53 protein-coding genes and 1 pseudogene (1 of these 54 cut by a window edge) are annotated in these 57,671 nt (G+C 44.7%); 27 read left to right on the top strand and 27 right to left on the bottom strand.

The genetic code is table 11. From position 1 onward, the window contains the following. Positions 1–337, top strand: partial view of a methyl-accepting chemotaxis protein gene (locus AB4167_RS01395; protein WP_372136003.1) — the 3' portion only. 1,535 nt of this gene lie to the left of the window's left edge; the window shows 337 of its 1,872 coding nt (coding positions 1,536–1,872); its start codon lies beyond the left edge, outside the window; the stop codon is at positions 335–337. Between the two features lie 128 nt (positions 338–465). Here AB4167_RS01395 and AB4167_RS01390 read toward each other — a convergent pair whose 3' ends face one another. Further along, positions 466–1,872, bottom strand: coding sequence for an alpha-amylase family glycosyl hydrolase (locus AB4167_RS01390; RefSeq protein ID WP_372136002.1), 1,407 nt, complete (start codon positions 1,870–1,872; stop codon positions 466–468). A 283-nt stretch (positions 1,873–2,155) separates the two neighbouring features. Then, positions 2,156–2,476: a peptidylprolyl isomerase PpiC gene (ppiC, locus tag AB4167_RS01385; RefSeq protein ID WP_017630085.1), complete on the bottom strand. Its 321-nt coding sequence runs from the start codon at positions 2,474–2,476 to the stop codon at positions 2,156–2,158. A 170-nt stretch (positions 2,477–2,646) separates the two neighbouring features. Here ppiC and AB4167_RS01380 point away from each other — a divergent pair, with 170 nt between their 5' ends. Continuing rightward, entirely contained in the window at positions 2,647–3,561 is a 915-nt protein-coding gene (locus AB4167_RS01380; RefSeq protein WP_017062751.1) for a chemotaxis protein, read from the top strand. Positions 3,562–3,655: 94 nt separating this feature from the next. Here the strand turns inward: AB4167_RS01380 and AB4167_RS01375 are convergent, their stop codons facing one another. The 4 genes from AB4167_RS01375 to hutW form a co-directional block, all read right to left on the bottom strand. Beyond that, positions 3,656–4,216, bottom strand: a complete 561-nt coding sequence (locus AB4167_RS01375) for an ATP:cob(I)alamin adenosyltransferase (RefSeq protein WP_372129687.1) — start codon at positions 4,214–4,216, stop codon at positions 3,656–3,658. A 113-nt stretch (positions 4,217–4,329) separates the two neighbouring features. After that, positions 4,330–4,860, bottom strand: coding sequence for a heme utilization protein HutZ (hutZ, locus tag AB4167_RS01370; RefSeq protein ID WP_004731858.1), 531 nt, complete (start codon positions 4,858–4,860; stop codon positions 4,330–4,332). Between the two features lie 155 nt (positions 4,861–5,015). Further along, positions 5,016–5,537, bottom strand: a complete 522-nt coding sequence (gene hutX / locus AB4167_RS01365) for a heme utilization cystosolic carrier protein HutX (protein ID WP_372136001.1) — start codon at positions 5,535–5,537, stop codon at positions 5,016–5,018. 48 nt (positions 5,538–5,585) lie between these two features. After that, positions 5,586–6,995: a heme anaerobic degradation radical SAM methyltransferase ChuW/HutW gene (gene hutW, locus AB4167_RS01360; protein ID WP_017062753.1), complete on the bottom strand. Its 1,410-nt coding sequence runs from the start codon at positions 6,993–6,995 to the stop codon at positions 5,586–5,588. Positions 6,996–7,156: 161 nt separating this feature from the next. Between hutW and AB4167_RS01355 the strand changes: the two genes are divergently transcribed. The 6 genes from AB4167_RS01355 to AB4167_RS01330 all read left to right on the top strand — a co-directional run bounded on the left by AB4167_RS01355 (position 7,157) and on the right by AB4167_RS01330 (position 12,021). After that, the gene (locus AB4167_RS01355) at positions 7,157–7,948 is read left to right on the top strand and encodes a TonB family protein (RefSeq protein WP_372136000.1); all 792 of its coding nucleotides are present in this window, start codon (positions 7,157–7,159) and stop codon (positions 7,946–7,948) included. A 2-nt stretch (positions 7,949–7,950) separates the two neighbouring features. Then, entirely contained in the window at positions 7,951–8,652 is a 702-nt protein-coding gene (locus AB4167_RS01350; RefSeq protein WP_065583702.1) for a MotA/TolQ/ExbB proton channel family protein, read from the top strand. Further along, complete coding sequence (locus AB4167_RS01345; RefSeq protein WP_017062756.1) at positions 8,649–9,062, top strand: biopolymer transporter ExbD; 414 nt, start codon at positions 8,649–8,651, stop codon at positions 9,060–9,062. The genes AB4167_RS01350 and AB4167_RS01345 overlap by 4 nt, the downstream gene beginning before the upstream one ends. A 148-nt stretch (positions 9,063–9,210) precedes the next feature. Then, entirely contained in the window at positions 9,211–10,098 is an 888-nt protein-coding gene (locus AB4167_RS01340) for a hemin ABC transporter substrate-binding protein (protein WP_372135999.1), read from the top strand. 103 nt (positions 10,099–10,201) lie between these two features. Next, positions 10,202–11,239 (top strand): iron ABC transporter permease, encoded by a 1,038-nt coding sequence (locus tag AB4167_RS01335; protein ID WP_048609731.1) that lies wholly within the window; start codon positions 10,202–10,204, stop codon positions 11,237–11,239. Further along, complete coding sequence (locus AB4167_RS01330) at positions 11,239–12,021, top strand: heme ABC transporter ATP-binding protein (protein ID WP_017062759.1); 783 nt, start codon at positions 11,239–11,241, stop codon at positions 12,019–12,021. Before AB4167_RS01335 ends, AB4167_RS01330 begins: the two co-directional genes overlap by 1 nt. 301 nt (positions 12,022–12,322) lie before the next feature. On the opposite strand, the gene AB4167_RS01325 is transcribed toward AB4167_RS01330, so the two are convergent. Then, positions 12,323–12,784: a TetR/AcrR family transcriptional regulator gene (locus AB4167_RS01325; RefSeq protein ID WP_004731875.1), complete on the bottom strand. Its 462-nt coding sequence runs from the start codon at positions 12,782–12,784 to the stop codon at positions 12,323–12,325. A 530-nt stretch (positions 12,785–13,314) separates the two neighbouring features. Between AB4167_RS01325 and AB4167_RS01320 the strand changes: the two genes are divergently transcribed. After that, positions 13,315–13,614 (top strand): YfcZ/YiiS family protein, encoded by a 300-nt coding sequence (locus tag AB4167_RS01320; protein WP_017062761.1) that lies wholly within the window; start codon positions 13,315–13,317, stop codon positions 13,612–13,614. Between the two features lie 36 nt (positions 13,615–13,650). Here the strand turns inward: AB4167_RS01320 and AB4167_RS01315 are convergent, their stop codons facing one another. Then, the gene (locus tag AB4167_RS01315; RefSeq protein ID WP_102332681.1) at positions 13,651–13,947 is read right to left on the bottom strand and encodes a YnjH family protein; all 297 of its coding nucleotides are present in this window, start codon (positions 13,945–13,947) and stop codon (positions 13,651–13,653) included. A gap of 103 nt (positions 13,948–14,050) precedes the next feature. Between AB4167_RS01315 and AB4167_RS01310 the strand changes: the two genes are divergently transcribed. Next, positions 14,051–14,650: a hypothetical protein gene (locus AB4167_RS01310; RefSeq protein WP_065583700.1), complete on the top strand. Its 600-nt coding sequence runs from the start codon at positions 14,051–14,053 to the stop codon at positions 14,648–14,650. A 157-nt stretch (positions 14,651–14,807) separates the two neighbouring features. Here AB4167_RS01310 and AB4167_RS01305 read toward each other — a convergent pair whose 3' ends face one another. Further along, positions 14,808–15,914, bottom strand: coding sequence for a 1-acyl-sn-glycerol-3-phosphate acyltransferase (locus AB4167_RS01305; RefSeq protein WP_017064308.1), 1,107 nt, complete (start codon positions 15,912–15,914; stop codon positions 14,808–14,810). 175 nt (positions 15,915–16,089) lie between these two features. Here AB4167_RS01305 and AB4167_RS01300 point away from each other — a divergent pair, with 175 nt between their 5' ends. Beyond that, positions 16,090–16,716, top strand: a complete 627-nt coding sequence (locus AB4167_RS01300; protein ID WP_017067957.1) for a hypothetical protein — start codon at positions 16,090–16,092, stop codon at positions 16,714–16,716. Positions 16,717–16,849: 133 nt separating this feature from the next. On the opposite strand, the gene AB4167_RS01295 is transcribed toward AB4167_RS01300, so the two are convergent. Together AB4167_RS01295 and AB4167_RS01290 are read right to left on the bottom strand one after the other, a co-directional pair. After that, positions 16,850–17,335 (bottom strand): hypothetical protein, encoded by a 486-nt coding sequence (locus AB4167_RS01295; RefSeq protein WP_136978881.1) that lies wholly within the window; start codon positions 17,333–17,335, stop codon positions 16,850–16,852. 27 nt (positions 17,336–17,362) lie between these two features. Next, positions 17,363–17,884: a nicotinate-nicotinamide nucleotide adenylyltransferase gene (locus tag AB4167_RS01290; protein WP_017064305.1), complete on the bottom strand. Its 522-nt coding sequence runs from the start codon at positions 17,882–17,884 to the stop codon at positions 17,363–17,365. A gap of 109 nt (positions 17,885–17,993) precedes the next feature. On the opposite strand from AB4167_RS01290, the gene nadE reads away from it, so the two are divergent. Continuing rightward, entirely contained in the window at positions 17,994–18,824 is an 831-nt protein-coding gene (gene nadE / locus AB4167_RS01285) for an ammonia-dependent NAD(+) synthetase (RefSeq protein WP_017062768.1), read from the top strand. Positions 18,825–18,930: 106 nt separating this feature from the next. On the opposite strand, the gene AB4167_RS01280 is transcribed toward nadE, so the two are convergent. Further along, positions 18,931–20,787: a hybrid-cluster NAD(P)-dependent oxidoreductase gene (locus AB4167_RS01280; protein ID WP_136978879.1), complete on the bottom strand. Its 1,857-nt coding sequence runs from the start codon at positions 20,785–20,787 to the stop codon at positions 18,931–18,933. 217 nt (positions 20,788–21,004) lie between these two features. Here AB4167_RS01280 and AB4167_RS01275 point away from each other — a divergent pair, with 217 nt between their 5' ends. Together AB4167_RS01275 and pyrC are read left to right on the top strand one after the other, a co-directional pair. Continuing rightward, positions 21,005–21,163 carry a YqaE/Pmp3 family membrane protein gene (locus AB4167_RS01275; protein ID WP_004731890.1) on the top strand — a complete coding sequence of 53 codons (159 nt, stop codon included), beginning with the start codon at positions 21,005–21,007 and terminating at the stop codon, positions 21,161–21,163. A 192-nt stretch (positions 21,164–21,355) separates the two neighbouring features. After that, entirely contained in the window at positions 21,356–22,384 is a 1,029-nt protein-coding gene (pyrC, locus tag AB4167_RS01270) for a dihydroorotase (protein ID WP_372135998.1), read from the top strand. Between the two features lie 117 nt (positions 22,385–22,501). On the opposite strand, the gene AB4167_RS01265 is transcribed toward pyrC, so the two are convergent. After that, a complete protein-coding gene (locus AB4167_RS01265) occupies positions 22,502–23,407 on the bottom strand; it encodes a DUF808 domain-containing protein (protein ID WP_372135997.1) in 906 nt (301 codons plus the stop codon). A 175-nt stretch (positions 23,408–23,582) separates the two neighbouring features. Here AB4167_RS01265 and AB4167_RS01260 point away from each other — a divergent pair, with 175 nt between their 5' ends. Then, entirely contained in the window at positions 23,583–24,509 is a 927-nt protein-coding gene (locus AB4167_RS01260) for a M14 family metallocarboxypeptidase (RefSeq protein ID WP_372135996.1), read from the top strand. Positions 24,510–24,714: 205 nt separating this feature from the next. Here the strand turns inward: AB4167_RS01260 and AB4167_RS01255 are convergent, their stop codons facing one another. The 6 genes and pseudogenes from AB4167_RS01255 to xsc all read right to left on the bottom strand — a co-directional run bounded on the left by AB4167_RS01255 (position 24,715) and on the right by xsc (position 31,492). After that, the gene (locus AB4167_RS01255; protein ID WP_171732749.1) at positions 24,715–26,322 is read right to left on the bottom strand and encodes a BCCT family transporter; all 1,608 of its coding nucleotides are present in this window, start codon (positions 26,320–26,322) and stop codon (positions 24,715–24,717) included. 486 nt (positions 26,323–26,808) lie between these two features. Further along, a complete protein-coding gene (locus AB4167_RS01250) occupies positions 26,809–27,381 on the bottom strand; it encodes a malate synthase (protein WP_017070684.1) in 573 nt (190 codons plus the stop codon). Positions 27,382–27,628: 247 nt separating this feature from the next. Then, a pseudogene (locus tag AB4167_RS01245) lies at positions 27,629–27,820 on the bottom strand (hypothetical protein); the annotation flags it as partial. Continuing rightward, positions 27,814–28,200 carry a nuclear transport factor 2 family protein gene (locus tag AB4167_RS01240; RefSeq protein WP_136980003.1) on the bottom strand — a complete coding sequence of 129 codons (387 nt, stop codon included), beginning with the start codon at positions 28,198–28,200 and terminating at the stop codon, positions 27,814–27,816. The pseudogene AB4167_RS01245 and the gene AB4167_RS01240, both read right to left, overlap by 7 nt. Positions 28,201–28,464: 264 nt before the next feature. Then, positions 28,465–29,280 carry an FRG domain-containing protein gene (locus tag AB4167_RS01235; protein WP_136980005.1) on the bottom strand — a complete coding sequence of 272 codons (816 nt, stop codon included), beginning with the start codon at positions 29,278–29,280 and terminating at the stop codon, positions 28,465–28,467. 400 nt (positions 29,281–29,680) lie between these two features. Next, positions 29,681–31,492, bottom strand: coding sequence for a sulfoacetaldehyde acetyltransferase (gene xsc / locus AB4167_RS01230; RefSeq protein WP_004731917.1), 1,812 nt, complete (start codon positions 31,490–31,492; stop codon positions 29,681–29,683). Between the two features lie 262 nt (positions 31,493–31,754). On the opposite strand from xsc, the gene AB4167_RS01225 reads away from it, so the two are divergent. Together AB4167_RS01225 and AB4167_RS01220 are read left to right on the top strand one after the other, a co-directional pair. After that, on the top strand, positions 31,755–32,738 hold the full coding sequence (locus tag AB4167_RS01225) for an AAA family ATPase (protein WP_372135995.1): 984 nt from the start codon (positions 31,755–31,757) through the stop codon (positions 32,736–32,738). A 3-nt stretch (positions 32,739–32,741) separates the two neighbouring features. Then, positions 32,742–34,460 carry a cobaltochelatase CobT-related protein gene (locus AB4167_RS01220; RefSeq protein WP_136981767.1) on the top strand — a complete coding sequence of 573 codons (1,719 nt, stop codon included), beginning with the start codon at positions 32,742–32,744 and terminating at the stop codon, positions 34,458–34,460. Between the two features lie 84 nt (positions 34,461–34,544). On the opposite strand, the gene AB4167_RS01215 is transcribed toward AB4167_RS01220, so the two are convergent. Both AB4167_RS01215 and pta read right to left on the bottom strand, forming a co-directional pair. Continuing rightward, positions 34,545–35,309, bottom strand: a complete 765-nt coding sequence (locus tag AB4167_RS01215) for a sulfite exporter TauE/SafE family protein (RefSeq protein ID WP_054543163.1) — start codon at positions 35,307–35,309, stop codon at positions 34,545–34,547. A 61-nt stretch (positions 35,310–35,370) separates the two neighbouring features. After that, positions 35,371–36,444, bottom strand: coding sequence for a phosphate acetyltransferase (gene pta / locus AB4167_RS01210; RefSeq protein WP_136981766.1), 1,074 nt, complete (start codon positions 36,442–36,444; stop codon positions 35,371–35,373). A 153-nt stretch (positions 36,445–36,597) separates the two neighbouring features. Here pta and AB4167_RS01205 point away from each other — a divergent pair, with 153 nt between their 5' ends. Together AB4167_RS01205 and AB4167_RS01200 are read left to right on the top strand one after the other, a co-directional pair. Then, a complete protein-coding gene (locus AB4167_RS01205; RefSeq protein WP_136981765.1) occupies positions 36,598–37,386 on the top strand; it encodes an IclR family transcriptional regulator in 789 nt (262 codons plus the stop codon). Positions 37,387–37,479: 93 nt separating this feature from the next. Further along, positions 37,480–38,907 (top strand): NAD-dependent succinate-semialdehyde dehydrogenase, encoded by a 1,428-nt coding sequence (locus AB4167_RS01200; RefSeq protein ID WP_136981764.1) that lies wholly within the window; start codon positions 37,480–37,482, stop codon positions 38,905–38,907. Positions 38,908–39,119: 212 nt separating this feature from the next. Here the strand turns inward: AB4167_RS01200 and AB4167_RS01195 are convergent, their stop codons facing one another. Both AB4167_RS01195 and AB4167_RS01190 read right to left on the bottom strand, forming a co-directional pair. After that, on the bottom strand, positions 39,120–41,303 hold the full coding sequence (locus AB4167_RS01195; RefSeq protein WP_136981763.1) for a malate synthase G: 2,184 nt from the start codon (positions 41,301–41,303) through the stop codon (positions 39,120–39,122). A gap of 155 nt (positions 41,304–41,458) precedes the next feature. Then, the gene (locus AB4167_RS01190; protein ID WP_009845781.1) at positions 41,459–42,412 is read right to left on the bottom strand and encodes a LysR family transcriptional regulator; all 954 of its coding nucleotides are present in this window, start codon (positions 42,410–42,412) and stop codon (positions 41,459–41,461) included. A gap of 130 nt (positions 42,413–42,542) precedes the next feature. On the opposite strand from AB4167_RS01190, the gene AB4167_RS01185 reads away from it, so the two are divergent. Together AB4167_RS01185 and AB4167_RS01180 are read left to right on the top strand one after the other, a co-directional pair. Continuing rightward, positions 42,543–44,141 (top strand): isocitrate lyase, encoded by a 1,599-nt coding sequence (locus tag AB4167_RS01185; protein ID WP_017071002.1) that lies wholly within the window; start codon positions 42,543–42,545, stop codon positions 44,139–44,141. Positions 44,142–44,337: 196 nt separating this feature from the next. After that, positions 44,338–44,916 carry a hypothetical protein gene (locus tag AB4167_RS01180; protein ID WP_017067975.1) on the top strand — a complete coding sequence of 193 codons (579 nt, stop codon included), beginning with the start codon at positions 44,338–44,340 and terminating at the stop codon, positions 44,914–44,916. A gap of 103 nt (positions 44,917–45,019) precedes the next feature. On the opposite strand, the gene AB4167_RS01175 is transcribed toward AB4167_RS01180, so the two are convergent. Beyond that, positions 45,020–45,412, bottom strand: a complete 393-nt coding sequence (locus AB4167_RS01175) for a cystatin domain-containing protein (protein WP_017059983.1) — start codon at positions 45,410–45,412, stop codon at positions 45,020–45,022. 668 nt (positions 45,413–46,080) lie between these two features. Here AB4167_RS01175 and AB4167_RS01170 point away from each other — a divergent pair. Continuing rightward, positions 46,081–47,310 (top strand): acyl-homoserine-lactone synthase, encoded by a 1,230-nt coding sequence (locus AB4167_RS01170; RefSeq protein ID WP_372102756.1) that lies wholly within the window; start codon positions 46,081–46,083, stop codon positions 47,308–47,310. Next, complete coding sequence (locus AB4167_RS01165; protein WP_372135994.1) at positions 47,303–49,912, top strand: response regulator; 2,610 nt, start codon at positions 47,303–47,305, stop codon at positions 49,910–49,912. The genes AB4167_RS01170 and AB4167_RS01165 overlap by 8 nt, the downstream gene beginning before the upstream one ends. Positions 49,913–50,034: 122 nt before the next feature. Here AB4167_RS01165 and AB4167_RS01160 read toward each other — a convergent pair whose 3' ends face one another. Then, positions 50,035–50,673: an RpiB/LacA/LacB family sugar-phosphate isomerase gene (locus tag AB4167_RS01160; RefSeq protein WP_372135993.1), complete on the bottom strand. Its 639-nt coding sequence runs from the start codon at positions 50,671–50,673 to the stop codon at positions 50,035–50,037. Positions 50,674–50,726: 53 nt separating this feature from the next. Then, the gene (gene kduD, locus AB4167_RS01155) at positions 50,727–51,488 is read right to left on the bottom strand and encodes a 2-dehydro-3-deoxy-D-gluconate 5-dehydrogenase KduD (protein ID WP_372135992.1); all 762 of its coding nucleotides are present in this window, start codon (positions 51,486–51,488) and stop codon (positions 50,727–50,729) included. 317 nt (positions 51,489–51,805) lie between these two features. Between kduD and AB4167_RS01150 the strand changes: the two genes are divergently transcribed. Continuing rightward, complete coding sequence (locus AB4167_RS01150) at positions 51,806–53,137, top strand: MFS transporter (RefSeq protein WP_017067925.1); 1,332 nt, start codon at positions 51,806–51,808, stop codon at positions 53,135–53,137. 143 nt (positions 53,138–53,280) lie between these two features. Next, positions 53,281–54,162, top strand: a complete 882-nt coding sequence (locus AB4167_RS01145) for a DMT family transporter (RefSeq protein ID WP_229647398.1) — start codon at positions 53,281–53,283, stop codon at positions 54,160–54,162. Here AB4167_RS01145 and AB4167_RS01140 read toward each other — a convergent pair. Then, positions 54,131–55,339: a GGDEF domain-containing protein gene (locus tag AB4167_RS01140; RefSeq protein WP_372135991.1), complete on the bottom strand. Its 1,209-nt coding sequence runs from the start codon at positions 55,337–55,339 to the stop codon at positions 54,131–54,133. The genes AB4167_RS01145 and AB4167_RS01140 overlap by 32 nt on opposite strands. Before the next feature lie 319 nt (positions 55,340–55,658). Between AB4167_RS01140 and AB4167_RS01135 the strand changes: the two genes are divergently transcribed. After that, complete coding sequence (locus AB4167_RS01135) at positions 55,659–56,447, top strand: phytanoyl-CoA dioxygenase family protein (protein ID WP_017059991.1); 789 nt, start codon at positions 55,659–55,661, stop codon at positions 56,445–56,447. A 20-nt stretch (positions 56,448–56,467) separates the two neighbouring features. Next, positions 56,468–57,457, top strand: a complete 990-nt coding sequence (locus AB4167_RS01130) for a zinc-dependent alcohol dehydrogenase family protein (protein ID WP_017059992.1) — start codon at positions 56,468–56,470, stop codon at positions 57,455–57,457. The last annotated feature ends 214 nt before the right edge of the window (positions 57,458–57,671 follow it).

The raw sequence follows: 57,671 nt of genomic DNA, 5'->3' as shown, positions 1-57,671 counted from the left end.
GATCGAGCAGCTCCAAGCGGGTGCAAGCTCAGTATCGAACGCGATGAACCAAAGTAAAGACACAGCCACTGACGCCGTTGAACGCGCTCAGCAAGCGAACTCTTCACTTGACCGTATCCGTGACGCGATTCAACGCATCTCAGATATGAACATCCAGATTGCTTCAGCGGCAGAAGAGCAGAGCTTAGTAGCGGAAGAGATCAATAACAACACTGTTAAGATCAAAGACCTTTCAACACAAGTATCCAACGCAGCTCAAGAAGCGAACACAGCAATGCAGGTTCAAACGGACAATGTTCGCCAACAAGACGAGCTATTGAATAAGTTTACGGTTTAACCAAGGTTTGGCTCAGTTGCCGTTTGGCTGAGTCGCCATTTGGTTTAGTTACCGAGCAATAGCTTAAAATAAAAAGCCCCGATTACTGATTGCCAGTAAGCGGGGCTTCTCTTTCTAGTCTATCCAAGTTAACTCGTGACAGGCTTCAATTCATTCGTCGTTAACATCATACATTGGTTCGATTCCACCTTGATGGTTAAATCCTTACCAACACATTCAAACACATCATCCGACAGTAAATCGGTTACCGCACCAGTCCAATTTAATGAGGCTGTTTTGCTTCGCTTCGACTTGTTGATCACCACAATGCCTTTATCGCCACGGACAAACACCAACAAATCATCATTAGCTTCAACCACACGCATCGCTTCGCCATGAACATGGTTATGGAATTGAATCATGCTTTTCATGTAAGGCGCTTGCCAGTCGTTAAGCCAACGAGGCTGACCGCTCTTGTCCAGAATACCGCTGGTGCTCAGTTCACTGTAAACAAGCGGCACACCGCCGTCTCGACCAAGAATGAAAGCATGAGCCAATCGCTCATCCACTTCATCCATCACATGCTCCAAAAACACCTCGTTATTGGGAATATCATGAGTGACCGCAAACGTGATCGCTCGCATATTCGACAGAGCCTGACCAAAACAGTATGGGTTAATCAAAGACTTAAAGCTGCCCTGCTCTTCAAATGCTTTGAAGATGGTGTTGAACAACGGGAAATCGTAAGCGCCTAAGCGAGTGTGTTTAAGATAAGGCTCAAGGAACAGCTCATACTCTTCTTCTGTCGCGCCGCCATCGGTAATGATCTCACCGAAGATGTGCATTTCTTCGCAGATGTCATCCGTCCACACCTTGCGTAGGTGTGCCAGTGTCATATGCTTTGCCGCATCAATGCGAAATCCTTTCACACCAATCTCTTTCAGTGCTTTTAGGTAGGCTCTTTGTTGTGCCACCACATTATCGTTATCGAGTAGCGTTGGCAGGCCAGGATCGCTGGCGCCACCGGTAATACGCCCGTTTTGCACTTCCCACGTGTCTTTCCAGTTCTTGATACCAAACGCTTCCACGAAGTCGTTCTCATCAAAAAGAGGCTCAGAAAGGTCACCAAACAAACGTATGGATTCATAATAGTCAACATCTTTTTGATAAGACGCCATGTCTTGCTGATTGGGATACGTTAGATCACCGCGGATACCCGATTCGTTGGCCATGTGGTTAAACACCACATCCACATAAGTACGAAGCCCATGTCGCTTTAACGTGTCGACCATCGCTTTAAAATCTTGTGTGTCACCCAACTGATTATCGATCACACGATAGTCTTGGGGCTGATAGCGTTGCCACCATTGAGTACCAGAATTTCGATCGCAACCTTTAGGGCCGCGCAGCGATTTCATCGCCGGTGATACTAAAACAGATTTATAACCCAACTCTTGGATCAGTGGGGCGTTCTTCATTACGTCAGCGTAGCACCAGTCAAAGGCATGCAATATGACATCTGTCGCTGGTTTGCTTAACATAGCTGAACTCTCCATGTTGTTCTCCTACCAAACTCGTTTACAGCTTTTTAGAAAAGGCAAAGGCTAAAAGGCAAAGCTGCAATAAATTTCCTCAAGAATGGCATTTATTATATGAGTTACTCATTAAAAACCCTCCTCCTCCTACCAATTACTCACGGTGGATGGTTGAGGGCGTAGCACCAATTATCGCATAACGTCTGGGATGAACACTCAACCGTAGTGCTTTAAAACGCGCACAAAAGTCACAAAAAAGGAGCGTATATACGCTCCTTTTATTCAATCTAACACATATTTATAACTAAGTTCTGTAAAGAACCTTCACGACGTGCCAGCCAAATTTTGTTTTCACAAGGTGTGGTACAAGCGTCTCGCCAGAGAAACAAACCTTATCAAACTGAGGCACCATTTGACCTTTTTTGAACTCACCTAGGTCGCCGCCCTTTTTACCAGATGGACAGGTTGAATGTTTCTTCGCTAGCGTTTGAAATTTAGCGCCCTTTTTAAGCTGCGTCATGATGTCTTCTGCTAGTTCTTTATGCTTCACCAGAATATGAAGCGCTGCTGCTGTTCTTGCCATGATAATTCTCAGTTTGTTGCTGTCTGCTTGTCGACTAACCATCGACAGCGAGTATTTAGCGTGATTTTAACCCAAGAACCGCTATTCTTCACTCTATAACCGAAAACAACTGCCTTAAAGGCCATTAAAAACCGCATCGCGACTTGCTGCGGCTTCCATTTCCCTTTAAATTAATCCTTATAAATTAAGCGCGTATTAAGTAGGAGCCACTTATGGCCAAACCGATCAGTAAAGCGAGTCAGTCACAGGGAATGTTGATGTTCAAGTTGTCCCTCACTCAAAGTTTTGCGATTGGCACGCTTAAGGTCAGAGAAATCGTCCCTTTTCAGCCGATGACTCAGATCCCCTACTCCCATCATCACGTGATTGGTACAGTGACTATCCGCGACCTTACAGTTCCTGTGATTGATATGTCCGCTGCGATTGGCTTCCGTCCGATAACACCCGCTGAATACCAAGATTGTGTACTCATCGTTACTGACTGTTTGAGAACAGTTGTGGCGTTCTTGGTTCGTTCAATTGATAAAATCATTGAATGCGACTGGAAGAGCATTGAATCTCCACCCACCAGTGTGGGTCGCAATGTGTTTGTAACGGGTATTACACGTTTTGAAGACCGTATTGTGCAAATGCTCGATGTGGAACTGCTGCTTTCTAAGATCTACCCAGCTTATGAGAATGCTCATATCCCGATGCTGACCGATGTAGAAAGGGAACGCCTCAAAGCATTGAACATCTTATTAGTGGATGACTCTTTGATTGCACGTAAACAGTTATCTGATGCCTTAGACAGCATCAACATCCCTTACAGCATATGTAACAACGGTTTAGATGCCATCGACCTAATGCGACGCCAAGCCAGCGCTGGCAATGCCATTGATCTTCTGGTGAGTGATATCGAGATGCCGGGATTAGATGGTTATGAGCTTGCATTTGAAGTGCAAAACGACAGCGCTTTAAGTCACGCTTACTGTATTTTGCATACCTCACTGTCCAGTGAGATCTGTGTCGACCGTGCTAATCAAGTGGGGGCGCATGAAGCGCTTGAGAAGTTCAACGCGGGTGAATTAATCGAAGCTATGCTACGCGGCGCAAAAGTCTTAAACGGCGCCTCTACGGCTGCTTAGGCTCTGTTATAGAAGCTAAACCTGGCATAGTGCTCAATGGTTTAGCTTCTTAGTCTCTTCTTTCTTCAAATCTTAATAAGAATAGAGCTAACCGTTAGTCTTTGTTTTCTGGCATAGACTTTTTCGGCATAGAGTAGCTCTTACTCACAAATTCCACTTCCTCGACTTCATTCACATGATTGGTAAAAGAGGCCAATGCATAGAGAGTGTTCGCGACTAGGTTGGCGTATTTAAAAAGAATCGGGTCTGGCGACTTTTTGCTTTCATGATGTTCAATACTCACCAAAGCTCGCACAACTTTCTTAGCCTGACAACGACACAAGTGAAGTTCACTAGACACTCGGTGTCCACCGGGTAAGACAAAGCCTTTACCCCCCCCTTCTAACTGCTCACGGATACGATGATAATCTTGCTTGAGCTCGACCAATTCAGACTCGGTGATGGCAAGCTTACCGCGCACAGAGCCATTCAAATGGTAGATGTTTGGCTGCAAGCGTTGCAGGATCTCACGAACCTGAGGCTCTAACTCTAAAGACAACACCAATCCAACTCGGCAACAAAGTTCATCAGACAAAATCTCAAAATCACAGATAGGACTGTCTTCATAAATAAACGGGTAACAGAACTCGTCCCAATCTCGACTTACTGGTTTCACGTACCGATCCTTACATATAAATAGTCATCAAACGCCAATATACCAAACTCTTTGATTTAGACATAAAAAAGCCCTCACATTGGAGGGCTCCTAAAGAAATCGATTAAACGAGATTACTCGTTAGATACTTTTTTGTGACCTTCTTGTAGGTGAACGAAATCCACCAGATCGTCGCCTGACACTTGGTATGCCTGACCAAAGCCTTTAACGAACAGGCCGTTCTCAGCTTTAAGGTTAAACAGAGAGAAGTCTTGAAGTTGGCTCAAACCATCAATGATTTCACCAAAACGCTCTTGCATCTGGCCAATCACTTGAGTCCAAAGTTCCGTTTCACGCTCCACAACACTTGCTTGAGCATCAAACGTTAAACGTTTACGTGCGTAAAGTTGCTTCGAGCTCTCTTCGTCTTCAATCATCATCAAAGAGACCTGAGGGTTCGCTTTCAAGTTGCGAGCATGACGAGCAATATCAGAAATTAGAACAAAGTAACCTTCTTGGTTCTGAACGAAAGGTGCGTAACTTACGTTCGGGCGACCTTCTTCATCAACCGTTGCAAGTTGAAGGGTACGGCGCTCTTGGCGAAACTCTTTAATTTCTGGACCTAGGCGACCTTGTAGACGTTCTTGTTTTACTTGCTGTTCCATGGGTAATTCCTTTCTTCACTTTCTCTGATTTATTATTTTTGCCCAAGGTTGAGCGATCATTAGCGAACTAAACGATCCTCGAGCATTGATGTCTTGTTTAAGCCAGTTGGCAACCCTATGTAAGATTGCTGCTGATTATTTACTGTAAATTGAACTTAAGCTTGTTCTTTTAGCGCTTTGAAGCGTTCTACTTGGTCGGCAATAAGCTCATGCTTTTCGTTGCGGCCTAGGTAAATCTTAAAAATGTTCTCACCGGTTTCACTGAAGAAGCCGAAGTAATGACTTTCACGACCCATGAACGCCTTGCTCACCAAACCGATATGTTTAACGTTATCAAGTTTAAGGTGACCATGAAGCTCGCCCTCTTTGCCCATTAGGTTGTAGTAACCACGCGCTACCTTACCTTTCGGGAATGGCGCTTTAACTTCAAAGATAGAACCAAATGAATGCACGATAGTGGTCACAGGGCCCCAACCCACTAAACCTTCTAGAATCTCTTGAGCACGGCTGCCATCTAGCATTACCGCCATGTCGTTTGGAAAAGCAGCAACCACTTCAACCTCTGAAACACCTAGCTTCTCAGCAATTGCTGTTGGCAGTAGTTTTGGCTCTTCTTCTAAAATTAGAGCTACGCGTTGTTCTAGAGTTTCTGTCATTTCTAATGTTGTATCTGTCATTGAATATGTTCCGTATAAACGAGTAAGTTATAAACTAAAAATTCGATATTAAGCGTGCTTCAAACTTGCATGCGGGTGTACGCCCGAACCTGACGCTTTAGGCGCTGGGTGCATAGCTTGGTATTCAGCGTTAAGCACTTGAATCACACTCTGCGCTAGGCTTACCGCCCAAAAGCTGCCAGCAATAGTCAGGCTCAGATAATCTTCCGAAAGCTCAACTAAACCGTTCTTTTCCCAATGCGCGAACAAAGGCTTGAGGTAGTCGAACGTATCTTGCCCCATAAATCTCGGTAGCGTACTTCTTCTAACAACACCAGAATCGAAACCTGCCTTTAATGTTGAGAAGATAGGCTCTAATGAGCTTTGCTTAGTCATCATGGCAATAGGTAATTGACCTTGCTTTATAGACTCCATGTAGCTGTCTAAAGTTCGATGCTGCATCACACCATGACCGCCGATGTTGCCACCAGCGCCACAACCAATGGGTAGAACTTCGGCATAAGTTTTCGCTAAGCTGTTGTAAATGCTGCGTTCGCGGTTATCACGAGTCCAGTGGTTTACGCTCAGTTGCTTGACCTTATTTTTTGCCATGAACTCCACACCCGCCAAATACATGCTCGCCTTATCTGGCGTATTCGCAGGCGGTGGGATTTTTCCTTTCTCAACAAGATTAAGCATAGGTGCATTGCCCGCAACAATCAGTTGGTAGAGGTCAATGCCGTGTGCGCCAGTAGACATGTAGTCTTCTAAATCTTGTTGGAACACTTCCATAGATTGGTGTGGTAATCCGTATAACAGATCAAGAACGATTGGCGCTTGCTCGGTGCGGCTTAGTGAACTGATACGTTCTAGCACAACCTCTCGGTCATCTAGGCGCTTAGCACTACGTCGAACCTGAGTATTGAAACTTTGAATACCGAACGAGAAACGATTGAAGCCACCTTCAAGCGCACGATCAAACATCTCGTCACCAAATCGATTGATGCGCCCTTCCAATGTCATCTCAACATCGTTTGCTAGTGGGAAATATTGACGAATCGCTTTACCCAGCTGCTCAACTTGTTGAGACGACAAATCGGTGGGAGTTCCGCCACCAATATAGACGGCGTGAAATAGTCCAGACTGAGCCCAAGGTGTTTTGGCTTTCTGCTTTAGCTCGACCATCAGTGCATCGAAATACTCATCCACTAATTTACGGCTTGCGGCATTTTGGAAGAAATTGCAGAACGTACAACGCACACGACAGAAAGGAATGTGGATATACAAGCAACGCGTATCCTGTTTTTTCCCTTCACTCAGCATCAGTTCGTCAAAGAGTTCTAACTTCTTACTGGGGTCGACCGGAATTGAACTTCCTCCGGCGTGTGCAGAATGCTTTTTCGCAAACGCAAAACGAAGCGGATCAGGGCTAGAAACGCCCAATATTGATTCGTCAAATTTATAAATATTAAGACTCATATAATCTCTCTAAACACTTACATAGCAAAGTCTGGAAGACTATTCGCTAAAAACTGAGAGAATCATAAATACACGCAAATGATAATGCAATTGATAATTGATCTTATTTAGATTCTAGGCAATAATCCGATACAGAATTTTGATTTGGTAAAGGATTGATTGTGAACGTTCCTAGATATGTTATTGCAGGCGGTGCATCGTTAGTGATTCATGCCGCGTTGTTGTTTGTCGCTCAAGAATCCAAAGTATTTGCGATGCCTGCAGGTAGCCAATCGAACACGGTATCGATCAACTTCACTCCTAAGAGCGTTCCTTCACAAGCTCAGCAAAAAACAATCACAGAGCCAGTTAAACCTGAGCCAATAAAAGAAACCGTCTCGCAAGCCGAACCAAAAACGGTTGAGCCAAAGCAAGCTAAGCCAACCCCAAAGAAAAAAGCGATCACCAATAAACCTCAACCAAAGAAAGTTGAGAAAAAAGTGATTGAAAAGAAGGTTGTCGAGAAAAAGCCTGTTCAAAAGAAACCAGTGACTGAGAAAAAGGTGGTGAAGAAAGAACGCCCAGAGCCAGCCACTCAACCAGAGAAACTGGCCGACAAGAAAGTCGATAAGAATATGGACGAATCTGCCAACCAGTCTCAGGAAGTAAACCAAGGCGTATCAAACCAAGAGCCGGTTTTAGTCACTAAGCCTTCGTTCTCTGCGCGTCCTACCCCACCGAATTACCCTCGCCAAGCAAGACGTCGTGGCGTTGAAGGTGTCGCGACTTATGAGATCTGGCTAGACGCTGAAGGCAAACAAATTAAACAAGCATTAGTAAATTCATCAGGCGCGCTAATGCTCGATAACGCCGCATTAGATGCCATTAAACAATGGAAATTCTCACCTCACACTGTCAATGGTCGAGCTATTGCTCACCGAGTACAAATACCTGTTCGTTTTAGGTTGGATTAATCATGCAACAAATCAGTTACTTACAAGATCAACTTGGCTTAATGACTTGGCCTCTTCTTATCTGCTCAGCATTAACAGCAATGATCATCGCTGAACGTGTCTTCCAAGTCATGCTCAGCATTGGTGTGGGCAAACGTGCCATTCGTCGCGAGTTAAACCAAACCTCACCAACCAACAGCAAAGAGATTGAAGCGCTTGCTCAGTCGATTTCAGGTAAACGCCCGCTACTGTACAAGGGCGTGTCAATGTTGCTTGCTCACCACTCTTTTTCGAAAGGACTACGTGAAGATGCTGCTGGAATCTGGCTACAAGAAAAACGCCACCAGCTTCATGCCGGTTTAAGACTGCTTGGTTTGATCGGCGTGATAAGCCCACTCATCGGCTTGCTTGGTACGGTACTTGGTCTTATTGAGATGTTTAAAGGCGTTGCCGCGACAACAGGCAGCATCACGCCTAATGATTTGGCAGATGGTCTTGGATTAGCAATGCGAACCACAGCAGCAGGTTTAATGATTGCGCTTCCAGCTATTTCTGGTGCTCAGCTACTCGGGCTATGGGCCGATCGAGTGCTAGCTCAATTGGAGCATACATTGAACTATGTGAATGTGTGGCTAGAAGGCATGTCGATTCAAACCAATCAGTCTGATGATACTCAAGGTAAGCCTATCAACAAAACCTCTATCGGTGATGTGAGTCAAGCATGATTAAAACGCCCCACTCATCTCACACACAGAGCCTAGCGCCGGACTTAACACCGCTGCTCGACATCATTTTTATCGTGATGGTTTTTCTATTGCTTACGGCATCGGTAAAGCTGGAATCGCTAGAAGTTGAGCTGCCAAGCTCGGATGTTAAAAACGTTTCTGAAGTCCACAAGGATTCGATTAGCGTCAATATTTTAGACCGCGAACCCTACTGGGCAATTAACGGCCAAGAATACATCGACTGGGAAAATTTCAAGATTGCCCTGTTAGAAGAGACTGGTTCAACGGATAAAAAACCGATCATCATTGGCGCAGATAAAGCCGCTAACGTGGAGAACCTAGTGAAGTTGCTTTCATTCCTTCAAGAAAACGGAATACCAGCGACTCAATTGCTCACGGACGATGGCTAGAGCGACACTCAATTTTCACGAGGTTTGGCTTCTGGTTGATAAAACTAAACAAGCAGACTAAGCCTCTCTATCGATTCGAACTCACAATGCGAACGGACTGCTCACTGAGTATCTTCGCGATACAAAAAGAAAATATAAAGAACTTATTATGAACAACTTAAACGTGCTCAATAAATTAAAGACCAAGACACCTCTTCTTTCATTAGCTGCAATCAGCCTGGCACTTAGCGCACCCGCAATGTCCAACGACGCTGAACAACCTCGAATCATCAGTGCTGGTAGTGCCGTTACTGAATTGGTTTTGGCATTAGGTGCCGAAGAGCAGTTAGTCGCGATTGATGTGACCAGCCACTTCCCTCAAGGAGAAAACCTGCCAAAGATTGGTTATCACCGAAACCTGTCTGCTGAAGGTCTACTCGCCCTAGAGCCAACCACATTGATTGGCTCAGATGAAATGGGACCAGACAACGCGATTTCTCAATTAAAATCGGCAGGCGTCGATGTAGAGATCGTCAACACCGAAGCAAACGTGGAAGGGCTGTTAAAGCGTATTGACCAAATCGCCAAGATTACCCATACCGAAGCGCACTCGCAGCAAGTTAAAGCTGAAGTAAATCAGAAGATTGCAGCACTGAAAGCGAACCAGGTACCAAGTAACGAAGCGAAGAAAGTACTTTTCCTGTTGCTGCACGAAGGTCGCCCTGCGAACGTTGCTGGCGGTGAAACTTCGCCAAACGCAATCATCGAGTTAGCTGGCGGTATCAACCCTGCAGCTCAAAGCCTAACGTCTTACAAGCCACTGTCGATGGAATCACTGGTAGAAATGCAGCCAGATGTGATTTTAGTCAGTGGTCGTAGCTACCAAAAAATGGGCGGTGCTGATGCCATCCTGAAATCGCTACCTATGTTAGCGGCAACGCCTGCAGGTATGAACAAGCAAATCATTACCGTAAATGGCAGTGCTTTGGTTGGCGGGCTTGGCCTAGAAAGCCTCTCTGAAGCAAAGCGTCTAAACGCACTTATTTACCCGCTATAACTCAACCACCCTATTTCTGCTATCGCTAATTCGCTTCCCTCACCAACTGACTCACGCTGTTGTTGAAGGAGGTCGAAGTTAGCGATAGATATTGAGGCCCTTTATGTTGTTACGATCCGTCCCGCTGAAAACATCGATGTTAGGCCTAGGTGCTACCCTAGTCTTCGTCGCACTGTTTTCAATCACCGTTGGGCCAATGAACATTAGCTTGGCTGACAGCGCAGCGAGCTTACTTCAGCCAAACAATGACTTAGCACCCCACATCAACTTGGTGATTCAAGAGATTCGCTTACCTCGAACCATTTTATGCATGTTGATTGGTGCGATTCTCGCGTTATGTGGTGCTGTTATGCAGGGCCTATTTCGAAACCCGCTTGCTGAGCCTGGGATCATCGGTGTGTCTGCTGGTGCGGCGCTAGGTGCAGCACTGGCCATCGTACTTTTCTCTGAGCTATCGCTTCAATACCCTGCTTTCATGAACTTTGCTGCGGTTCCTGTGTTCGCTTTTCTTGGCGGCGCTTTAACCACGCTGCTGGTGTATAAGCTGGGTACAGGTAAATTCGGCACCTCTGTCACCATCATGTTGTTGGCGGGTGTGGCGATCAGTGCGCTCTCTGGCGCAGGTATTGGCTTCTTGAATTTCATTGCTGATGACCAAATGCTGCGCGATCTTTCATTGTGGTCGATGGGTTCATTGGCGGGCGCTAAGTGGTCAGGAATTTTGCTGGCAGCTGTCACGCTCGTTGGCTTGTTTGTTGTTTTCTACCGCCAAGCGATGTCTCTAAATGCTCTATTACTGGGCGAGTCAGAAGCGCAACACCTTGGTATCCCAGTTCAAAAGCTGAAACGAAAGCTGATTCTACTGACGGCTGCGGGCGTTGGTATCACAGTTAGCCTGTCTGGCATGATTGGTTTTATTGGATTGGTTATCCCACATTTAGGTCGCATGTTGGCAGGCCCTGACCACCGAGTTCTGTTGCCACTATCAGCGGTACTAGGCGCACTGCTGCTAACCGCCGCAGACATGTTCTCACGTGTGGTACTTGCTCCGGCTGAACTTCCTGTTGGTATTGTCACTGCGATTATCGGCGCCCCATTCTTCTTATATCTACTATTTCAACAGAAAGGGAGAATCCTTTAATGTTTCCTTCAGCTTTAAAAGCGACCGATATCGAAGTGAAGTTCGGCAGTAAAGTGATATTAGATGGCGTTTCTATTGAGATTGAAGCGGGAAAGGTAACCACACTGCTTGGGCCAAATGGCGCAGGTAAAAGCACGCTGCTTAAAGCTTTGTGCCAAGAGATATCAAGCAACGGCGATATCCAGTATTTTGGACACAGTAAAGACAAGTGGCCTTCTCAAAAGTTAGCGAAGCACCTTGCTATGCTTCCTCAACACAGCACATTGACCTTCCCATTCTTGGCACATGAAGTTGTCGAGCTTGGTGGGATTCCTCTGCAAGAATCCAACAAGAAGCTGACCAGCATTGCTAGCCAAAAAATGGATGTTGCTGATGTGACTCACCTGAGTGAAAGACTTTATCCTTCGCTATCAGGCGGTGAAAAGCAGCGAGTGCACTTGGCTCGAGTGTTAACTCAGCTTCACCACTCTGGTGACCAATGTATTTTGATGCTTGATGAACCAACCTCTGCACTGGATCTTGCCCACCAGCACAACACCTTAAAGATTGCGAGAGAATTAGCCGATAACCACAATGCCGCGGTTATCGTGGTTTTGCATGATCTCAACTTAGCCGCGCAGTATTCCGATCGATTGGTGGTATTGAAAGATGGCAATTTGGTGTGTGATGGCAAGCCTTGGGATGCACTGAAACCTTCGATGATAGAAGATGTGTATGGTTACAAAAGTATCGTAGAAAAACACCCAACCATGAGCTTCCCTCAGGTTCATCCCGCACAATAACCACAATCAAAAACTGGCGCATTTAGAGTATTCGTTCCTTCTAACGCCGACACCATTCAAAGCCTCGATTTAGTCGAGGCTTTTTTATTGGCTCACAGCCTCTCTCTCGCCTTAAACTCAATTTTGTTAGTAACCATAGCAATAAGCTATAAAACGGCTCACCCAGAGCATTTGAGGCTCTAGAAATGAACTCTACTTGTTAGGGTTACTTAGCTTTTAACACTGAAGAGAAAAACGCACAAGAAGTGAAACTGCAAGCACAAAAAAAGCCCCCGTAGGAGCTTCTTTTATTGAGTGCTGATTATTGGCTCATACGAATCAATGATTTACCAATCAACCACTCTAGTTCTTTACCGCTAGTATCGCCAAACTGAGTTTCAGTCAGCTTGTATAGACGATCAATACCGTTTGCAGCGAACTCATGTGCGCTCTCAGCAGTAACGATATGATGGAAAAGTAAACGTAAGATTGCTAGGAACTCAGCGTCTTCAAGTGCTGCAACCCAGCTAGCTGAAAATGCGTCAAGGCCATTTTCGAAGTCAATGTGTTCCATGAACATCTTGAAAATACGACCGTCTAGAGCAGCAGTAAAATCCGTTTTCTTTGGAAAGTGATGACTTATACCTGTACGAGAAACACCCGTTTGTTGACTCAACGTCGTGTATGACATCTTGTCGTAACCCAATCTTAGTAGCTGGTCTACAACGGCATCCATGATTTTCTGGATCGTGATTTCTGTATCTTCTTTACTACGCTTTGGCATATTCAGGCTCTTCTCTTTGTAAATCCATCTAACTCAATCAAATGAAGTCAGAATGAAAATCGTTATCAGCATTATGTGAGCAAGGTATTTTTTCGCAAGTATTTATAACTAAATTCACACAAATACTATGTACGAACAATTTTACAGTGATGCCTCTTTGGACACTTTGTCTAATTATTCTTCGAAAATCACCTTACAATCCTAAGTCGATAATTTTAAATAACGACTTAGAATATGAAATACCCAACGAAAAATTCATTGTATAAATACCTATCAAGCGATAGATAGTCTTATAAAATCATTTCTGGCGCAACTAAGTGAATGATATTCTGACATATTAATAACATTCCTCTTCAACAAAACGTGAGGTAAATCACATACATATTTGGCGGCGCGAATATAGATATTCATCAAACACCTTAACAAACAACATAGCATACCAGTATAAATTAGTTCAAAGGTTTTAATTTTTGTAGATACAGTTCAAATTGCTCGTTAGAATAACCTCAGACTTTGTAAGAGGATTATTTATGAGCCAAGATATTGGTAACAACGATGTATGTGAGGCTTGCGGCTGTGCAGGCGAAATCGGGTTCATCATTAAAGAAGGCGACGATGTTGCTGAAGTAACGGTTTACGGAAACTCAAAAGCACTGATTGAAGCTGAGTTTGCTAAGTATGTTGAACTTGCTAAACAAGTGTCTAGCAACGTTGAGTTCGAAGCATCAGAGATGACTGAAGAAAGCACAGAGTTGCACGCTCGCTTTAAATTTGAAGTTAGCGCTGAGAAGATTATTTTTGAACTTAAGACTCGCTCTCTAGCGCGTTAATATAAGCATTTATATGCTTATTAAAAGACGAGTGAATTACTCGTCTTTTTTTAATTGAACCCAAGCCAGTGACCCATTTTGCTCAAAATCATTTTCTGCAGCGCACTGAATCACTACGCCCCCTACCTCTAACACTGCCCCAATACTATAAGCCTTGTCATCATAATAACAAACTCGTTGCTGTTGACTGCCTTGTGTCACCACTACCGCAGCTTTACCGGGCGTTGAAATTACTTTATTGGCACTCGCAGACATTGAGCCAAACAATGAAGCGGCTATCAGAAAGACCTTAATAATTCGTATATTTACTCTAATCATTGATTTACCTATCATCTTTGCTCCATTCCTCGTTAATCTACCGCCAAATGGGTAAAACACTATGCGAGATTAATTTTTCCATTATAGTGTAAGCGTCTATCGTAATAAGAAGCCTGTTATGCTCAGAATAATTGCACTTATTATTGGTTCCTTAACCATAACAAATGTCAGTGCTGAACCACTCGATCACTATCAAATATTGAACCATCTCGATAATTACGGAAACTTATATCTACGAAATAAGCCTTATAGATCACTTCCAACTGGCTTGGTGGTAGATGGTAATCTCAATATAGAGAATACTGCGATCACACGCCTACCCAAAGGGTTAGAAGTGAACGGCAGCCTTAAAGGCTCTAACAGCCAACTCGCTCGAGTCCCGAGCGGGGTTAAGATAAAAGGTTACGTCGACTTGATTGGCAGCCAAATCACCAGCTGGCCAAGAGGTGTAAGAGTGGGCGGCTTTATCAACCTCACCGACACTCCACTGGAAAGGCTACCGAATGGCTTTAGAGTAAAAGGCGATCTGAGCGTGATCCGCACTCCTTTAACCGAGTTACCCAACGGGATCGTGATTGACGGCGACCTTTATATAGGTGGTTCTGGGATTACAACATTCCCCGAGACCATGACAGTCAAAGGCAACATCTATCTGGGCGGCAACACCGTAACCAAATGGCCAACCAATCTAGATCTCGGTGGTGCAGTCGCTCGCTAATTCAGGCTAATGCTCTAATGCTCTAATGCTCTAATGCTCTAATACGTTAATGCTCGATCGCAGCAACAAATGGTGATTCAGAAACAAAAAAGGAGCCCAAGGCTCCTTTTTCAATTCAATCAAGTTGCTAATCAACTAGCAAGCTAACTAACGCTCGTTAACCAATGTTCTTCACTGGGTTGGCGTAGCTATCGATCAAGTACTGACGCGCACCTTGTGGCAGGCTCGACAGTTTAGCTTCAAACTCTTGTTTAACGGCCGCTGTAATCGACTCATCTTCTTTTTCTGCTGCCAGCAAGTTTACTGGGAACAGTTTGTAGTTATCGTGGATCTGACGATCGATCTCTTCAGCAAGCGCTTCAGGCGTATCAAAATCTTGGTCGATAACCTGACCGAAACCAACGTGAACGCGTCCTTTATCACCGATGATGCCTTGAATGATACTTTCGATATCTTCAAACTCACCCTTTTCGTAACTGCCGTTTACGTCTTTTTCGAAAAGCTCTATCGCTTTAGCCGTGTCACATGGGTCGTTCTCGTAAGAAATAGCCACAGGAACAATCTTCAATGACTTCACGTATTCAGGGAAAGCAATTTTTTGCTTACGTCCTTCAACGTGGAACATTTTCAAAATTGCTGGCTCAGTAAAATCGTTACCGTCTTTCGCACGACCTTCCTTTTGAGCGATCCAGATTGAGTTGCCCGTTTCTAGAGAGTGCTTAATGTAAGAAGACAACTGCCCTAGCGCTTTCATCATCTCACGCGGTCCTTTCAAAGAACGCTTTACGATGAAGCTCTTATTTAAACGCATCAATTCAGTCGCACATGGCTTTTTCAACAGGTTGTCTCCGATAGCGATACGACAAGTCTGATGATTATTTTGATGCAGAGCGTAATTTACCAACGCAGGATCCATAGCAATGTCACGATGGTTTGATACAAACAGATAAGCTTGGTTCGCATCCAGTGACTCGATACCAGTGTACGTCACACCGCTAGTGGTTTTCGCTAACGTGTCGCGTAAGTACTTTTTCACTTCAATCTGAATGGATTCAACGCTAGTCAGCTTGCTCCATTTCATTTTTAAGTACACACGCAAAATCGGGCTCATTAATGCTTTGAACCAAGACGCATGGTTTGAAAAACGGTAGTGCAAGATTGCACTGATAAATTCTTCATCATTAATAAGACGGTTTAGTGCCGCTGGAATTTCATCATCGCCGTAAGGGCGAATATCAACATATGGATCGGTTGGAGAGGTCATTTTTTAATTCATATAATAAAAAGCTGGCTCATTCTACGCGTTGTTTTGACTTCTCGCAGCTACAGAGCCCATACTTTTGACAAGGTCAGACCAGAAACATTGAAAATCCCCTGTTATTGTTGGCATTCTTTAAGATTAACGGTAATCTTGACGCCCCAAAATTAAGGTACTATCTATGAACTTCGCTATTGAATATACATCGGCTTACTTTTCACACTTGGTGATCACACCACGCAAGAAAGTACTTAAACATAGCCTTGTATCGGTTCAAAGTGGCTTGGTTTTGATTAAGTTAGGCAAACAAGAGTATGCCGTTGAACCAGGACAAAGCGTCTGGATTCCACACGACTGCCTAACGTCACTGACCTACTTTCCAAACACTCAGGTTAACCGTGTCGATTTTTCTGTTCGTTTGACGGATTCATTCCCAAGACAAGCGGGTTACATTACGCAAACGAACCTCTCTTCGGCACTACTAGAAAAGCTAGAACAAACCAAAGCTCGTGCTTCCAATGCCAATAATACGGAACAAGCGTTTAAAGATATGCTTTCTGTCTTGAAGCAAGAAGTGTTGTCGTTTAAACCACTGCTTTGCGAAAGTGCTCTTTCTCAGCGATTCAATCAATGGAACATTGATGATTCAAACCTGCCACAAGAGCACACTCTGGTGATGGTGATGCGAGAAGCGAAGAAACGCATGCAGTCAGGTCAAAAACGTTCACTTGTGATTGATGATCTGTTCTCAGGTAAAGAAGAAGAGTTCGAGCAACTGTGTATGCTTGTTTTTGGTGAAGATTTATAGCTTGCCGGAAAGTGAGTGCTGGTATTAAAACTCGCAAGCCAGATACTAAAAAGCCGCAAAAACTGAGTTTTTGCGGCTTTTTTAATTCTTACTATTTAGACGTAGATAGCAATCTATCTGTGTATCTGCCTGTCTAAAATGGCAACTCAACCTGCATCATTAGGTCGGCGTCACGTGAGTTGTGCCAACGATAATCAAAGCGCATACGCGGCTGCCCTTCGACTTTCTCGCCAAAACCGATGCTGAGTTGAAGACCATGATTCATCAACCACTCTTCAGTCGACATATCATACTGCTCATCTTCAAGGTCTTCTGGAAACCACATACCCAAGCCAACATAGTTTGACTCAATGCTTTGTGTCAGCAATGGCGAGTCTTTGGTTTGAAGAACCCAGTCAGACCAATAGTCCGGTGTGCTTTCCGGTTCATCATCGCTCAGCCCACTGATTTCCATCATACGTTGGCCAAAAGACTCAATGCTGGTCGAGAAATCTAGACAATTGTCATCTTCATCAGAAGTCAGCATGATTGAATCTAAGCTAAAAAAATCACACTCAGCATACGCAGGCATACTACATGCTGCCATGATCAACGTCGCTGGTATCGCGCTCTTTAGCATAGTCCTCTGACCTCTTGATTAGTGAACTCACATTATCTGATACAGTCCACTATCTTGCAACATCTTTGTAACTGACTTTGTACTCAGTTTTGCAACATCGCTTCCACTTATCAGTGCATTACGTATGTCTGTGCTGCGAATTTTCACTTTTTCAGGGCAAGCCATTACAGACCACTGCTCGGTAATCTCATCTGATTTATAGAAAGATGAGAACTTAAAGAAGTTATCTGGGCCAATAACAAACGTCAGTTCAGCGTCACGATGTAACTTTTGCAGTTCACTGAGTACAGCAAAAGTCGTCACGCTTTCGCCGGGTGTAAATAAGCTCTTTTCGATCAACGAAAGCTCAACTTGATCCAGTGAAAGATCACTGATAAATGCATTAACTAACTGACATCTCGTATCAAAGTCTAGCATCTCTTTTCCCCAAGCATGGGCAATACTTGGAACGAGTAGAATTTTGTCAAAGTGAGCCAACGAATCAATCACACTTTTATGCCCTAGGCTCGGTGGATTAAACGCACTACCGAAAATGGCTATTTTTTCCATTGTTTATTACTGCCTTCTCTTTCTAAGCTTGTGCAAAGAGGTTTTTAAATCGGATGATTTAGGTATGATAACACTAGATTTTTAATTTGCTTGCAGGAAAGGAATACGAATGGAACAGTTAATTCGTGACGAAATGCGCGTACTACCTTCAATTGACCCTCACTTCGAAGTGACTCGTCGTGTGGACTTTATTAAAACGAAACTTCAGCAGTCAGGCTGCAAGTCTCTGATCCTTGGTATCAGTGGCGGTGTAGACTCAACGACCTGTGGCCGCTTGGCACAAATGGCCGTGGATAGCCTGAATGAAAACTCTGGCAGCAACGACTACCAATTCATTGCGGTTCGCCTACCTTACGGCGAACAAAAAGATGAAGATGAAGCACAACTTGCTCTCTCTTTCATCCAGCCTTCTCAATCTGTTTCTGTAAACATCAAAGCGGGTGTTGATGGGCTTCACGCAGCATCTCACGTTGCACTTGAAGGTACAGGTTTACTACCAACAGACTCAGCAAAAATCGACTTTGTTAAAGGTAATGTGAAAGCTCGCGCTCGCATGATCGCGCAATACGAAATTGCGGGTTACGTTGGTGGTCTTGTGATTGGTACTGACCACTCAGCAGAAAACATCACTGGCTTCTACACCAAACACGGTGACGGTGCATGTGATTTAGCGCCTTTGTTTGGCCTGAACAAGCGTCAAGTTCGTGAACTTGCAGCAACGCTAGGTGCGCCAGAGCTATTGGTTAAGAAAGTGCCTACTGCCGACCTAGAAGAGCTTGATCCACAGAAAGCCGACGAAGCAGCATTGAACCTTTCTTACGACCAAATCGATGATTTCCTTGAAGGTAAAGAAGTCCCTCAAGATGTGTCAGACCGCTTAGTAGGCATCTACAAAGCAACACAGCACAAGCGTCAACCGATCCCAACGATCTACGATTAATTGTTTGAATTAATCTTAGAATCAAAAAGGCCGGAAGTTCATTTCAGTGAACTTCCGGCCTTTTCTATTCAATGTGCTTTTCTTTCTGGCCTTCCGACCTACCGAGTTAGTCTACAACTTCGATATCAGTTTGAGGCACACTGCAACACGCCAGTATTTGCCCCATGTTGCGTTCATGCTCTTGCAACGCCGGTACATCAGGTTGATGAACTTGCCCAGACTCAAGGGTCACTTTACAAGCACCACAGAAACCCGCGCGACAGCTTGATGCGATAGACACACCTGCCGACTCAGCTTGCTCTAGTAGTGTTGATTGGTTGTTGCCTTCGAACAGGTAGCCGTTAACGCTCAACTGCAGTTGCTTCACCGCTTCTTCCGTTGATTGAGCAACACCAAACGCTTCTTGATGATAATGTTGAGGATTCAGCCCCATTTGAATCAGCAATTTCTTGGCATTATCCATAAAGCCGTCAGGGCCACACACGAATGCTTGGCGCTTATGAAGGTCCTCAATTTTGGCGACATGAGACACACTCAAACGACCTGACAAACCATCCCACTCTTTCGTTGGTTGGCTTAGTGAATAAATCACACTTAGACCAGCATGTTCGCGAGCGATCTTATCAATCTCAGCTTGATAAGGGATATCTTCTTCACTGCTGCATTGGTGATAGAACACCACATCATCAATCTGACCATGGTCGGCTAAGTAACGAAGCATCGACAACATAGGGGTGATGCCGCTTCCCGCTGATAACAGCAGTAATGGATGTGTTGGGTTATCTTCTAAGTAGAATGCGCCATCTGGATTCTGAGCAACTAGCGTGTCACCGACTTGGAAGTGATCATTGAGCCAGTTTGAGATTTGACCATCGTCCACTCGCTTCACGGAAATCGCCAAACGACCTGCGCGTGAAGGGCTAGAAGATAACGTGTAACGACGAGACACTTTCTCGCCATTAATCACCATTTCAATCGGTAGATGCTGCCCCGGCTGATAGCTTGGCAATAAATTGTTCTCTTTCGCTGGCTCTAGCCAAAAGGTTGTGAAGTCGCGAGCGATCTCTTCACGCTCGACGCAAGTTAAGTGCAGTGACTCGACCCAAGAGTCTTCGTAGTGTTCTTTCTCTTTGGTTTCAAGTACCTCAACAACGTCACCCGCTTTCACCAGACCTTCATTTTTCGCCACAAGGTTCTGACCAAAGAAAACGCCACCACGTTCATTGGCTCTGAACGTAGAAAAGGTATTGAGTGGCTCTTTTGTTGCTCTGAATTCGCCGCTCTCAACATCGACTGTCGTTAGGATACAGCGCTCACAAGGCTTAACCGCTTCGAATTCAACCTCACCAATTCGAATGCGCTTCCAACCATCTTCAGCAAACGCTTCAGTGTTTGAGACGACAAAATTGGTGCGGAACTGATCCATGGAATGCGTTTCAGGACTACGGCGATTCAACTCATCAAGCGAAGCTTGGCTGATGATTAACATCGGGTAACCATCGGCGAAACTGACATTCTGACCAAGCTTTTCTCGAACACGATTAGATTGCTCACCACAGAACAGAAGTTCTACGCGAACACCAAGCACATCGCTAAACCAATCATCCGCCTCGTCGTTGGTGGTATACGCAGTGAAGCTATCTTTCCACACTGTTGCAGGCGCTTCTTGCATCTTGAAGTTTGCATATTTTAGGCGCAGCGGTTCTTTGCCTTCGTAAGTAAAAATCAAACCGTCTGGCTGCAAGCTAGAAGACACCTTGACCATTTTAGGGTACTTACGCGCCGTCACCATTGAGCCGTCAGCCAAGGCCAACATAAAACGTCTGTCGAAGGTAAGGCCCTGTTTTTCGACCCAAGCAGAAGAGAGTGCAATCCCACCTACTGATTTAACCGGAAACACGTTGATTTGAGATAAGGAAGGAGCTTGCTCTGAAGCCTTTCGATCTATAGGTGACTGCGACATAACGATTCCAATGTTTTGTTGTTTGTGCCAATGCTAACAAATGGTTATAAATAGATAAACTGGCAGGCATTAAACACTTGATACTAAGCTAGTATCTTGAGATGTTTAGCTTTCTATCTTGATACATTAAGGCAGCAATGCAGTAACACTCTCCATACGTTCTATAATGTGAACACGGTTATCGCATTGAACTTTCATTGAATAAAAAGGATTTATCATGAACAAACTCGTCATTATCATCTTATGTGTACTACTTCCGCCTGTTGGCGTGTTCTTCGCTCGTGGCGCAGGTAAAGACCTATTGATTAACATCATCCTGACTTTCTTCTTCTGGGTGCCAGGGATGATCCATGGACTCTGGGTGGCGACTCGCTAACCCGTATCCAAAAATAAATACTGAATTAAAACGGCATAAAAACAAGCTCCTAGCCCTGAAGAGTTAAAAATAGGATGAAATGAAAGTGCTTTTCCACTATCATCCTGTCGCCTAAACGTAAGCGATTGCTTTCACAGATTTCGCCGAGTTTAGGCTCCAACTACATAACACTTCAAATGGTGGGAGCCTTCAATGACACAACTTACGATTACTCGTCCTGACGACTGGCACGTTCATCTACGCGATGGCGAAGTATTAAAAGATACAGTTCGCGATATCAGCCGTTACAATGGTCGAGCGTTAATCATGCCAAATACCATCCCACCGGTAACCGATACCGAAATGGCTCTTGCTTACCGTGAACGCATCATGGCAGAGCAGCCAAGTGAACAATTCCAGCCTCTAATGGCACTTTACCTGACAGACAACACAACACCTGATGAAATTCGTAAAGCGAAAGAATCTGGCGCTGTTGTAGCAGCGAAGCTATACCCTGCTGGCGCAACAACAAACTCTGATTCAGGCGTAACTTCTGCTCAAAAGATTTACCACGTACTAGAAGCAATGCAGGAAGTTGGCATGCTACTTTTGGTACACGGTGAAGTAACGACTCACGATGTTGATATCTTTGACCGTGAGAAGCAGTTCCTGGACACAGTACTTGCACCGATTGTGAACGACTTCCCTAACCTGAAGATTGTTCTAGAGCACATCACAACTGCAGATGCTGCGACTTTCGTGAAGAACGCGAACGACAACGTTGCTGCGACTATCACCGCTCACCACCTGCTTTACAACCGCAACCACATGTTGGTTGGCGGCATTAAGCCACACTTCTACTGCCTTCCTATCCTAAAGCGCAACACGCACCAATTAGCGCTTATCGAAGCGGCAACAAGCGGCAGCAAGAAGTTCTTCTTGGGTACAGACTCCGCACCACACGCCAAAGGCGCTAAAGAATCAGCATGTGGTTGTGCGGGTTCTTACACTGCGCACGCTGCAGTAGAGCTGTACACAGAAGTATTCGAGCTAGAAGGTAAGCTTGAGAACCTAGAAGGTTTCGCGAGCCACAATGGCCCTGACTTCTACGGTATCCCACGTAACACAGACACCATCACTCTAGTAAAAGAAGAGTGGAATGTATCTGAGACAATGCCTTTCGGTTCAGACATTGTTGTGCCAATCCGTGGCGGCGAGGCGATTGCTTGGTCTGTAAAATAAGCACTTGGGCTGTTAAATAAACACCCTCCATTTAGCGAAAAGGGTCACCATAGTAATTATGGTGACCCTTTTTTGTTTCGATGAAAGACTGTCTTATTCCCAGCAGTAATTTAACGATTACTTACCGCGAATTTTTCCGATAGCAGTCCAAATAGCAACGACAATCAATCCAGATAAAACCCCAATCACACCATTTAATAGCGTTGGTACCACCGCAGTCGCAATCGTATGTCCACTAAAATCCATAATAATCGGTTCAATTAAATGATGAATCGCAGGAACGTTGTGCACCACAATACCGCCACCAACCAAGAACATCGCAGCCGTGCCGACAACCGCAAGCATCTTCATCAGCTTTGGTGCAAAGGCGACTAACCCATTACCCAATCTGGTTTTAATGGTACTCCCATTCGATGTGCGCTGGAGATAAAAACCTAAATCATCCAGCTTAACGATCCCAGCCACTAAGCCATAAACACCAATCGTCATCACAACGGCTATCAAACTTACGACAAGAATCTGAGTCACGATACTTGTACCCGTTACGGTACCCAGAGCTATCACAATGATTTCCGCAGATAAGATGAAGTCGGTACGAATTGCGCCTGAGACCTTTCGCTTCTCATACGCTTCAACAGATTCACCCGAGCTGCTTTCCTCATATTTCTCTTCGTGTTGATGAGCATGAGGAAAAAGCTTTTCTAAGATTTTCTCTGCCCCTTCAAAACAAAGAAACAGACCACCAATCACCAGTAGTGGCATGATCAACCAAGGAATGAATGCACTGATCAATAGTGCTGCCGGAACCAAAATCAGCTTGTTTTTAAATGAGCCTTTTGCGACCGCCCATACCACTGGGATTTCTCTTTCAGCAGAAACACCGGATACCTGCTGGGCGTTAAGGGCTAAATCGTCACCTAATACGCCTGCGGTTTTTTTAGCGGCTACCTTAGACATCAATGCGACATCATCCAACACGGTTGCAATGTCATCTAACAGTGTTAGTAAACTTGCTCCAGCCATTTTGTTGTCTCTTTATAAAGAATTGAACCATCAATAAAATGTAACACCATCAATTCACTCATCAAAGTTATGAGTCTGTAAAAAATAAAGTCACAAGTTGTGTTTTCTATTGCTGTCTCTGTTAGACAGGAATAATCTGTCTTAATCTTTCACGAACATAAAAGAAAAAGTATAGATGAAAAGTGAATCTACCTACCCGATTGGTAAGCCAGGGCAAAAATGGCAACAAGCAGAACGTCAAGCATGGTTAGCTCAACGAACGGTTAAGCGTGAATACCAGCAAGAAGTTGTACCAAAGATTAAAGCACTGGCAGACCGCTTTGACATCGAACAATACGGCGCACTGAGCTACGACGAAGCTCGCTTCCCACTCTTCGCTATCAAGAGCAAAAACTGGGACGAGTCAAAGCCGACGATTCTGGTAACAGGTGGTGTTCACGGTTACGAAACCAGTGGCGTGCATGGCGCGATCAAATTCGCTGCGACTCAAGCAGAAAAATACACGGCGCACTTCAACATTGTTGTCGCACCTTGTGTGAGCCCTTGGGGCTACGAAGTGATCAACCGCTGGAATCCAAATGCTGTTGATCCAAACCGCTCTTTCTACGACGGTACGCCAGCAGAAGAATCAGCAAACCTACGTGCATTAGTCGCTTCTTTACCAGAAATCTTAGTTCACGTTGATCTACATGAAACGACAGACTCTGATGAAACTGAATTCCGACCTGCACTCGCAGCTCGTGATGGCATTGAGTACATCGAAGGTATGATCCCAGACGGTTTCTACACTGTTGGCGATACTGAAAACCCACAACCTGAATTCCAAGCTGCTGTCATCGCTTCAGTTGAAAAAGTAACCCACATTGCGCCTGCGGATGACGAAGGCAAGATCATTGGTTCAGACGTCACTCAACACGGCGTGATCAACTACCCAATGAAGAAGCTTGGCTTATGTGGCGGCGTGACTGACTGTAAGTACGGTACAACCACAGAGGTTTACCCAGACAGTGACAAAGTAACAGACGAAGAGTGTAACGATGCTCAAGTTGCTGCTGTTGTTGGTGCTTTGGATTACGTTATTCAGCACGAATTGAACGCGTAAGCGTAAACCCGCTCATAGCTAGAACCGGGCACCTAGACTAATAACTAAGAGCCAAGAACTAAAAGAGCCACAAATGACTACTCACTTGTGGCTCTTTTTTGTTTCTCTTTCGCTGATGTCTTCTACGGCATAAAAAAGCTCCCTTGCACGCGGTGCAAGGGAGCTTTGAATCTGCTGATTAGAGTAAGTTCCTATCTAGAGGTACTTACTTAGTGGCCGGAGTAACCGTTTCTTGCCCTTTACCGACTTCTGTCAGTAGGCCTTTCAACAAGCTCACACAACCAATCAAAAGAATGATCGTAAACGGCAGTGCTGCAATAATCGTAATAGATTGCAGAGCTTGGATTGATTGAGTACCACCAATCCACAGCATCACCATCGCGATAGCACCTGAGATAACCGCCCAAACGACTTTCTGTTTCACTGGCACTTCTAATTTACCACCCGCCGTCATGCCATCGATAACGATAGAACCTGAGTCCAACGTTGTAACGAAGAACACGATGATCAGCGCGACTGCGAGAACAGACAGAATACTACCGAACGAGTAAGCATCTAGCATGTAAAACAAGCTTAGAGATACATCTGTAATGCCTTGGTCGAGGCCAAGTTGCCCCACCTGATTAATCACTTGCTCGATAGCTACGCCACCGAAGATAGACATCCAAGCTGAAGTCACCAATGTTGGGATAATCAATACGCAAAGTAGGAATTCACGAACCGTACGGCCTTTAGAAATACGCGCTACGAACATACCGAAGAAAGGTGCATACGCTACCCACCATGCCCAGTAGAACACAGTCCAACCATGCAGCCATGTTGTGTCTTCACGACCCGCACTTTGGCTCAAAGCTACGATATTTTTCACATAGCCCGTTGCCGCAGTTGCCATTGAATCAAGCACAGTTGTGAAATTCAATACAGCGATAAGACCAAGGAATATGAATGCAATAACCATGTTCAGGTTACTTAGGAACTTAACACCACCGTCCATACCACGTAGTACAGAGATGATCGCCAAGCCCATGATCAGAACGATGATAGATTGCTGAAGGAAGATGTTGTTTTCCAAGCCGAACACGTGGCTAATACCACTTGCTGCTTGTGTACCACCTAAGCCCAATGAAGTCGCAAGGCCAAACAGAGTAACCAGTACGGTTAGTACATCGATTACATCACCAGTTTTGCCCCACACACGCTCACCCAGAATTGGGTAAAACACAGAACGCATTGATAGCGGTAAGCCTTTGTTATAAACAAAGTACGCCAGACAAAGCGCCGTCATGCCATAGATAGCCCATGCATGAAAACCCCAGTGGAATACGGTTGCGCCTAGCGCCAGTTCACGACCAGCGGCTGTGAAAGGTTCTGCGTCTAATGGCGTTCCGAACCAGTTAGTGAAGAACGCAGTTGGCTCTGCAACACCCCAGAAGATAAGTCCAATACCCATACCTGCTGCGAATAACATCGCAATCCAAGATGACATTGAATAGTCCGCCGTCGCGTCTTCGCCACCTAAACGGATTTTACCCAACGGTGAAAAAGCAAGAACAACAGCAAACGCTAGCATGATGTTAGCTCCCCACATAAACAGGAAGTCAAACTTTGATAGAACAGCACCCTTAATAGAATCAATTGCAGCTTTAGCATCTGCAGGAGGAAGAGCAAGAAGAGTGATGATGAAGAGAAGAGATAAGCCAACTGAGGCTACGAAAACTGTGTTATGGACATCCATGCCCCATTTACTGACGTTGTCTTGACCAACTTGATAGTCAGTAGAATCAATACTGTACTTTTTTGATTTAAAACTCATAAATTATGATGTTCGCATATCCGATTCAACGAATATAAGGACGCTCTCCATATCCAACTACTACTTGATTGGCTCGCCGCATCGCCTAAATAAAAGGCAATAAAAATCACAATAGTTAGTGATAAATGGACTTACTGGCTCAATCCCAAGGCGCACATTATAGCACAGCTCAAAGCATTTTGACTGATTTTTAGCTCAATAGTCACCCAAACCACCGTTGATAGTGATAGTTAACCCAATAAAAACAGAATAAAACAAAAGAATAAAAACCTTCAAATACAACAATTTAAATTAAAATGACGCACCGTAAAATCACATCCAAACTTTTTGCAGATAATTTTAATAATCACCCAATTTACTTATAGCTCTAATAAAAAAGCCCCGCTATAGGGGCGGGGAAAGTTACCAAAGGTAAAAGAGAAATCAGTGCTCAAATGTCAGCGCTGCGTCTCACAGATCAGCACTGCACATTTCAAAGACAGTTCGTTAGATTGCGAAGCAAAAACCTAGGTTATAGTCTTCACCATTTTTCGCAGTGAACTCTTTGTCTTCACTTGATGCATTCGGGCGGCCGCTTTCATCGCCCTTCACTAGGCTCACCCAGTGACGGATGCCAGAAGAACGGCTGGCCTCAGTTTGACCAAACGTAGTGCACGTCTCTAATTGGATATCTTGAATATCAACCAACTCCAGACGGCCTGTGCCTTTACGAGCGCCGATTGTCACTTCAACGTGCGTACCGCTTTCATCACGGAATAGGATTGCTGAAGGCTTAGATTTATCACCTGTGTAAGCTACAAAGTGTTTAGCGCGTTTTAGGCCGGTGTGCTCACCGTTTTTGAAGTAAACCTGAACATGTCGGTAATCAATCTCGTAGCTCACCGCGTCTTCGTGTGAACCCGCCTCAAGAGGAAATAAAGTATCAAGCAACTGTTTCGCCATTTTCTGTTTTTCGAGTTGCTTGTCTGCTTTCACCATTTCGACGGCAAAGACAGCTTCAGCAATAAATGTTGAATGGTTTCTGTGAAGTTCTGTTTTGTCCAGTGTCAGCATATTCATAGTCTATCCCTCGTACGGCTTTAAATTTCATTTAGGTCAAACATCCCAATAGACCCTTTTCAAAATTGTTCTTTACTGTGTGGTTTCCATGTTTTTCATACTACTGTTATTTTTGAAACAATTTCACAACAAAAATTACACAGTGTGAATTTTACTAAATTGCTTTTTTACACACTCCTATTTTTAGGGGTAAAAAGAGTCGTAAGCCATTAATTTAAATAGACTTATGATCATAGAATATTCATTTTTACGTCTTGTTTGAATTTGTGTAATAACCGACCCCTACTAGCTTATTGTCGATAACTCGATAGTAAGTGTGCTTAGTTTCCACTTTGCTCGACAGCGGATTTAACCATCGATAGGTGTAAACGCCACGACCATTTTCTTTGGCTAGATTTAACATCTCAGTGAGAATCGGTTTATCGTCAGGACTTAGATTTTTACGCTGATTTTTCCATCTTTCAGGGTAAACACGTCGACCATGCGAGCTTCGATGACACTGCCATCCGGGTGCGTCGCAGAAAACGTAGATTCACTCACAGCGCGGTCACCGCACACAAAGTGGACAGGATCGCTCCAGGCTGCATCTGGAAAGTTCTGCCAAACCAATTCAAAGCTATTGCGAACGGCTTCGTACCCTTCGATAGTGTTTCCAAGTTCGCCTTCTCCTGCCACGGTGTGGAAGACACAGTCTTCGGTCATAAACGACATTAGCGCTTCAATATCATGGTTATTCCATGCATCACTAAAAGACTGTAAAAAGGCGGTGTCGACTTGGTTTTCCAGCACGAATGTCGCTGCATTGGTTTGCATATTCATATTCCAGAATCCTTTATGTTTTCGTTATTGGTTTAAATTTCAGTAGCTTTGCGCCACTTTTTTATTAGAGTGTTTAAACTAGATCTGTAAAAATTTAACAACTTGATAACAAGATTCATCACTCTAACTTCGAGTTACTTTATAAACAATCTTTAAGCTCACAGATTTCATCTTTTTATAAATTAATTGGTGTTCTAATTTTATTTATCTCGTAATCACTAGATCTATATGAGCTCTAAATAAAATCAGTAGAAATATTAGACTTTAGTCGAAATCAAAATCTTGATGGTACTTTCGGCCATACTGCTCAAGCTGGCGATCATGAGTATTCACTTGTAATTCAATATTACCCTCACCTTTATTCATTGCTTGATTGCTATCTAAATGAGCTTCGTTTTTTAAATCCGTTAGTTTCTCTTCGACATACTCTGTCGGTTCATTTAAAACATTCATGGATATTAACTCCTTTATCAGGTTTACTTTCACTGATGGAAGAATATGAACGGACACTAGACCGTTTGAATACTCTTTCTCATCATACAAAGGCTGAATGGCATCATTGCCACCTTCCTTAAATGGGTGAATGGAATACCACTTCTCCTTGCGTGGCTCTTGCTGATCACAATCAGCCACATTAAATATCTGAGTTTTGTTGAGATCACACGGCGAGCTAAAAACACTAACATTTTGATAATCAATAGCTTTTATAATATTGATACAGTCTTTACTTTGGCTATGACACACAGACCACAACGCATTGACCAGGTTATCTGTCCACTCAAGTAAACGGGTAGGAAACCCCTGTTTCTTGGCTAAACACATCAATAACCAATCGTTTATCTCGTGTGCACTCAACGAATGCCCGCCATAAACTCTCACGGTCGAGAGAATCTCTTGTTCGACACGGCGAATATTCTTTCGATTTGAGCGACCTAAGCTTGGCATTAGATTATTATTTTCATAATCACACACGTTATACATCAAACCACGTTGGTCACTGCATTTATTCATTAATGAATTAATTATTTTATACAACTCTTCGAGTGAGCTTATATAACGTTCATTGTTCACAGCATGCATGTAATAGGTCACTTAATTTAAATTTATTACAATTAAAAATTAACTATCATGGTTAATCAGTATCGTTACGAATGATTTTAAAAATGACAATAGGTATATGTCTTTATCAATGGCCATATATCCTCATCAATAACTAACAGTTATAAAACCATTAACTAAGGAGCAATTAGCTAAGGGTCGATTAATAAGGAACGACAAAGTTTATATAACTAAAACCACTTATATGTACAACAGTCATTTAATTCATGTTCTAACGTTTGACTAAGGATTATTGAAATACGGGTTGCCGGTATTCACTTAAGTACATTGCCAATACCCGTTAATATTGCCCGACCACATTCTCGATTGCACTTTCTCTAACACTCTCGAAAATACCATGGCCGGACAAACTTCCTACGACTTATACGTAATCTTTGTATTTATCTAGGAAACGAACCGGTGTTGATAGCGCATCTCGGCGGAACGGGTCGCCCAACTCCTGAGTACACATGATTTCAATGATGGTTGTTTTGCCTTCGTTCATCTGCATGTCGATGGCTTTTTGCAAGGTTGGACCTACATCTTCTAGCTTATCAACCGTGATACCTTCAGCGCCCATTGCTCGTGCAATCTCTGCAAAGCTTTGGTTTTCAAGTTCACCGGCAACAAAGCGTCGGTTGTAGAAGTCGACTTGGTTCTTCTTCTCTGCACCCCATTGACGGTTGTGGAATACCACAGCTGTCACTGGAATGTTATGGCGAACACATGTCATGGTTTCCATCAGGCTCATGCCCCACGCACCGTCGCCTGCATATGAAATAGCGGGACGATGAGGTGCCGCAGCTTTCGCACCAATGATGGTCGGGAATGCGTAACCACAGTTACCGAAACTCATTGCAGCAAAGAAGCTGCGTGGTTTTTCAAAGCGTAAGTAGCTGTTTGCCACTGAGTTGATGTTACCGATATCCGTCGAGACCATAACGTCTTCAGGCATCGCTTTTTCTAGCTCACGCAGTACTTGGCGTGGGTGTAGGTATTCACCACCAGAGAACGGAGTCTCGTGTGAGTTTTCCTCAATCATATCTAAGCTGAACGAGTCACGTTCGTGTGTCCACTCATCAAGCTCTTTTTCCCAAAGTGCTTTCTCTGTTGCGACTGTATCTTGGCGAGCGCCTTTGTTGTCATCACACAACAGTGCGCGGCCTTCCAATCTTTCAGATAGAGCAACCGCTGCTGCTTTTGCATCACCACAGATACCAACCGAAATCTTCTTAACCAGACCAAGCATCTTGTTGTCTGCATCAATCTGAATGATTTTCGCGTTCTTCGGCCAGTAGTCCATGCCATGTTGAGGCAAGGTACCAAATGGACCAAGACGTGTACCCAAAGCGATAACCACATCCGCTTGAGCCATCAATTTCATTGCTGCTTTCGAACCTTGGTAGCCTAAAGGACCACACCATAATGGGTGACTAGCAGGGAAAGAATCATTGTGTAGGTAGCTGTTCACAACAGGAGCACCCAGTCTTTCTGCCAGTGCCGCACACTCTTGAACTGCGTCAGCCATTACCACACCGCCACCAGAAATGATGACTGGGAATTTCGCTTCAGCTATCAGGTCTGCTGCTTCATTCAGAGATTTCTCGCCACCGGGACCACGGTCTAAACGCGCTGGTTTAGGGATCTCGGTTTGAGTTTCACCGTAGAAGTAGTCACGTGGAATGTTCAGCTGAGTCGGACCCATTTCGCTCATTGCGCGGTCAAAACATCGGCCTGTGTATTCCGCCATACGGTCTGGGTGCGTTACGTGTCCTTGATATTTAGTAAACTCTTGGAACATTGGAAGCTGGTTACACTCTTGGAAACCACCTAAGCCCATTGTTTTAGTGCCTGTCTCTGGCGTCACAATTACGACCGGGCTATGTGCCCAGAACGCAGCTGCAATTGCTGTTACACAGTTACTGATACCCGGGCCATTTTGCCCGATAACCACGCCATGGCGACCAGATACACGAGAGTAACCATCTGCCATGTGGGCAGCGCCTTGCTCGTGTACTACTGGGACCAATCGAATGCCAGCAGGAGCAAAGATATCCATTGCGTCCATAAATGCCGACCCCATGATGCCGAACATATCGGTAACATCATTAGCAACCATAGTTTCAACGAACGCTTCTGATGGTGTCATTGTTACTGTGCCGGAAACAACCGTACGTTTTTCTTGCTCGCTCATTCTTCCATTCTCCTTGAGTTAACCAAAATTTCATTTTTCGGAATGAATTGTCTCTTTTTCGAATTCATTTTCACCTTAGTAGTAGAATTTTTGCGCGTCAACTTTTTATATTAAAATGGAACAATTCATTCTAATTAATAAAACTGGATCACATTATTGGTAGTTTTTCGTACAAAAAGTGCCGTTAACTTAACCGGAGCTGTTAATAATCGATGACATATCGCGATAGCAGCGACAAGTGATGAGCTATATAGAGGGAAATATGATGAAAGAGGCGGAATTGGTACCAACGCAGCCGGTAAGTGTAAGAGAACGCTTTGGCATCGACAGCAACCTAACGGTGATGGCATTTGAACATGCGGGCGAATATGTTCCTAAAGTCGATCCTAACTACTGTTTCGACCCCGAAGTGACGTTGGCTATATTGGCGGGGTTCACCTCCAATCGTCGCACATTAATACAAGGCACGCACGGAACCGGCAAGTCGTCTCACATTGAGCAAATTGCCGCGAGATTGAATTGGCCGTGTTTGAGGATTAACCTAGACGGACACTTAAGTCGATTGGATTTCATAGGTAAAGACAGCATCGTCGTTAAAGACGGAATGCAGGTAACAGAGTTTAAAGAAGGCATTCTTCCTCAGAGCATTCAACAACCCATCGCACTGGTATTGGATGAGTACGACGCTGGTCGCCCTGACGTGATGTTTGTGATTCAACAGCTATTAGAACAAGACGGCAAATACACCTCTTTAGAACAAAACCGAGTGATCACGCCTCACCCTTCTTTCCGCTTGTTTGCAACCTGCAACACGCTTGGCTTGGGTAACTTCTCAGGTTTGTATTCTGGCACTCAAGTGCTTAACCACAGTCAGTTAGATAGATGGAACATCATCGCTACGCTCAACTATTTAGACCCACAACATGAAACCAAAATCGTGTTATCTAAGCTTCCGAAGCTGAATAATGAAAGTGGCCGACAACTGGTCGAAAAAATGATCGCCACCGCAGGGTTAACGCGTAACGGGTTTCGGGCTGGCGACCTTTCGACGGTGATGTCTCCGCGAACAGTGCTCACTTGGGCTGAAAACATCCAAATATTCGATGATGTAGCCACCGCATTTAGGTTGTCATTCTTGAATCGCTGTGAAGACGAAGAGAAAGAACTGGTTAGCGAATACTATTTCCGTTGCTTTGGTGAAGCCTTGGAAGCGCATACTCAAAATTATTCGCACTCGGAGTCGTAAACCATGGCCAATATTTCTTCTCAGCAGAAAAAGATCCTCGATATTGGTGTGTCTGTCGCCAGAGCAATCAGTGGTGAACTCGATCTGAACTATCGGGGAGAACGACTCTATAAAGGCAATAAGCCCTGTTATTACCAGTCCGCACATACTAACGATCTCACCTTTGTATCTCGCCACGAGCTAAAAAGCAGCAAGCTATCGATGCAAGGTAAGATCGATTCATCGGCACTGCGATTATTGCTTTCAGACGCTGACCTCCATTATTCATTGCGCCCTCAAAACGAAATAGAACGTCTGCTTTACGACTTCTGCGAACAGGTCCGAATTGAATCTCAAGTCCCGCCTTATCTAAAAGGCGTGACCACCAGTATCCAATTCAACTTTGCGTATTGGAGCAACCAATATCATCAAAATGGCTTTACCGAATCACGAATAGGCATGTTGCTGTTTACACTGATGCAAGTCATCTACACCCGCTTAACTGACGTTCCGGTGTCTGAGCCTATCGCTGAGACCATTGAATCGACTCGCGCCGGCATCGTGCCTACTTTTGGGCATAGCCTGAAACGCTTAAAACAACATAGAACCGACCAACAACAGTTTGCACACTGCGCCAACGAGTTGGCAACCCTTGCACAAGAGCTCATCAACCAAGAGCAAGAGAGCGATAACTCGGCTACGCCAAGCGTTGAAGAAGACATCAAGATCCTTGCGCAGCTTGCCCTTATCGTTGATGGCGACATTCAAGATCAAGACGTCGATACTGACATCACAGGCAGTAGTAAGGTGTTCGAGCTTTCGGGCGCGAATTATCAGGTCTTTAATTCAGAATTTGATCAAGTCATCGCCGCAGATAAACTCGTCAGGCGCGCCCTATTACTCGAACTGAGGCAGAAACTCACCGATGACATCATGGCGAGACAAGTCAACACTCGCCGTTTAGCCGCTATGCTTACTAGCTTTGTTGCCACACCACAGAGGAACCGACGTCAGGAGCATTTAGAAGAAGGCATTGTTAACGCCACGACCATCACCAAGCTCATCACTTCGCCATTAGATCGCACTGTCTTTCATCAACCTGACATCGGCGCATCTCATCAATGTGCCATCACGTTTTTGATGGATTGTTCAGGTTCAATGCAAAAGCACAGTCACAAGCTAAGTTTGTTGATGGACACCATTCTCAAATCTGTAGGATTGGCTGATATCCCATTTGAGATCATTGGCTTCACTACCAACAACTGGAATGGTGGCAAGGTCTATCGACGGTGGCTTAAACAAGGCCAACCAAAGCACCCAGGCCGCTTGAACGAAGTTCGGCACATCGTGTTTAAGGATTTTGATACGCATTGGAGACGATCTCGCCTTGGCATTGCGAGTCTTCGTAAAGCAGACATCTTTAAAGAGGGGATTGATGGCGAAGCGGTGCAGTTCGCTAGTCAGCGGTTGCAACAGCACAGTGCACAAAGAAAGGTTTTAATCGTGTTCTCAGACGGCTGCCCGATGGATACCGCCACCAGCACCGCCAACGATCAGTTCTATTTGGATAACCACCTCAAACAAGTGATTGAACGTGAGTCGATCAAAAACGGGATTGAGATTCATGGCGTGGGGATGGGAGTGGATTTGAGCCCATATTACCGCAACAACATTACCTTGGACGTACAAGAGAGCTGCTTGTTCGGGCTATGTAGGAGCATCTTTGAGATGCTAAAGCGCTGACGTGTCAGTGAGGAGGGTGTCATCAAGCATTAAACGAGAATCAAGCCCTTCTCCTTCAAAGATAATTTTGATAATGAAAACGTTCTAAGCCAAAAACAACGACCATGCAGAGACCGCCATCAAGTACCCACCAATCAACATCAATACAATAAACACTAGCTTTCTGAGTTGATCATTAGACAACGGCGGTGGGAAACGTCGAGCAAACATCGTGACAAGCGCTACCAAGGGAACAGCAATAGCAGATAACCACAGTATGCTCTGTTCCATGTCGCCTGCAGCGTAGACATTGACAGTACGTGACATCGACGTACAAGCGAACACCATCAGCAGTGTGCTTCGCACCAGATCGAGCGAAAAAGGTTGCCGATAGAGATGATAAACAATCGGTGGACCTGCCATCCCAAACAACCCTCCCGCTAAGCCAGAACTAAAACCAGACAACAAAAACGATACAGTTGCCGAACGATCCTTTCTGGTTTTAGGTTTGAACATAAAACTCAAACCTGCGAATAGCACCATCGCACCCAATAGTCCTCGGAGAATATGCGTTGCCGAATCGCTTAACTCGTCCAGCAAGTACACCCCCATCGAAACGCCGGGAATAATACCGATGACCAACACCACCAGAATCTTGAGTTCCCCAAGCAGTGGCTTACCCATCAACGCGACCAAGCAATTGAACAAGGTCACGATGCTAACCACAGCGGCAATCACGGGTAAAGAAACCAAATTAAGACTGACCGTTAAACCAATCACGATGATACCGAGGCCAAAACCCGTGACAGTTTGGAAGTAGGTACCCACCGCAATTGTGGCAAGAATAGCGAGTAAAACAGGTAACTCCATTAGCAGTCCTAGTTAGGTTGTTTTGGGGGTGAATATGAGAGCAAGATTCAGGAGCGAGATGTTAATACCTAAAATCAAATGTCGATTCATCTCTTTTTTCAGAATCAGCCGCCACGTCAGTCTTTGAATTTGCTGTTTTCCCTTGCTGCGCTTGTACCGCGGTCACCGCGATTACATTAAAGATGTCTTGTGCGCTACACCCTCTTGATAAGTCATTCGCAGGTTGATTCAACCCTTGTAACAGTGGACCAATCGCAACTGCCCCGCCTAATCTTTCCGCAAGCTTATAACCAATATTACCGGCTTCTAAATTGGGGAATATCAACACGTTCGATTGACCTTTCACCTCTGAATCTGGCAGCTTTTTCGCGGCAATCTCAGTCACAATCGCGGCATCGAGTTGAACATCCTGATCGACGGCGATTCCGGGACAACGCTGTTTCACTAGTTGAGCCGCGTTACGAACCTTATCGACCGATTCGTGCTTGGCACTGCCGTTGGTCGAAAACGACAGCATTGCGACTTTAGGTTCTTCCATCAGTAGCGTTTGAGCGCTGTTTGATGCGGCCACTGCAATCGATGCTAGCTCGGTTTCATTGGGGTTAATCACCAAACCACAGTCACTAAAAATCATGCCGCCTTTAAGATTATGGAAAGGCTCACACAACATCATCAGAAAGAAACTGGACACCAATTCACTGTTTGGCGCGGGGCCGATAATCTGAAGCGCAGCTCGCACCACATCAGACGTGGTATAAACCGCACCATTAACTGTGCCATCCACCAGCCCCTCTCTGACCATCAAATTGGCAAAAACGAGTGGGTCTAGAACCAGCTCTAGCGCATCATCGTAAGTCATACCTTTCGCTTTTCTTAATGTATACAACCGCTCAGCGAGCACTTCTTTGAGTGATGACGCCTGTGGGGAAACAATATGAATGCCTACAAGATCAATGTGATGCAATTCTGCAGCAGCGATGATCGCTGGTTCATCCCCGACTAAGGTGATGTAAGCGAGCTGTTTGTCTATCGCCATTCTTGCGGCTGCTAGTACTCGCGGGTCCTCAGCTTCACTCAAAACCACTCGCTTACGATCTAAGTGAGCCTTGTCAATAATCCGTTCAATCGCCTTCATCTTAAATTCCATTTATTGAGATTAATTGTTCCATAATTTATATTTATATTATTGAAATAATAAAAAAGGTCAAATTTTATTCAGATAATTGAAGAATAATGATTTGGTATGTACACTCTTAGGCATAGACATATCGCAAGGATGGATCATTATATGCAAACAGAAACACCACCAGTTCAAGGGGATACACCGACTCTCCGACTTTTTTCACTATTAGAGGTGATAGCGCAAAAAGACGAGTTTATTTCTCTTCAAGGATTAGTCGAAGAAACTGGACTGCCAAAACCTACGCTGCACCGAATGCTTCAGCAGTTAGAAGCGGCAGGCATTATTCAAAGAGACGGCGATGAGAAGCACTACAGCTCAGGTATTCGACTCAGAAAACTTGCCGAAAACCTATTGTTGAATAGCACCATGCACAGTGCCCGACGCACTATTCTTGAAAACCTGAGAGCAGAAGTTGGTGAAAGCTGTAACCTAACGGCGCTATCAAGTGGCGAGATCATCTATCTTGATCGCGCAGAAACTGAAGCACCCCTTCGTTTTCATCTACACCCAGGCTCTCGCGTCCCAGTGCATTGCTCAGCAAGCGGAAAACTATTTTTGGCGCACATGTCTAAGTCACAGCGCAGACGATTAATTGAAAATGTGCCTCTGACTCAATACACAGTGAACACCATTACAGACTATTCGATGTTAGAGAAAGACATCGAAGAAGCGAAAATCCAAGGCTTTGCTATTGATGATGAAGAGTTTTTGCCAGGCTTAGTCTGTATCGCTGTGCTGATACCCTCACCAACAGGTCAATCAAACCTAGGCCTAGCGATACAAGCACCTGTGATTCGAGTGAAACCGGACGAAGCAATAAAATTCTTGCCCGCACTTCAAAAAGCAGCAAAAGCATTAGCGAAGATAGAAGCAGACAACTGGGCGCAAGAATAACCTTGGCAGGCTAAAGCGAATCATCAGCACTGCATAGACATCAACTCAATAACAGCACCAACACGTGTTAAGTAATCATCAAGAAGGAATCACATGCTAGAAATTAATAACCAGCGCTTACTCTCTTTTATGGTGACAGAAGCGAATAACGCGGTTGCCGTGACCAATCCAGCAACGGGTGAACTCATCGGGCACGCACCGGTATCATCAAAAACAGAGTTAGCGAGCGCGATTGAACGAGCTCATTTAGCACAGAAAGAGTGGGCAAAAATTCCTGCTAAATCTCGTGCTGCACTGCTTCATCGTTGGCACCAGCTGATCCTTGAAAACAAAGATGACCTTGCTCGAATCATGACAATGGAACAGGGTAAGCCGTTAGCCGAAGCGACAGGCGAAGTGGTGTATGGCGCGAGCTTCATTGAGTGGTTTGCAGAAGAAGCAAAGCGCACTTATGGGGATTCCATTCCTAGCACAGTCGCTGGCAAACGCTTGGTGACCATCAAGCAGCCTATTGGTGTCGCATGTGCGATTACGCCATGGAACTTCCCGATTGCAATGATCACTCGTAAAGCGGCTCCTGCCTTAGCTGCGGGTTGTAGCTTTGTCGTGAAACCTTCGGATGAGACACCGCTTTCTGCGTTTGCTGTGGTTGAACTGGCTTATCAAGCGGGTATCCCTAAGGATCTACTTCAAGTCGTTCTTGGTGAAAGCCCTGAACAAGTGGGCAACCTATTCACTTCGCATCCGTTGATCAAAAAAATCTCTTTCACTGGGTCGACCCGTGTGGGCAGCATTTTGATGGCTCAAGCTGCAAAAGGCATCAAACGCACCTCTATGGAGCTTGGTGGCAATGCACCTTTTATTGTGTTTGACGATGCTGACATCGACGCGGCCGTTCAAGGCGCAATGGCGTCGAAGTTCCGTAATGCAGGTCAAACATGTGTCTGTGCGAACCGATTCTACGTTCACAGTAAAGTGTACGATGAGTTTGTGGCTAAATTCGATCAAGCGGTTCAGCAGCTTAAGATTGGTAACGGTTTAGATGAGGGTGTCACGATTGGACCTGTTGTCAGCCTGAATGCGAAGAACAACATCCAAGCTTTGATAAACCGAGCGATTGAACAAGGTGCTGCGCCTGTAACGCCAACTCAGGAGCTTAATGGGCTTTTCATTCAGCCTGTTGTTCTTAAAGATGTAAAACACAGCATGGACATCGTTCAACAAGAGATATTTGGCCCAGTCGCGCCTGTGATGAAATTCGACACGGACGAAGAGCTTATCGAGATGGCCAACGATACCATTTATGGATTAGCGTCGTACTTCTACAGTCAGAACATTCATCGAGTATGGAACATCGCAGAGGCACTTGAGTACGGTATGGTGGGTATTAATGATGGCCTGATCTCAACCGAAGTCGCGCCTTTCGGTGGCGTGAAACAATCAGGTATTGGCCGTGAAGGTGCGAAAGAAGGCATCGATGAGTACATGGACATTAAGTATCTTTGCTTTGGCGGAAAATAAGGTTGGTAGTAACTAAGTTCTGGCAGTGATTAGGGCTCGGAAATAATTAAGTCTTAGTGATCACTAACCTGACCCACTTTCCACCTTTCCCTTCACAAAAATGAATCAAAAAAAAGCCGCGCTATAAAAGCGCGGCACCTTGGGCTCGGTTAAAGGGGGGGGGGCTTTTTTTAGTATTTTACATTCTCTATTTTTGTTATTCGGTTGCTTCGCTATTCCTGTGCTTTCAGTTTTAGACGCATCGCGTGCAGTACTGGCTCGGTGTAACCGCTCGGCTGAGCACAGCCTTCGAATACCAACTGACACGCCGCTGAAAATGCAATGCTGTTTTCAAAGTCAGGCGCCATGTTACGGTAGCTCTGGTCGCCAGCGTTTTGCTCATCCACCACTGCGGCCATGCGCTTCATGGTTTTCATTACCTGAGCTTCCTCGCAAATGCCGTGACGTAACCAGTTCGCAATATGTTGGCTTGAAATACGCAGCGTCGCTCGGTCTTCCATCAAGCCGACATCGTTAATATCAGGTACCTTCGAACAACCAACGCCTTGATCAATCCAACGAACCACATAACCCAGAATACCTTGTGTGTTGTTATCCAGCTCACTTTGAATATCTTGCGCAGTCAGCTTTTGGTTGCCCAGTAGCGGGATAGTAAGAATATCATCAACATTGGCTCTCACTCGCTCACGAAGCTCTTTCTGACGGCTTGGTACACTCACCTTGTGATAGTGCAGCGCGTGCAAAGTCGCGGCGGTTGGAGAAGGAACCCAAGCAGTATTAGCACCCGCTTGTGGATGTCCGATTTTCGCATCCATCATCTTCGCCATGTTGTCTGGCTCTGGCCACATACCTTTACCAATCTGGGCTTTACCTTGCAGGCCACAAGCTAAGCCAAGATCAACGTTTTGATCTTCGTATGCGCCAATCCAAGTCATGGTTTTCAGCTGTGTTTTAGGAGCGAATGGTCCCGCTTCCATACTGGTGTGAATCTCATCACCCGTTCGGTCTAAGAAACCTGTGTTGATGAACACAACACGATCTTTAGCCGCTCGAATACATTCTTTAAGGTTAACCGAAGTACGACGCTCTTCGTCCATGATGCCAACTTTGATCGTGAATCGATCTAGCCCTAATGCATCTTCAATGCGACCAAACAGCTCATTGGTGAACGCGACTTCTTCAGGACCATGCATCTTAGGTTTTACGATGTTGATACTGTTCGCAGTCGAGTTTTGGTACGCGCTGTTGCCTTTTAAATCATGCATCGCAATTAACGAAGTGATCATGCCATCCATAATGCCTTCAGGCACTTCATTACCTTCGGCATCAATAATCGCAGGGTTAGTCATCAAGTGGCCGACATTACGGATGAACAACATGCTGCGGCCTTTTAGTGAAATCTCACCACCCGTCACGCTGGTGTATTGGCGATCGGGATTAAGGTTACGAACAATAGTTTTGCCGTTTTTCTCTAGTGATTCTTGCAGATCACCTTTCATCAAGCCTAACCAGTTACGGTAAGCCAATGCTTTGTCTTCACCATCAACTGCAGCAACCGAGTCTTCGCAATCCATAATGGTTGTTAGGGCAGCTTCGACCAATACATCTTTAATACCCGCCACATCAACGCTACCAATCGGTGCGCTTGGGTCAATTTGAATTTCGATGTGCAGATTATTGTGTTTAAGAAGAATGCACGAAGGGGAACTTGCGTCACCTTGATAGCCAATGAACTGGTCGCTATCAATGAGAGTGACTTCTTCGCCGTTATCGAGTGTCGCTATGAGCTTATTGCCGATGCTAGCGTTACTGATGCTGTATTTGGTCACGTCTTTATGAGAGACACCGTTTAATGGCGCTGCATCATCAAGGAACTCACGAGCATAAGTCACTACTTTAGCGCCACGAGCAGGGTTAAAGCTTCCGCCCTTTTCCGCGCCATCACTTTCACTGATCACGTCCGTTCCGTAGAGCGCATCATATAGACTGCCCCAACGCGCATTGGCTGCGTTAAGTGCAAAGCGTGCGTTCATGATTGGCACCACAAGCTGCGGCCCTGCTTGTGTTGCGATCTCAGGTTCTACGCTGGCTGTCGTCACTTGAAAGTCATCGCCTTCAGGAACCAAATAACCGATCTGCTGTAAGAACTGTTTGTACTCTACAGGATCTAGCGTTTGCCCGGCACGCTCTTGGTGCCAAACGTCAATTTGATGTTGAAGATCTTCACGCTTGATAAGCAATGCGCGATTTTTTGGCGCCAAATCTTCAAGAATGGTTGCAAATGATTGCCAAAAGTCTTCAGCGACAATGCCTGTTCCAGGAATCACCTGCTCATTAATTAATTGGTAGAGGGTGCTATCAATGTTCAAGCTTCCCTGTTGAATACGACTGCTCATAAAATCTCTCTCAAACTAATTGATGGCTACTCAATAAATTTTCGTGACTAGCTCAAATTTACTTTACTGATTTAAACTTACTTAACGGACATGAATTTAGCTAATTTATGCCGGTTATATTGGATATTCATATAAAAAATACCCTACAAACTATGTTATTCCGTCACTCCACTCTCGATTTCGTTAGCGACACTTTTAATCAAACGACGCATCCACTGATGGTCTGGATTGGTTTGTAACAATGGACTCCACGCCATCTTCACCTCAAAGGGTTCAATCGCAAATGGCGCAGGCTTGATCAACAATCTAGGATTATTGCGCTGCAGTTGAGCTGCTTTGGTAGGAATAGTCAGGATAAGGTTCTTCTGCTGAGCGAAGAGAATCGCCGACAAATAGTGTCGAGTAAACACCGTGATGTTACGGGTTTTACCGATGCGCATTAATGCCTCATCTATCCAACCAAGCTTTTGTGCTTCACTTGGGTTTATTCCCACTCCCGTTCCCATACCTGTCTTACTTACCCAAATATGTTGTGCCTTTAAATAAGACAAAATATCGAAGTTGTCGGCGATCGGGTTGTCACAACTAAATAGGCAAGAAAACCCGTCGTGCCAGAGGCTCATCTGGTGAAACGACTGAGGAATATCGTCAAATCGGTTGATAATTATATCAACGGTACCTTGCTCTACATCCTGATAGCTCACATCACTTGGCGTCATTATATCCAGTCGTATTTTCGGTGCTATCTCGCTCAGTTTTTTCAATAGCGGCTGAATAATGGTCGACTCTGCATAGTCACTCGCCATGATACGAAACACGCGTTCACTGTCTTCTGCATTAAACTCTGTGGTCGGCTGCAGTGTCTTCTCTACATTCGCCAAGATGTTTCGAATCAGTGGCTGCAACTTGTGCGCGCGTTCGGTCGGTATCATCCCTTCACTTGTTCTCACTAATAGCGGGTCTTCAAACAGATCACGCAATCGGCGAAGGCCATTACTCATGGCTGGTTGAGTAATACCCAATTGATTTGCTGCTCGTGTAACGTTTCTTTCACGTAGCAACATGTCTAAATACACAAGCAAATTAAGGTCTATACGAGCAATATTCATAAGAAAAATACCGAATATAATAACTATAAATTAACAAAATTATCACATGCGTGGTTATTCTTTGTCCATAGCAAAGTTTTAATCCAAGCCAATTTGGCAACCATACCCCACGTGAAACTAAGGAATAGTTATGTCGCAAATTACACAAGATATCGAAATGATTGAAGTTGCAAAAAGCGCTGCTGGTGCTCCATGGGATGCAATTAACCCTGAATCTGCTGCTCGTATGCGAGCTCAAAACAAATTCAAAACAGGTCTGGATATTGCGCAATACACGGCAGATATCATGCGTGCAGACATGGCGGCTTACGACGAAGACAGCTCTCAATACACTCAGTCTCTGGGTTGCTGGCATGGTTTCATCGGCCAACAAAAGCTGATTTCTATTAAGAAGCACTTTGATGGCAAGACTGACCGTCGTTACCTATACCTTTCTGGTTGGATGGTTGCTGCACTTCGCTCTGACTTTGGTCCACTTCCAGACCAATCAATGCATGAGAAAACATCGGTTGCAGGCCTAGTAGAAGAACTATACACATTCCTGCGCCAAGCCGATGCTCGTGAACTGGGTGGTTTATTCCGTGAGCTAGACGCTGCACGTGAAGCGGGCGACGTTAACCAACAAGACCTTATCCAAGACAAAATCGACAATCACGTAACACACGTGGTGCCAATCATCGCCGATATCGATGCAGGTTTTGGTAACGCAGAAGCGACCTACCTAATGGCTAAGCAGATGATTGAAGCAGGCGCATGTTGTCTACAAATTGAAAACCAAGTTGCCGATGAGAAGCAATGTGGTCACCAAGACGGCAAAGTAACGGTTCCACACGCTGACTTCCACGCAAAACTTCGCGCACTTCGTTACGCTTTCCTTGAACTAGGCATCGACAACGGCGTTATTGTTGCTCGTACCGATTCTCAAGGTGCTGGCCTAACAAAAGAAATCGCAGTAGTGAAAGAGCCGGGCGACCAAGGTGATATCTACAACTCATACCTAGATGTTGAAGAGATCGATGTTGCAGATATGGCAGAAGGCGACGTTTGCTTTAACCGTGACGGCAAGCTAGTTCGACCTAAGCGTCTACCTTCAGGCTTATACCAATTCCGCCAAGGTACTGGTGAAGACCGTTGTGTATTCGACTGTATTGAAGCAATCAACGCGGGTGCTGACCTACTATGGATTGAGACTGAGAAGCCACACATCGGTCAAATCAAAGAGATGATGGACGGCGTACGTGAAGTTCACCCTAATGCGAAGCTGGTTTACAACAACTCTCCATCATTCAACTGGACGCTAAACTTCCGCCAACAAGCATACGATGCGATGGTAGCAGAAGGTAAAGATGTTTCAGCTTACGACCGTGCTAGCCTAATGAGTGCTGAATATGACGAAACTGAATTGTCTAAACGAGCTGATGACAAGATTCGCACATTCCAAGCGGATGCATCTCGTGAAGCGGGTATCTTCCATCACTTGATTACTCTACCGACTTACCACACTGCAGCGCTGTCAACCGACAACCTTGCAAAAGAATACTTCGGTGACCAAGGCATGCTGGGCTATGTTGCAAATGTTCAGCGCAAAGAGATACGCCAAGGCATCGCTTGTGTTAAACACCAAAACATGTCTGGTTCAGACATCGGTGATGATCACAAAGAATACTTCGCGGGTGAGAATGCACTAAAAGCCGCGGGTGAAGCGAATACGTCTAATCAATTTGATTAACCGCTAACGCTAAAGCCTCCCCCGTCCTTCTCTCTTACTTAGGTAAGATCCGGGGGAAGGCTTTGAGATAAAGCTTGTACTGCCAGCTTTATCTCAAAGCCTCAGATTTGTGTTCCACACCACGGTTAACCGAACAACTTCTGTTTAAGCTAACTGTATACATATTTGTTCAGATTCCTATTTGTTGAGAGTGCCTATGACTTCAATACCTACACACCTACAAGATGCAAAAACACTGTTATCAGAGAATGGTTTCGCGACGGGTGATACTTGGTATCACGGCACATCTTCAGCTTTATTGGCTTCGATTCAAGGCCAAGGTTTAAAACGTTCTGGAGACAAAGCGCTCAACGAAGCAGCTTCAAAAACTATGGCAACCATCGGCAACAACTACACCGAATCGGTTGAGCCAGTGTTTCTCACCCAGAGCAAAGAACTGGCATATTACTGGGCTCAACAAACCGTTCGTGAGCGAGGCGTTCGCTTCGAAGGTGAAGAACAGCCTATCGTATTAGCGGTAAACTTATCTGAAAAGCAACGTGCCAAAGTAAGACCGGACGTAGGAGCAATGAGTCTATTGATGATGAGTGTGGGCGAGCAATTCATGTCTCACCTCACTGAAATTTATCAAGCCAATAACATTGCAGGCCCCGACATCGAGCTTCGCACTGCTGATCGCATGGACTACCTCAATAAACTCGGTATGGCCTACATTGATGAAGACATCAGCCGTGCTTGTGTTCAGGAGTTAGCTGAGCCCGAGTTGGCCGACTGAAAACGTTCAACAAATCAGTCTTCTTAAAAACAAAAATGGCTCCCAACACGGAGCCATTTTTATTTGCTATCAGCCTATCTCACAAGACACTGGCACATCTAGATTATGAGCACAGAAGACCTTTCTGTGCAGGTTGCGTCATTTCGATGTCACCTTGTAGAGAACGGTAAACGATGGTGTTCCACACTTCACCATTATCCATTTCAAACTCAATAGCGTAATTCAAACCCGCGACAACCTGAGTTCGAACACTCAAGATCTGCTTGAGATCAGCTGAAGTGTTCATTTGGCTAAGAACTGCGTTTAAAGCTTGCTTGGCTTCTGGTGTTATCTCACTTTTCGACCAACCACCCGTCAGGTTTTTAGTGCTGCAGATGGGGTTCGCATTCTCTTGCGGTTGAGTTGGTACCTCTGATTTCTGACTACACCCAGCTAACGCCACGACACTAAACAAGGTTGCTGTTCCAAGTAATGATGTTAATCGTACGTTCTTCATAAATTCTCTCTACCTCAATCATTTACGAGGGATTACTCGCAATAATGTTTCATATGCAGGCAAGCTTAAACCTCGAATGTCATCACTTCATCAGAGATTATGGTGTAACTACTCTATAAACACAGGAGATTGTCAGGAAAACAAGACGAGCACTGGAGCTCTGCTTTTATCCACCTGATATTTAAATCATTAAAATGAATAGCGAGAGAATAAGCGAGTAATAATACAGACATAATTAATCAGATAATTACATACTTCACACCAAAAACATTCCTATCACGATTAATAAGATGAGCTCATCTTGATGTGGATTATGATATTGGTTCAAAAAATAGATATTTGAAATTATTTTATAAATCCAAAAGTTTATGCTCGACTTAATCATGTCTGATTTTAAAACTGTGATCCAACCCTACAAGTTGTTGATAATAATGTATTTTGTTCATCTTTGAATTCATTCAAATATGGAAAATCTTTATTGTTGAGGGTGAGTGCAAGTAGTAAAATCTCGCCCGATTATGCAACTTACTTCTCACACCATGGACACAAGTAAAGTTACGATTGGCTCTCTCAAAGTAACGTAACTTCAAACACATACCTAAAATCAGTGTCCTATAGATAGTGCAGATCAAATAAAAATAATTATATAAACCTAGGCTAGGTTAAACATGAAATTAACGTCGTCTTTAGGCTCACTGTTGGCTAGCAGTCTGTCTATCGAAATAAAACAGCGAGCGCTGATAGAGCTCGTCATCAGCACTTATCAGCCACATGAGCGCACTGAGCTTTTTCAAAGCGTGACTGAATATCGTAGAAGCCAATTAGAATTGCTTTTCCCAGAGCATCAAAACAAAAGCTACTCTGTATTGTTTGAGGTGATGGACTACCGCGATCTGATTCTGCGCTATCCAAATACACTATCTGCAGAGATTGCTCTTCTAGAGCAGGCTGTAGGGCAGTGCTATATGCATTGGCTAGATTTCTGGTGTGAGTGTGAAATTGCTGCGATCAAAGCAAAATCTCCATTAAATCCAAGCTCCATTTCTCATGTCGACCTCCCTATCAATGACAGTGCTTATTACGGTGCGATCATCGAACAGATAGAACATGAGCCACTTTTGGTACAAACACCGAGTCACCCACAAGGAATGTCAATCAGCGATGCCATTGCTTTAAGCAATCTCGAGGTGTTCATCAAGGGCGAGAAATGGTTTGAGATGCTGCCTTTATTACACCTTTCTCAGGCAGGTAAGCATTTTATTCTGCTCAAGCATCCAGTCGATGAAGCCTTTCCAACACTGGTTTCCTCTGCGCTGATTCAAGACTGGTCTAAGAATGACACTTGGCTAAGTTACGCACCGCCGTTCAGCAATGAGCAATGGCAATACTGTTTACCCAATTACGGCTACGATGAACTCGCAGGGTTACAACTTTTCACACCGCCTACACTGTCAAAATGTTACTCTCTCCCAGAATTTGACCAACAATTCCAGTTACAATTGTCCGACAAATATGCCCTGTGTGAGGTGTTACGTCTGACAGTAAGTGGCAATACCCAACAAAAGCTCTATTTCCTCTACCTTTCTCAAAAAGAGCTGATGAGTGTGTTACACCAAATAGGCTATAAGATTGGCTTCACTATTATCGAGCAACCTTTCATGCTTCAGTTTTATCAAACCATTGATTCCAATGCATACTTCCATTCTGGATATTGCGAATTAAATGACGATGGCACGACAATTTATCGTGGATTCTGGAATTTTGAGATGATGGTAAAAGCGTTCAATAATGTCGATTTTCGAAGCTACAAACGCGCAGTGCGAGAAAGCAGAAAGTCATTAGAAAAGTCGCGCTCGGCAGGAAAAACTAGCTCGGTGAAAAAGGATGAACATGTTTGATTTCGGCCTAGAGGCGATCATCTATGCAAAAGCAATCACACTGCTTGCAACCGTGGCTGTGGTTGTCATGTGGTTGTTCTATTACTGCTATCGCCTGAAACAGAAGAACGAAGTGATCGCAGGGACACACCATGCCCCTTACATCGCGTATTCGATCTGCATTGTTGCGTGGATCAGCAGTAACGCTTATTTCCATACCGACTTATTACCGGAACTTGGGGCCTCGGCCGCCGTGTTCGCCGCAAAGTTTGCCAACCTCGCCTCGTTCTTTGCGTTTGCCTTTGCCTATTACTTCTCGTGCAAACTCGCCGCTGAACAACGTAATGGTAAGGTTCATGTGTGGCAGCAAGCCATTTTCGTCACCCTGACCGTCTACTCCTTCTTTATCAATTTAAGTCCGGGGTTAACCGTTGAACACGTCACCATTGCAGGCCCAAGCCAGTTCGTGATTGAGTTTGGCCCGCATACGCCGTACTTCTTTATTGGGATGATTAGCTTTGTAGTGCTAACACTACTCAACCTGGTGGCCATGCGCGCCAACAGCAGCAAGCTTACCTTAGCCAAAACCAACTATATGATCGCCGGCATTTTAGTCTTCATGCTGTCTACTGCGACGATCCACCTAGGCATGACCTACTTCTTGCGTGATTTCTCGCTCACTTGGCTGCCACCAGCTTTGTCGATAAGTGAAATGTTGTTCGTTGGCTATGCCCTGCTGACCTCGCGCTTCTACAGCGTGAAATACCTGGCGTACATGAGCCTAAATGCGATGTTGGTTTGTGCTATTTTGGTGATCCCTTTTGGCGCGATATTTATCCCGCTGACAGATGACAGTCAATGGCTCGTTGCTATCCCAATCTGTGCGATTATCGGCATCACTTGGCATGTTCTCTACAAACGCGTAAGCCACTACGCCTCCTTCTTTATCTACGGAAACAAGAAAACGCCAGTACAACAGATCCTCGCGCTAGAAGAGGATTTCAAGCTTTCAATTGATGATGCAATGCGTCGTTTGGGTAGCCTACTGCAAATTCCAGAAGATAAGCTACGTCTAGTTAACAGCAACTACAACGAAACCTTCTACGAAGATTATCTGTCTACTAACAAGTCCGTTTTAGTGTTCGATGAGTTGTCTCAGGAGCTTGATTACACCGCACCAGCCAAGCGCTCAATCAAAGCCCTGTATGACAAAATGAGCTCCAACGATACCGCTTTGGTGATGCCTCTATTCGGCCAGGGGAAATCGGTCACGCACTTGTTAGTATCGTCACACAAGAGCAACGATAAGATGTTCTCTAACGAAGAGATCTCTGCACTGCAAACCTTGTTAACTCGTGTACAAAGCACCATTGAAGCCGATAGACGCATTCGCCAAAGTCGCGCGCTTGCTAATTCTATCGCACACGAAATGCGTAACCCGCTGGCTCAAGTGCAGCTGCATTTTGAGGTGTTAAAACAGCACATTGATAACCAAGCCCCAGCTAAACAAATCCTAAAGGATATTGAGAATGGCCAAGCGGCGATTCAACGCGGGCGACAACTGATTGATATCATCCTGCGCGAAGTCAGTGACAGTACGCCTGAACACGGCCCTGTGGCCATGACCTCTATCCACAAAGCCGTAGATCAAGCCGTAAGCCACTATGGTTTTGAGAATGAAAAGATCATTGAACGCATTCGTTTACCACAACACGCTGATTTTGTAGCAAAGCTCAATGAAACCTTATTCAATTTCGTTATTTTCAACCTGATACGTAATGCAATCTATTACTTTGATTCTTATCCAGAAAGCCAAATTGAGATCAGCACCAACACAGGGCCTTACGAGAACGTTCTGATATTCCGAGATACCGGCCCTGGCATTGACGAAGCCATTGCACATAAGATCTTTGATGACTTCTTCTCTTACCAAAAAAGCGGTGGTAGCGGCCTAGGGCTTGGCTATTGCCAACGTGTGATGCGTTCATTTGGCGGCCGAGTTGAGTGCCACTCTAAACTTGGGGAGTTTACTGAGTTCCACCTGTACTTCCCGGTAGTACCCAATGCACCCAAAGCAGACGCACTTCGTACGCCTTACTTCAATGATTGGAAAAGTAATCAAACCACAACTGAAAACAAACCCAACGCAGAAGTTAAGCCAGATAACCAAGCGGAAACGCAAAGTTCAGAGCCAACAAGTACGCTAACCCCAGAGAACCATTTGGCTCCAACCGTGCTTATCGTCGATGATAAAGAAGTGCAACGCACGCTTGTTCAGATGTACCTGAGTCGACTTGGCGTAAATAGCTTACAAGCTAAAAACGGCGAGAATGCCGTCGAGCTGTTCAAAACACACAAGGTCGATTTGATCTTAATGGACGTACAAATGCCGATAATGAATGGTTTTGACGCAAGCCAAATTATCAAGGCACGCTCTCCTCAAACGCCAATCATTGCTTTGTCTGGCGAATCAGGACAACACGAGTTAGATATGATCAGCAAACTGATGGATGGTCGCCTAGAGAAGCCAACCTCTTTGAAGGCACTGCAACACGTACTGAACAACTGGCTAGAGAAAGGCTGTGCCTCGAATGCTTCCAAAGAAACCGAAGATGAAGAGTAAATTCAGGAAAACACGAATCGCCATTTTTCCAGTTGATTACTGTCTGCCTCACAACTTTCCTTTAATTATTCATCAAAAAGCCAGCCGAACAAGGCTGGCTCTATCAGAACTAAACGCTCTAATTAATCTAAAAGTGAACGAACATAATCAGCGATTTCTTGGTTTTGGCAATGCTCAAAGAAGCATTGTTGGAAACGTTCGCTGCCAACCGCTGTTTTCACTAGATCTTGGTCGATGGCTCTCAGAGAATCAATAAAGTTATCTTTTACCACCGCCGCTTTCACTTCATTCAAAATTGCTGCATTACGTTGCTGTGGTTCTGCACGCTCTAGTGGATACCCATTACCACGCTCGCCTGTGAACGCTTTTTCAAAGATATAACGAATGTTGAGTTCACCTGCCCAGCCAAAGCCTTTAGCAAAAGCGAGAGCGAGAGCATTACCGTTGTTAATTTGGTTAAACAAGAAAGCATCTGATGGCTCTAGGCAGTAACCACAAACCACCCCCGGATGCAGGTTCAGTGACATCAAAGCACCTTGGCCAGTGCCACATCCTGTCACAACAAAGTCAACAGCCTTTGAGTTAATCAGAATGCTCGCCATAATACCTAGATGAATATACGTTAAGTGGTGATCGTTCTCGTCTGTCATTCCTAGGTTGAAGACATCGTGACCAAAACCACCAGCAACTAACTCTAGTTCAGCTGATACCATAGCATTTTTGCCTGCTTGACTGTTTTCCATCATTAAAGCGATTTTCATTTATCTTCTCCTGCAAGATTGCTGCAAACTCAAAATTTAGAATAAAAAACTAATTAGCGTGCTAACCAACCACCGTCAACAGCAATGGTATAGCCATTAATGTAATCCGATGCTGATGATGCTAAGAACACACAAGGACCTGCGATATCTTGCGGTTTACCCCAACGTTCAGCCGGAATACGCTCAAGAATCGCTTGATTACGCTCAGCATCTTCACGCAGAGCTTGAGTATTGTTCGTTTCCATATAACCGGGGGCTATCGCATTCACGTTGATATTATCGCGCGCCCATTCGTTCGCCATCGCACGTGTCACGCCCATCACAGCACTTTTTGAAGCCGTATAAGAAGGAACTCGAATGCCACCTTGGAATGAGAGCATCGATGCAATGTTAATGATCTTTCCGCCAGTACCTTGAGCCTTAAACTGCTTTGCAACAGCCTGAGACATAAAGAACACTGTCTTGGTGTTCACGTTCATTACGTCATCCCAATCTTGCTCTGAGAACTCAATAGCATCTTGGCGGCGAATAATTCCTGCATTGTTCACGAGAATGTCGACTTGGCCAAACTCAGCCAAAGTGCGCTCTATAACCCCTGGAATGCACGCTTGATCGAGAAGATCAGCACTCACGTTTAAGAACGAATGGCCTGCTGCACTCATTTTTTTAATAGTCTCTTCAGGTTCTGTTCGGTTAACACCGACAACCATACAACCAGCTTCCGCTAGGCCTAATGCTATGCCTTGCCCAAGACCCGTATTGCAGCCAGTCACTATCGCTACTTTACCTTCCAGACTGAATGACTCTAAGATCATGCTCGCTTCCTCAATTACATTGGATTCATTGCGTATCGTTATTACCAATAATTAAATCATACAATAAGATGTAAATACGAGAGCGACGTTGTAGAAGTTCGATCTTGCACCAAAATCAGTCGAACAAGTGAAACGGCACCACAAACTAAATGAATAGGGGAAAGTGATTTGAAGACGAGAAACCTATAACCCACTATGAACAATGAGTTCGAAGATCACCCAAACCAGATATTTTAGGGATTTGGCAACAATTCCATGATTTAAAAGAGTAAAAGGGTTATACATAATAATGTGTTATCTAAATTACTGAAATTATCATGACGCTCAAAGAGATCCTTAAAATTCCCAATGTCCGCTACTTCTTGATGTTTAGAAGCAGCTACTTTGCGCGTTTTTACTACCCTATATTCACACTACTTTATTTAGATTACGGGTTAACCCTGTCTCAATTCGCGATGCTCAATGTAGTTTGGGCGGCCACCATTGTGCTTGCTGAAGTACCGTCGGGTGCATTCGCCGATACCTTAGGCCGCAAGAAACTGGTGGTGCTGTCTTCGATTGTGATGTTTGTTGAGATCGCAATGATCGCCTTAGTGCCAACCGGAAACCCCGACTTGGTGTTCATAGTCTTTCTGATTAACCGGATTCTCAGTGGCTTAGCGATGGCACTGGCCAGCGGCGCCGACGAGGCATTGGCTTACGACACCTTAAAAGAACAAGGTAATGAAGAGTTGTGGCCGCGAGTGCTGCAAATCCAGCTTCGTGTCGCCTCAACGGTCGGTATCTTTGTCACGCTGATTGGTGCGGCGATGTACGACGTGAACTTTATGACGAACATCTTTCATTTCCTTGGACTAGCCGAACCAGAAAGCACTAAAGACCTGATGCGTATTCCTGTGTTCGCCACCCTATTTGTAGCGATGATCGCCATCTATGCCGCGATTAATATGCGCGAAGAGAAAAAGGTGATGCCAAGCGACCAAACCAAATTGGCAACCACCATCTCAAGTCTTAAATTGACGATCGATGCGGGTAAATGGGTATTCGCTACACCTTACGTGCTGTTCATCTTGCTCTACTACAGCCTATTCGAACACACCTCACGCATGTTCCTAACCATGAACAGCCAATACTATCTGGCGATTGATATTCCAATTATCTACTTTGGTTTTATTGGTGCGGGTATAAGTTTGCTTAAGATTATATTGGCAGGACAAAGCCGAAGATTAGCAGAGAGTATTGAGCCTAAAACCTTCATTGTGGTCATGGGTTTAGCAAGCATGGCGACTTATTACTGGATCAGTTTAGGTTGGTCGATTTACGGGGTCATTCCGGCGTTGGTGTTAATCTTTATCATCATGACGATGAACATTTTCATCAGCTACCACCTGAATAAAAAGACCGAATCGCACAACCGAGCCACCGTTCTTAGTTTCAAAGGTTTAATGTTTAACCTCGGATACGGGCTGATCGGGATCTTGTACGCTTACTACTATAAGTTGGTGTCTCAGGGCTTCACCGAACAAGAAATAGAACAGAACCTTGCCTTCTTGGCCTCACTGTCTTCGTTTTTCTATTACTTCACCTTACTGTTCATTTCGATCAGCGCGCTGTTCTATTTCAAAAACAAGAAACAGCCGATCTTCTGAAGAAAGCATCGAACTGTTGAAGATATCTCTACTGCCGAATAGAGAATAAAGGTGAGCCTGTGGCTATAAACAGATAATGACACTTCTTATCAAGTGATTTTTTGTTAGTATCACCACCAAATTACATAACACATGGACGCGTCATGTCTTTTAGTTGGATAGCCTTTACTCTCCTTGCCGCCTTTAGCCAATCTTGGCGCAATGCCTTTCAAAGTAAATTAAGTGGCACCATGAGCGTGGCTGGCGTAACGTTAGCGCGATTTATTTGGGCTAGCCCTATCGCCCTTATTTACCTCTGCGCCCTCTATCAATGGCAGCCCGTATCCGCACCGGATTTTTCGGGTGAGTTTGTTTTCTATATTGTTGCTGCCGCCATCATGCAGATCCTCGCGACCGGCTTAATGGTGATGCTGTTCAAGCTCGAAAACTATGCGATAGGCGCAGGCTTAGCCAAGTGTGAAGCCCCCGTATCTGCTGTGCTATCCGTATTGTTTTTTGGTACTGCTTTGACACTAACAGGTTGGGTCGGCGTACTTATTGGTACTTTAGGCGTGCTAATCATGAGTAGCGCTTCTGGCTGGCGAAGCTTGTCCCCGAAAGTGTTCTTATTAGGTATGGCGTGTAGCACCGCCTTTGCTTTAACGTCTCTTTGGGTACGGGAAGCAAGTTTGAGCATAGGGTTGCCCTTCCCTCATAGCGCTGCTTGGGTGCTGTTCCTCGTCATTTCCCTTCAGACAGTGATTATCTGTACGTATCTATTTTTCAGAGAACGCGACACGCTGCGCCTGATATTCAAGAAGTCGAAACTGGTCGTAATGACAAGCCTAGCGAGTGTTATCGGTTCTCTGGGTTGGTTTAGCGCAATGTCACTTCAAGCCGTTCCGTACGTAAAGACGCTTGGGCAAGTCGAAGTGATCTTCATGGTGTTGATATCCTACTTCTGGTTAGGACAAAGCATCGCACGCAAAGACATTCTTGCACTCATCTTACTCTCTATTGCAGCGGTATTGGTGATGTGGCAGTGACGATCTCGTTAATATGACTAGGACAAATTGAAGTCATATTGCGACCGTTTGTTTTCGCTTGATATAACGCTTTGTCGGCTCGAGTAATAAACCCATCCCAATTCTCATGTGGGTGAAGCTGAGCGACACCGAAACTCGACGTCAGAAACATCTCATTCCCTTGTACGGCTGAGATCTCTGAAATAGATAATCGCAGCTTACAAGCAATAGCCTGTGCTTGTAGGAAATTAACATTGGGCAATAAAATCATTATCTCGTCTCCGCCAAAACGAAACGCACTGGCTGTTGGCGATGTTTTGATTGCACTTTGAACCATTTCAGCAAAAGACTTGATCACGAGATCACCCACAATGTGTCCGTGTTGGTCATTGATCGACTTAAAGTTATCAATATCCATCATAATGGCACTAACAGGTGCAGTCCCCGCCTGCTTCATGATAACTGGAACCATCTCATCTAATGCTCTGCGGTTTCCCAGTACCGTTAGAGGATCGCTGTAGGACAGCTCGTGAATAGAACTAAGCAACCTTGCGTTAATCAGCCAAAGCATTGTAAAGCTCATCGACACAATAAGAACGATGCTCACTAAAAAGGCAAGTTGATGAATGAGAGTGGCCGCCATGAAATCCTGGAGCTCAGCGGAAAATAGTGTCACCACAACTCGAAAAACCATAAACCCGCCATATATCGTAAATGACAAGGCCATCATCCGAATACCTAGAGTCAAGTCATCACGCCGGCCCTTTAATACCGCAAAGGCAGTGCAAAGAGTCACAAAAGCCAGATATAAACTAATGAGGATAATTCGAGCCTTTATGGAAGGCTCATAGAACGTGAAGTAAATAAAACATGTCAAAAGAGCCAACATCATTAGACTACTGAGGTAGGTGCATTTGAGAGAGTATTCTCGAAACAGACATAAGCTATACAAGGCGAGATGAAAACCAAGCGCAATGACCATATTGGCACCAATAACGGTGACCCAATCAGGGAACTCCCCTCTTAGGCTCAACATCAACGGCCCAGTTCCGATAACAAATATTGAAATGGAAAAGATTGAAAGCCCTTTAATGGACTGTTGAGTGAATTGGAATAACAACAAGCCAATACAGTAAATGAAAGAGAACAAAATAATAATAAAATTAAGTGTTCTCATATCCAGCGAAAAACCATCCATGATTTTCTATCTTCCATACGCAACCAAATTTCAACATGGTCAATAATCATGCAAACCACAAAAACATTCACCATGTGAATCTTTTTATTTTATAAAAAAAGGGGGTAGATCACATATGCGGAGATTTTTATCGCATGAGTCCATGATATGGATAGGCATGTAACACTCGCCCCCATAGAGTTTTATCGCATCACTGAATCTACAGGCTTCTGCACTCGTTACTTGGTTGAATGACGACTGTCTGGCATTATGCGCCCAAGAAATCTCTAGGGCTGTTGACCTTAGTTATTATACAGCAAAGAATGAACGAAGGTAGTCAGTGGTAGAAAACAGCCAACAATTAAGTGACCGTTACGACGAACATGGTTACTTTGTTATCAGAAATTATTTCAATGAAGCTCAAATTGCATCGCTTAGAAAAGTCGTGCTGAAATTTCATGAATCATGGAAAGCAGACAACGAAGAATTCTATAAAGAAGAAGCATTTAACTCGTCTTTAATTACGGGAAGCGAGTATTTGCCTGCCGACGATAGAAGCGTGCTTTTCGACTTCATAAGCTCGAAACAAGTGATGGATGTGGTTGATGCGGTGATTCCGAACAAGCCGGCATTCATGAATACACAGCTGTTCTTCAACCCAGTAAACCCGCAGCAAAAAGACTTCTGGCATCGTGACTGTCAATACGACTACGACATTGATGACCAGATGAAAGTCATCATGGAAACCCAAGTATTGCATCTGCGAGTGCCCCTTTTTGATGAGCCCGGCATGGAACTTATCCCCGGCACGCACAAACGTTGGGATAACGAAGAAGAGTACAATGTTCGCCAAGAAGAAAACGGCAAAGTGAGCAGCGATGACATCTCTGGTGGTAAGCAGATACCGTTAGCCGCAGGTGACTTATTGGTGTTTTCAGCGGATATGATCCACCGAGGCCGATATGGCTTGGATCGTTTGGCTTTGGATATTTTGATCTTCGATTCGGCGGCAGACTATGTCGACTACGTTGATGACGACTGTTTACCGACGCCAGCTATGTTAAGCAATATTAGCGACCCAAGGTTGTTTATGAACACGCTACACTTAAAATCAATGCAGTACTCATAATCCATAAAGGTGCCCAAACTATGACTGACACTAAGCAAAATACCCGAATTAGCCAGTTCCGTTTCGGTCAGCCAAAAGAATCTCTCAAGTTAGAACATGTCGCTTTAGGGGTACTAGACAAAGATAAAGTTCGCGTACAAATTGAAGCGACTAACATCAACCCTAGTGATCTGTTGTCGATTTATGGTGTGGGCCAATACAAACATAGCCATCAGCCGCCGAGAGTACCGGGATTTGAAGCGGTAGGAAGGATTGTAGAATCCAGCAGTGCTGAGTTTATAGTGAATCAACGAGTGCTTGTGGCAACCAGTGGAACATGGCAGAACTATGTCGATGTATCACCAGATGATCTGTTCCAAATTCCTCAACATTTAGACAATGGCTACGCCTGTCAGTTGTACATTAATGCGCTAACCGCATGGGTGCTAACGACAGAAATAGCCAAGCTGACCCAAGAGGATGTGTTGATCATCAACGCGGGCAGTTCAGCCATCGGTAAGATCTTCTCCCAGTTATCAGCATCACTCGGCTTCAACATCATTGTCGTTACATCACAGCAGACACAATACCCTGCCACTTCCTGTTGGGTGATAGATGCGAACGCTGATCTAGTTTCTCAAATTAAGGCATTAGGCTTGCCTATGCCAACCGTTGCCTTTGATGCGATTGGCGGCTCACCCGGAACCGATCTTGTTCACACCCTTGGCAACAACGGGCGCTTTATCAACTATGGGACGCTGTCGTTGGATTTTTACGAGCCACGCTTCTTTGAGTACGCGAAAAACCAACACATCGATTTCAGCACCTTCTTCTTGCGTTATTGGGAGGAAGCAGAAGGTAAAGATGTTCGCCGTGATAAGTTCACGACCATGCTAGATCACTTCATCACAAACGACATTCAGCTCGACGTTGACCGCTATCTACCATTCGATGAAGTGCAAACCGCGATTGATCTCATTGAATCGAAAACCACACGCCTAGAGGGCAAGATCATCTTACTGCCACAGTAAGTGAGAGTTGGACGATATATACCTTGTTTATTTCAACAGGCAAGACGTTCAACAGCTTACAAGCGTGCTTGTTAATACACCATCGCTTAGGAAGTTTGATTAAAGAAATCGAAGATTGAAAAGATAGCGAAGAGTTGTGGTGCATTTCTCCATAACTTAAGTGGTTACGAGATGGTCATGAATCACATTTATTTGAAACATCAATTAGTTATAT

The organism is Vibrio sp. 10N.286.49.E11 (genome assembly GCF_041469505.1).
Lineage (GTDB): Bacteria > Pseudomonadota > Gammaproteobacteria > Enterobacterales > Vibrionaceae > Vibrio > Vibrio crassostreae_C.
This window is presented reverse-complemented; position numbering and strand designations above follow the sequence as displayed.

Bases quoted from the DNA above. Each gene is read 5' to 3' on its own strand.
- AB4167_RS01390 (WP_372136002.1), bottom strand. From the start codon at position 1,872: ATGGAGAGTTCAGCTATGTTAAGCAAACCAGCGACAGATGTCATATTG.
- ppiC (WP_017630085.1), bottom strand. From the start codon at position 2,476: ATGGTTAGTCGACAAGCAGACAGCAACAAACTGAGAATTATCATGGCA.
- AB4167_RS01380 (WP_017062751.1), top strand. From the start codon at position 2,647: ATGGCCAAACCGATCAGTAAAGCGAGTCAGTCACAGGGAATGTTGATG.
- hutZ (WP_004731858.1), bottom strand. From the start codon at position 4,860: ATGGAACAGCAAGTAAAACAAGAACGTCTACAAGGTCGCCTAGGTCCA.
- hutX (WP_372136001.1), bottom strand. From the start codon at position 5,537: ATGACAGATACAACATTAGAAATGACAGAAACTCTAGAACAACGCGTA.
- hutW (WP_017062753.1), bottom strand. From the start codon at position 6,995: ATGAGTCTTAATATTTATAAATTTGACGAATCAATATTGGGCGTTTCT.
- AB4167_RS01350 (WP_065583702.1), top strand. From the start codon at position 7,951: ATGCAACAAATCAGTTACTTACAAGATCAACTTGGCTTAATGACTTGG.
- AB4167_RS01345 (WP_017062756.1), top strand. From the start codon at position 8,649: ATGATTAAAACGCCCCACTCATCTCACACACAGAGCCTAGCGCCGGAC.
- AB4167_RS01340 (WP_372135999.1), top strand. From the start codon at position 9,211: ATGAACAACTTAAACGTGCTCAATAAATTAAAGACCAAGACACCTCTT.
- AB4167_RS01335 (WP_048609731.1), top strand. From the start codon at position 10,202: ATGTTGTTACGATCCGTCCCGCTGAAAACATCGATGTTAGGCCTAGGT.
- AB4167_RS01330 (WP_017062759.1), top strand. From the start codon at position 11,239: ATGTTTCCTTCAGCTTTAAAAGCGACCGATATCGAAGTGAAGTTCGGC.
- AB4167_RS01325 (WP_004731875.1), bottom strand. From the start codon at position 12,784: ATGCCAAAGCGTAGTAAAGAAGATACAGAAATCACGATCCAGAAAATC.
- AB4167_RS01320 (WP_017062761.1), top strand. From the start codon at position 13,315: ATGAGCCAAGATATTGGTAACAACGATGTATGTGAGGCTTGCGGCTGT.
- AB4167_RS01315 (WP_102332681.1), bottom strand. From the start codon at position 13,947: ATGATAGGTAAATCAATGATTAGAGTAAATATACGAATTATTAAGGTC.
- AB4167_RS01310 (WP_065583700.1), top strand. From the start codon at position 14,051: ATGCTCAGAATAATTGCACTTATTATTGGTTCCTTAACCATAACAAAT.
- AB4167_RS01305 (WP_017064308.1), bottom strand. From the start codon at position 15,914: ATGACCTCTCCAACCGATCCATATGTTGATATTCGCCCTTACGGCGAT.
- AB4167_RS01300 (WP_017067957.1), top strand. From the start codon at position 16,090: ATGAACTTCGCTATTGAATATACATCGGCTTACTTTTCACACTTGGTG.
- AB4167_RS01295 (WP_136978881.1), bottom strand. From the start codon at position 17,335: ATGCTAAAGAGCGCGATACCAGCGACGTTGATCATGGCAGCATGTAGT.
- AB4167_RS01290 (WP_017064305.1), bottom strand. From the start codon at position 17,884: ATGGAAAAAATAGCCATTTTCGGTAGTGCGTTTAATCCACCGAGCCTA.
- nadE (WP_017062768.1), top strand. From the start codon at position 17,994: ATGGAACAGTTAATTCGTGACGAAATGCGCGTACTACCTTCAATTGAC.
- AB4167_RS01280 (WP_136978879.1), bottom strand. From the start codon at position 20,787: ATGTCGCAGTCACCTATAGATCGAAAGGCTTCAGAGCAAGCTCCTTCC.
- AB4167_RS01275 (WP_004731890.1), top strand. From the start codon at position 21,005: ATGAACAAACTCGTCATTATCATCTTATGTGTACTACTTCCGCCTGTT.
- pyrC (WP_372135998.1), top strand. From the start codon at position 21,356: ATGACACAACTTACGATTACTCGTCCTGACGACTGGCACGTTCATCTA.
- AB4167_RS01265 (WP_372135997.1), bottom strand. From the start codon at position 23,407: ATGGCTGGAGCAAGTTTACTAACACTGTTAGATGACATTGCAACCGTG.
- AB4167_RS01260 (WP_372135996.1), top strand. From the start codon at position 23,583: ATGAAAAGTGAATCTACCTACCCGATTGGTAAGCCAGGGCAAAAATGG.
- AB4167_RS01255 (WP_171732749.1), bottom strand. From the start codon at position 26,322: ATGAGTTTTAAATCAAAAAAGTACAGTATTGATTCTACTGACTATCAA.
- AB4167_RS01250 (WP_017070684.1), bottom strand. From the start codon at position 27,381: ATGAATATGCTGACACTGGACAAAACAGAACTTCACAGAAACCATTCA.
- AB4167_RS01240 (WP_136980003.1), bottom strand. From the start codon at position 28,200: ATGAATATGCAAACCAATGCAGCGACATTCGTGCTGGAAAACCAAGTC.
- AB4167_RS01235 (WP_136980005.1), bottom strand. From the start codon at position 29,280: ATGCATGCTGTGAACAATGAACGTTATATAAGCTCACTCGAAGAGTTG.
- xsc (WP_004731917.1), bottom strand. From the start codon at position 31,492: ATGAGCGAGCAAGAAAAACGTACGGTTGTTTCCGGCACAGTAACAATG.
- AB4167_RS01225 (WP_372135995.1), top strand. From the start codon at position 31,755: ATGATGAAAGAGGCGGAATTGGTACCAACGCAGCCGGTAAGTGTAAGA.
- AB4167_RS01220 (WP_136981767.1), top strand. From the start codon at position 32,742: ATGGCCAATATTTCTTCTCAGCAGAAAAAGATCCTCGATATTGGTGTG.
- AB4167_RS01215 (WP_054543163.1), bottom strand. From the start codon at position 35,309: ATGGAGTTACCTGTTTTACTCGCTATTCTTGCCACAATTGCGGTGGGT.
- pta (WP_136981766.1), bottom strand. From the start codon at position 36,444: ATGAAGGCGATTGAACGGATTATTGACAAGGCTCACTTAGATCGTAAG.
- AB4167_RS01205 (WP_136981765.1), top strand. From the start codon at position 36,598: ATGCAAACAGAAACACCACCAGTTCAAGGGGATACACCGACTCTCCGA.
- AB4167_RS01200 (WP_136981764.1), top strand. From the start codon at position 37,480: ATGCTAGAAATTAATAACCAGCGCTTACTCTCTTTTATGGTGACAGAA.
- AB4167_RS01195 (WP_136981763.1), bottom strand. From the start codon at position 41,303: ATGAGCAGTCGTATTCAACAGGGAAGCTTGAACATTGATAGCACCCTC.
- AB4167_RS01190 (WP_009845781.1), bottom strand. From the start codon at position 42,412: ATGAATATTGCTCGTATAGACCTTAATTTGCTTGTGTATTTAGACATG.
- AB4167_RS01185 (WP_017071002.1), top strand. From the start codon at position 42,543: ATGTCGCAAATTACACAAGATATCGAAATGATTGAAGTTGCAAAAAGC.
- AB4167_RS01180 (WP_017067975.1), top strand. From the start codon at position 44,338: ATGACTTCAATACCTACACACCTACAAGATGCAAAAACACTGTTATCA.
- AB4167_RS01175 (WP_017059983.1), bottom strand. From the start codon at position 45,412: ATGAAGAACGTACGATTAACATCATTACTTGGAACAGCAACCTTGTTT.
- AB4167_RS01170 (WP_372102756.1), top strand. From the start codon at position 46,081: ATGAAATTAACGTCGTCTTTAGGCTCACTGTTGGCTAGCAGTCTGTCT.
- AB4167_RS01165 (WP_372135994.1), top strand. From the start codon at position 47,303: ATGTTTGATTTCGGCCTAGAGGCGATCATCTATGCAAAAGCAATCACA.
- AB4167_RS01160 (WP_372135993.1), bottom strand. From the start codon at position 50,673: ATGAAAATCGCTTTAATGATGGAAAACAGTCAAGCAGGCAAAAATGCT.
- kduD (WP_372135992.1), bottom strand. From the start codon at position 51,488: ATGATCTTAGAGTCATTCAGTCTGGAAGGTAAAGTAGCGATAGTGACT.
- AB4167_RS01150 (WP_017067925.1), top strand. From the start codon at position 51,806: ATGACGCTCAAAGAGATCCTTAAAATTCCCAATGTCCGCTACTTCTTG.
- AB4167_RS01145 (WP_229647398.1), top strand. From the start codon at position 53,281: ATGTCTTTTAGTTGGATAGCCTTTACTCTCCTTGCCGCCTTTAGCCAA.
- AB4167_RS01140 (WP_372135991.1), bottom strand. From the start codon at position 55,339: ATGGATGGTTTTTCGCTGGATATGAGAACACTTAATTTTATTATTATT.
- AB4167_RS01130 (WP_017059992.1), top strand. From the start codon at position 56,468: ATGACTGACACTAAGCAAAATACCCGAATTAGCCAGTTCCGTTTCGGT.